Consider the following 56889-nt stretch of genomic DNA (forward strand, 5'->3'; position numbering starts at 1 on the left):
ACGGGGGTGGGGCACGCGGCGCCAGTACACCGGCCGGCGCACGGCAGCCGGGTGAACCGGGAGAGCGGCCGGGGGCGGGGCGCCGAACTGACCACCACCCCCTGTTCGTAATGGGATCCATTTTCATGTAGCTTCTCCTCGATCACCCATCGAGGAGGACTCCATGGCCGTTCCCAAACGGAAGATGTCCCGCAGCAACACCCGTCACCGCCGCGCCCAGTGGAAGGCGAGCACCTCGCAGCTCGTGCCGGTCCGGGTCGACGGCGCCATCCATCTCGTACCGCAGCGGCTCGTCAAGGCGTACGAGCGCGGCCTGCTCCACCCCACCGGCTGACCGGGAGCGAGATACCGTGCGCATCGCATTCGTCGGCAAGGGCGGCAGCGGCAAGACGACCCTGTCCGCGCTCTTCTCCCGTCATCTGGCGCGCTCCGGCGCACCCGTCCTCGCCATCGACGGTGACATCAACCAGCACCTCGCCCACGCCCTGGCGCCCGACGAGGACGTCAACCTCACCGTCCCGCCGCTCAGTTCGCACACCGCCGACATCAAGGACTTCCTGCGCGGCACGAACCCGCGGATCACCTCCCGGGACGCCATGGTCAAGACGACCCCGCCGGGCCGGGGTTCACGGCTGCTGCGGCTGCTCGGCGAGGACGAGATCCACACCCGGCACGTCCAACGGGTGGGCGGGGTACCGCTGATGGTGACCGGCGCGTTCGACGAGAGCGATCTCGGCGTGGCCTGCTACCACTCCAAGCTGGGCGCGGTCGAGCTCTACCTCAATCACCTCGTGGACGGCCCCGGCGAGTACGTCGTCGTCGACATGACGGCGGGAGCGGACGCGTTCGCCTCCGGTCTCTTCACCCGCTTCGACCTGACGTTCCTGGTGGTGGAACCGACCCGCAAGAGCGTCTCGGTCTACCGCCAGTACCGCGACCACGCCGCCGAGTTCGGCATCCCGATCGCCGTGGTCGGCAACAAGGTCACCGGCGAGGAGGACCTGCTCTTCCTCAAGGACCACGTGGGCGACCATCTGCTGGCCCACTGCGAGCAGTCCCCGTTCGTACGCGCCCAGGAACAGGGCCGCGCACCCGGTGAGCTGGAGCCGCACAACGCCCACACGCTGCGGCAACTGCGCACCGCCGTCGACGCCCGCGCCAAGGACTGGGACACCTTCCAGCGGCACGCCGTCGAGTTCCACCTCCGCAACGCCGCCGCCTGGGCCGACGCGGCCACGGGTGAGGACCTGGCCACCCAGGTCGACCCGGACTTCCGGCACGGCCCCGAGGCACTCGCCCCCGACGCCTGACGCCCTCCTCGCCCGCCCCTTCCACAGAAAGGACACCCGCATGTCGCTCGACGTCTCCCCGCACCTGCTGTCCGCAGCCGAGACCGGCGAGGTCCGGGAGGAGGACTTCGTGGCAACGGTCCGCGCCTCCCTGCCCTACGCCTACGATCTGGTCGCCACCCTGACCGCCGAACTACGCGCCGGTACCGCCGAGTTCGCCGACAACCAGACCCCGCCCCCGTCCGAGAGGGAACGCGGCCAGCTGCTGCGGGCGCTGTCCAGCGACGCGATCCGCGGCAGCCTGGAACGGCACTTCGATGTGGCCCTGGCGTTCCAGAACTGCCATCGGGTGGCCGTCTTCCGCCCGGAGTCCCGCGGCGGCGCGACCCACACCCGCTTCACCTCTCTGCGCTCGCAGATCCTCAACCAGTCGCCGGAGTTCCGGGACTGCTGACGGACCACCGCGCGGGGCTCAGCCGTAGTCGCGCCCCGTCAAGGAGGCCAACCCGTCCGTGAGACCGCGGCGGAACGCGGACCGTCGCTCCTGAGGCATGTCGAGCATCAGCCGGTCCTCGAGCCTCTGCACCTCCGGCGCGCACGCCGCCAGCAGTTCCTCCCCGTCCCGGGTCAGCCGCGCCTCCATGATCCGCCGGTTGCCCGGGGCGTGGGCGCGTTCGATCAGCCCGCGCTCCTCCAGCGAGCGCACGATCTCGTGCATCGTCTGCGGCCTGACGAAGGAGCGGCGGGCCAACTGGGCGGAGGAGAGCCCCCCTCGGCGCTGAAGCACGGTCAGGGCCGTGTACTGGAACGTCGTGAGCCCGTACGGCCGGAGCGCCTCGTCCATGAAGGAACGGATGGCCAGCTCGAGCTGCTTGACGAGATAGATCGTCAGCGGACCCTTGGGGTCCTCCGGACAAGGCCCGGCACCGGTGCCGGAATCCGGATCCGGGTCGACTGCCGCCGCCATCGTTCGCACCTCTTGGTCGCTAGTCGGGGAGGCCGGGCGAGGCCTTCGGGCAGGTCAACCGGCCGGTGACCTCACCCGGTAACCCACAGGTGGTAGTTCCAGGTCACGTCGGCGTGCCACGGTACCCCACACAGGCCATGGGGGATCCACAGAGTCATCCCGGTGGCCGGGGCACCGCCCCCGACGATGCCCCGGGGGTCCCGCCGTCGCCGAACGAGTCGCCCACCAGGTCCTGGCCGGCCCACGCCGCGCGTCGCATCGTCGGGGGCGGAACCCCCGGGGCATCGTCGGGGGCGGAACCCCCGGGGCATCGTCGGGGGCGGGACCCCCGGGGCATCGTCGGGGGCGGAACCCCCGGGGCATCGTCGGGGGCGGACCCCCGGGGCGACCTCCCTGCGGTCGGTCCCGGCCCGGCCCACAGCGACCTTCCGGCGGCCTTCCTCGCCCCGACCCCACAGCGACCATCCCAGGCGCGGGCCCACAGCGACCTCCCCGCGGCCATGCCCGGTCGGACCTCGGCCGCACCTCGGCCGCACCTCGGCCGCACCTCGGCCGCACCTCGGCCGCACCTCGGCCGCACCTCGGCCGCACCTCGGCCGCACCTCGGCCGACCTCGGCCCCCCGTGCGCCGCTCATCAGCCACCCTGGATCGAGCACCTGCCTGAGGCGACTCCAGACTTGGATCGATTCTTTTTCTTGAACCATTCGTGTTTATGAGGGTAGGTTGTGCGCCATGACCGCGCCCCAGCATCCGACCACCGCCGAGGAGCTACGCGGTGCCGGCCTGCGGGTGACGGCCGCCCGCGTCGCACTGCTCGAGACCGTCCGTAACGGCGACCACCTCGGAGTCGAGGCGATCGCCTCCGGAGTGCGCGACCGCGTGGGCCAAGTCTCCCTCCAAGCCGTGTACGAGGCCCTCAACGCGCTCAGCGCGGCGGGACTCGTCCGCCGCGTCGAACCGCCGGGCAGCCCGGCCCTGTTCGAGGGACGCGTCGGCGACAACCACCACCACCTCGTGTGCCGGTCGTGCGGTGTCGTCGCCGACGTCGACTGCGCGGTCGGCCACGCCCCCTGCCTGACCGCTTCAAACGGCCGCGGCTTCTCGATCGACGAGGCCGAGGTCATCTACTGGGGCCTGTGCCCCGAGTGTTCCACCGCCCGCAGTACAGCACCGTGATCCACCCCGTTCGGAAGGATTCCCATGTCGGAGAACCACGACGCAATCGTCACTGACCCGAAGCCGGAGGAGGCGGGTGGCTGCCCGGTCGCGCACGGTCGCGCCCTGCACCCGACCCAGGGCGGCGGAAACAGCCAGTGGTGGCCGGAGCGGCTCAACCTGAAGATCCTCGCCAAGAACCCCGCCGTGGCCAACCCCCTCGGCGAGGAGTTCGACTACGCCGAGGCGTTCAAGAGCCTCGACCTCCCGGCCGTGAAGCGGGACATCGCCGAGGTGCTGACGGACTCCAAGGACTGGTGGCCGGCCGACTTCGGTAACTACGGCCCGTTCATGATCCGTATGGCCTGGCACAGCGCGGGCACCTACCGCATCAGTGACGGCCGCGGCGGCGCCGGCGCCGGTCAGCAGCGCTTCGCCCCGCTCAACAGCTGGCCGGACAACGGCAACCTCGACAAGGCCCGCCGTCTGCTGTGGCCGGTCAAGAAGAAGTACGGCCAGAGCCTGTCGTGGGCCGACCTCATGATCCTCGCCGGCAACGTCGCCCTGGAGTCGATGGGCTTCAAGACCTTCGGTTTCGCCGGCGGCCGTGCGGACGTCTGGGAGTCGGAGGAGGACGTCTACTGGGGACCCGAGACCACCTGGCTCGACGACCAGCGCTACTCCGGCAACCGCGAGCTGGAGAACCCGCTCGGCGCCGTCCAGATGGGCCTCATCTACGTCAACCCGGAGGGCCCGAACGGCAACCCGGACCCGATCGCCGCGGCCCGCGACATCCGTGAGACGTTCCGCCGGATGGCGATGAACGACGAGGAGACCGTCGCCCTGATCGCGGGTGGTCACACCTTCGGCAAGACCCACGGCGCGGGCCCGGCGGACCACGTCGGCCCCGACCCCGAGGCCGCCCCGATCGAGGCGCAGGGCTTCGGCTGGGCGAGCACGTACGGCACCGGCAAGGGCGGCGACGCGATCACCAGTGGCCTGGAGGTCACCTGGACCGCCACGCCGACCCAGTGGAGCAACGGGTTCTTCAAGAACCTGTTCGAGTACGAGTACGAGCTGACGACGAGCCCGGCCGGCGCCCACCAGTGGGTGGCGAAGAACGCCGAGGCGATCATCCCCGACGCGCACGACCCGTCGAAGAAGAAGCTCCCGACGATGCTCACCACTGACCTGTCGCTGCGCTTCGACCCGGTCTACGAGCAGATCTCGCGTCGCTTCTACGAGAACCCCGAGGAGTTCGCGGACGCCTTCGCGCGCGCCTGGTACAAGCTGACCCACCGTGACATGGGCCCGAAGTCGCTGTACCTCGGCCCGGAGGTCCCGGAGGAGACCCTGCTGTGGCAGGACCCGCTGCCGGAGGCCGAGGGCGAGCCCATCGACGCCGCGGACATCGCGGCCCTCAAGGCCAAGCTCCTCGACTCGGGGCTGACCGTCTCTCAGCTGGTGTCCACCGCGTGGGCGTCGGCCTCGACCTTCCGCGCCAGCGACAAGCGCGGCGGTGCCAACGGTGCCCGCATCCGCCTCCAGCCGCAGGCCGGCTGGGAGGTCAACGAGCCCGACAAGCTGGCGCAGGTGCTGCGTGTCCTGGAGGGCATCCAGCAGGAGTTCAACTCCGGCGCCAAGAAGGTCTCCCTGGCCGACCTGATCGTCCTCGGTGGCGCCGCCGCCGTGGAGAAGGCCGCCAAGGACGCCGGTCACGACATCGAGGTGCCGTTCACGCCGGGCCGTGTGGACGCCACGGACGAGCACACCGACGCGGAGTCCTTCGCCGCGCTGGAGCCCACCTCCGACGGCTTCCGCAACTACCTGGGCAAGGGCAACCGCCTGCCGGCCGAGTACCTGCTGCTCGACAAGGCGAACCTCCTTTCCCTGAGCGCGCCCGAGCTGACCGTCCTGGTCGGTGGCCTGCGCGTCCTGGGCGCCAACTACCAGCAGACCCCGTACGGCGTCTTCACCGACACCCCGGGCAAGCTGACGAACGACTTCTTCGCCAACCTGCTCGACCTGGGCACGACGTGGAAGTCGATCTCGGAGGACCAGAACACCTTCGAGGGCCGCGACGACGCGACGGGCGAGGTCAAGTGGACCGGCACCCGTGCCGATCTGGTCTTCGGATCCAACTCCGAACTGCGCGCGCTCGCGGAGGTCTACGCGAGCGATGACGCGAAGGAGAAGTTCGTGACCGACTTCGTCGCGGCGTGGACGAAGGTCATGAACCTCGACCGGTTCGACCTCGTCTGATCCGTCGACGTCGTCAGGTCAGTTCGTTGAGAACACGTTCGGGCCGGCCCACACGGGCCGGCCCGAACGGCTTTCCCCTCCCGCCCACTTAGCGAGCCAAGGCGAGTGCTCCGGTCGCTCAGCTCGTCACACGGAAGGTGGCGTCGTTGCGCCCCGTCGCGGTGGTGATCGGGTCGAGCCGCAGTTGGAAGGCATAGTGCCGGATGTACCGGTCGGCGTGGTTGTACGACTGGAACGACGACCATGCCGAGTCGGCGAGCCCGGCGACGTGACGGAAGGTGGCGTCCTCCGCGAACTGGGTGGTGCCGTCGTCATGGGCCAGCTGGAAGTCGAATCCGGAATGGCGCAGGAAGTACCCGGGGAAGTTCACCGACTCGAACGAGACGGTGCCGGAACCCGTCAGGCCGGTCCGCGGCCGGAACTGGGCGTCCTGGGCAGGGCTGACGTTCGCGTCGATGCGCACGTCGAAGTTGGTGTGCCGTACGTACCGGTCCTGGAAGTTGAACGACTGGAGCCGGTTGATCGCGGTGTTGGGCCAGCGTGCCTGCACGCGGCTCTCCTCGGCCGCCGTCAGGTTCAGGATCGAGCCGTGACGCTTCTTGGTCCCGCCCATGTCGTAGCTTCCCGACGCCGGAAGCCGGTAACTGCCGGAGGTGGCCGGGCCGGTCGTCAGGACGGGCAGGTAACCGCGTCCGGAGGCGTACTGGTCGAGGTACAGGGCCCATTCGTCGCGGTCCCTGAACTTCATCCACATCGGTCCCTCGACCTGTGAGCCGGTGAGGCCGATGCCGGAGAGGTTGCCGAGGGCGGTCCACGTTCCGAGGATCGAGTTGCTGCCTTCGAGCGTGATCTGACCGTCGCCGGAGGCCCGCACGTAGCGGTAGGTGCCGACACCCGCCGGCACCTCGACGATCTGGGTGTCGATGATGCCCTGGGTGCCGGGGCGGTCGATGTAGAGCTGCGGTGTCGTGATGGTGCGGAAGTCCGTCGTACGGGCGTAGTAGATGCGGTGCTTCAGCACGCCGCCCACGGTCGCGTTCGTCGCCCAGTACAGGACGTAGTCGTTGGTCTGCGGGTTCCAGATGGCCTCCGGCGCCCACGCGTTGCGTCCGTCGGGGATGGCGCCGGCGACGTTGAGCAGCCGCGGCTGCGACCAGGTGACCAGGTCCGTCGACTCCCACACCACGAGATGGCGGCTGCCGTTGGACGTCGCGTCCCCCCATGACTGCCCGCAGCCGATGCACAGGTCGGTCGCGATGATCCAGTACCGGTCACCGCCCGGCGAGCGAACCAGAGCGGGGTCGCGCACACCACGCGTACCCACCGTGGAGCGCAGGGTCATCCCCCCGCCGTTGAGGTCGTTCCAGTGCAGACCGTCCGTGCTGTGCGAGAAGTAGATCTGCTGACCGGTCGCCCCCTCCCCGATGAAATGCGTCATCAGATAGCCCGGGTCGGCGGCGGAGGCCCGCTCGGGTGTGGTCACGGCTTGAGATGCGAAGAGCAGGCAGGCGGCGACCAGTATCGCCGCCAGCCGAGCGAGAACCGCGGGCATGTACGTCTCCTGTCAGGAACCGTTTGACAGCAATGTCCGAAACCTCGAACACCGTGCGGAACGTCGACCAGAAGATAGGTATCAGTCATGAACGCGTCAATAGACCGGCCGGTTCGGTTTCCGAACCATCCGGCCACCCAGGACAGTCAGGGATCACCGGCTCATTCCCGACCCTGACACCGAGCCGCGAGTTGCCTGACAGGAAAATACCCCCCGGGGTATTTGACGACCCACCCTCGGACACCGTACTCTCGTCGACAAGAAACCCCCGGGGGTATTTGAGGAGGTAATCAAGTGGCCCGTGAAGCAACGCAGGAGACGTTCGCCGCGGCCTGGGCCGACGGCGGACTCGTGGTCGACGTACGGGAGGCCGACGAGTACGCGGCCGGGCATGTGCCGGGCGCGCGACTGATGCCGCTGCGCACCGTGCCCGTCCGGTGCGACGAACTGCCCGCAGACCGGCGGGTGTACGTGATCTGCGCCGGCGGCAACCGCAGCAGGACCGCCGCGGAGTGGATGAATTCCCGCGGTATCGACGCCTACTCCGTGGCCGGCGGCACCGGCGCCTGGGCCCGCGCCGGGCACCCGATCACAGCCGGCCACCACGAGCACGCGGCCTGAGCGACTCCGCTCTCAGCCTTCGCCGCGGCCACCGACCACCAGCCACTGAGGACCACCAGCCCCAGCCGCTGAAGACCACCGACCACCAGCCCCAGCCACCAGCCCCAGAGGCTGTTCAAGCGGTACGGGCTGCCGCCGGTGTACTGGCACGGCATGCTCACCGGCCGTCTCTGACCGGTCGGGCCGGGACATCCCCGACTCGGGCCGGCCACCCCCGCCCCACGCTTCCAACCTCGAACCTCGAACCGAGGTGGACCAGACGCCCGTAAATACCCCCCGGGGTATTAGCCCCCAGGCCCCATTCTTCCGACACGGAGGTCACCCGAAGATGTTCTTCGCCCAGTACTACCTCGACTGTCTCTCCCAGGCGTCGTACATGATCGCCGACGAGACCACCGGCAGGGCCGTGGTCATCGACCCACGCCGTGATGTCTCCGAATACCTCACCGACGCGCAGACGCACGGTTTCACCATCGAGGCCGTCCTCAACACCCACTTCCACGCCGACTTCCTCGCCGGCCATCTGGAGCTGGCCGACCGCACCGGCGCCTGGATCGGCTACGGACAGCGCGCCGAGGCCGAGTACCCCATCCGCAAGCTGACCGACGGCGAACGGATCAGCCTCGGCGACGTCACTCTGCGGATCCTCGAAACTCCCGGCCACACACCGGAGTCGATCAGCATCCTGGTGTACGAGCACGCCGACGACACCGTCCCCTACGGCGTCCTCACCGGCGACGCCCTGTTCATCGGCGACGTCGGCCGCCCCGACCTGCTCGCCTCCATCGGCGTCACCGCCGACGAACTCGGCCGCATGCTCTACGACACCATTCAGCACAAGCTGATGGCGCTGCCGGACGCGGTGCGGGTCTTCCCCGCGCACGGCGCCGGATCCGCCTGCGGCAAGAACCTCTCCACCCAGCGGCAGTCCACCATCGGCGAGCAGCGCGCCACCAACTACGCCTGCCGGCCGATGAGCGAGGAGAAGTTCGTCGAGCTGGTGACGGCGGGGCAGCCGTCCGCGCCCGCCTACTTCGTCTACGACGCCATCCTCAACCGCAAGGAGCACGGCCTGTTCGACGCGGCCGCCGCGCCGCGACCGCTGTCCGCCGAGGAGTTCCTCCGGCGACGCGCGGCCGGTGCGGTCGTGGTCGACGCCCGCTCCCCGCAGGACTTCGCCGCCGGTCACCTGCGCGGCTCGGTCAATGTGCCCGCCGACGGGCGCTTCGCCGAGCAGGCCGGCATGGTCGTCACCCCCGAGCAGGACGTCGTCGTGGTCGCACCCCAGGACCGCGAGGAGGAGATGGTCACCCGGCTCGCCCGCATCGGCTTCGACAAGGTCGGCGGCTACCTGCGCGAGCCCGAAGGCGCCTTCCCCGCACTCGCCGACCGGATGCGGCAGGCCAGCCGGCTGACCGCCGACGAACTGCGCCGCCTGCTGGACGGCGAGGACGCGCCGCTCGTCCTGGACGTGCGCAACACCGCCGAACGCGAAGAGGGCTTCATCGAGGGCTCGCTGCACATCCCGCTCGCCGAACTCGCCCGCCGCGCCGACGAGATCCCTGCCGACCGGCCCCTCGTCGTCCACTGCGCGGGCGGCCACCGCTCATCCATCGCCGCCAGCCTGCTGCGCCACAAGGGCCGCACCGACGTCTCCGACCTGCTCGGCGGCTACGGCGCCTGGCTCGCCCAGCCGGCACCCGCCGGCGCCTGACCCACCCCACCCCCGGGCGGCAACCCCCGCGCCTGACCCACCCCACCCCCCGGGCGGCGGCCCCGGCGCATCGGACCGCCGCCCGCCCCGATCAAGACAACGCTTCAAGGCGACAAGGAACCCCGATGACCACCCACGCCGACAAACCACGACTCGACCCCGCCGCCCTCCGCGACCTGATCCGGGACGGGAAGGGCCCGCGCCTACTGGACGTACGCACGCCCGGCGAGTTCCGCACCGCCCACATCCCCGGCTCCTACAACGTGCCCCTGGACACCCTGCGCGAGCACCGCGCCGAACTGCTGCACCACCTCGACGAGGACGTCGTCCTCATCTGCCGCTCCGGCGCCCGCGCCGCCCAGGCCGAACAGGCCCTGGCTGAAGCGGGGCTGCCCAACCTGCGTGTCCTCGACGGCGGCGTAACGGCATGGGAGACCGGCGGAGGCTCGCTCACCCGCGGCCCGGAACGCTGGGACCTGGAGCGCCAGGTCCGCCTCGTCGCCGGAACCCTCGTCCTGGTGAGCGGCGTCGCGGGCCTGTTCCTGCCCGGGCTGCACCTGATCGGCACGGCGGTCGGGGCAGGGCTGGCCGTCGCCGCGCTCACCAACACCTGCGCCATGGGCATGCTGCTGGCGAAGCTTCCCTACAACCGTGGCCCCCGCGCGGACCGCGACACCGTCGTCGCCGCCCTGCGGGATTCCTCGTGATCGCCGTCGTCATCGCCGCGTCCCTGCTCATCGGGGTCAGCCTCGGCGTCCTGGGCGGCGGCGGGTCCATCGTGACCGTGCCCATCCTGGTCTACCTGGCCGGCATGGAGGCCAAGGAGGCCATCGCCACCTCGCTGTTCGTCGTCGGCGTCACCAGCGCCGCCGGCGTCGTCTCGCACGCCCGCGCAGGACGTGTCCGCTGGCGCACCGGGCTGCTGTTCGGCCTGGCCGGCATGACCGGCGCCTACGCGGGCGGCCGCCTGGCCGAGTACATCTCCGGCACCGTGCTGCTGATCGCCTTCGCCCTCATGATGATCGCCACCGCCGCCGCCATGATCCGGGGACGCAAGCAGCAGCCGAAGAAGGGCCGCCACGACCTCCCCGTGCTCCACGTCCTCGCGGACGGCATCGTGGTCGGCCTGGTCACCGGACTGGTCGGCGCCGGCGGAGGTTTCCTGGTCGTCCCCGCCCTCGCGCTGCTCGGCGGGCTCCCCATGAGTGTCGCCGTCGGCACCTCACTGCTGGTCATCTCCATGAAGTCCTTCGCGGGCCTGGCCGGTTACCTCGCGAGCGTGCACATCGACTGGGGGCTCGCGGCCCTCGTCACGGCGGCCGCCGTCGTCGGCGCACTGGCCGGCGGCCGTCTCGCCGGGCGTATCCCGCAGGACGCGCTGCGCAAGTCCTTCGGATGGTTCGTCGCCGTCATGGGCGTCTTCGTCCTCGGCCGGCAGATCCCCCCCGGACTGCGCCACACCCTGCTGACCAGCCCCTGGACCTGGTCCTCCGTGGCCGCGGCGGCGGGGATCGTGTTCGGCTGGTACATGGTGCGCGGCTCCGACGGACGCACGCCGCGGGGGGCAGGCGACGCCTCGGCACCGTCGGACGACGCGAGCGGGCGGACCGTCTCGCGCCTCATCCCTCCTGAGATCCGGTGGACGACACGGAAGCCGTGAACCTCGTGAACGTCGTGCCGTCGTGCCGTCGTGCCGTCGTGCCGTCGTGCCGTCGCGAGCACGGAAGCGGCTGCGACCCGGACGGCGGCACCAGTATGGGCGAGGATTCCACTCACGCGGAGGGATGAGGGGCACAGGATGGACGCAGCAAGCTGGGACGAGCGGTACCGGGGCAGCGAACTGGTGTGGAAGGCGGAACCCAACCGGTTCGTCGAGCAGGAGTTGGCCGGCCTGCAGCCGACCGGGCGGGCCGTCGACCTCGCGGCCGGGGAGGGGCGCAACGCGGTCTGGCTCGCGGAGCGCGGCTGGGAGGTGGACGCCGTGGACTTCTCCGCCGTCGCGCTGGAGAAGGCCGAGCGACAGGCCGCCGACCGTGGTGTGCGGCTGCGGACCGTCCACGCCGACCTCACGCTCTGGACGCCCCCGGAAGCGACGTACAACCTGGCATTGATCGCCTATCTGCACCCGCCCTGGCCGGACATGACCCAGGTGCTGACCCGGGCCGGCGCTGCCGTGCGCGAGGGCGGAACCCTGCTGCTCGTCGGCCATGACGCGGCCAATCCCGAGCGCGGCCACGGCGGCCCGCAGGACCCACGCGTGCTGTACACCGCCGAGCAGGTCGCCGACCTGTGGCGGCCGTACGCCGACATCCTGCGGGCCGAGACGGTCCCTCGGACAGTGACCGATGTTGACGGCGCCGGCCGTACGGCCCTCGACGCGCTCGTCCGTGCCGTGCGGCGATGACACCGTGCCGCGGGGTCATTCGCGGCTCACGACGCCGTCACGGTGGGAGGTGGACCGAAGCCGGGCAGCGTTCCGGCATCTCAGGTGTAGATGATCTGGCCGCCGGCGGCGTGCTCGTAGAAGCGGCAGGCCGACGGGGCCCGGGTAGTGGCCGGGCAGCGGCTCGGTTTCGTAGTTGAAGTCGATGAGCAGGGCCTTGTGGAAACCGGTCTCCACGAAGCAGTTGGCGTGCCCGTCGTAGGAGGCGTCCAGCGGCTGCCCGGCGACGAAGCGTCCGATGTTGTGCACGAGCGTCCCGGCCTCGAAGTGGGCCACCGACCCGGCCTTGGAGGCGGGCAGGCCCGCCGCGTCCCCGATGGCGAACACCTCGGGATGGCTGGGGAGTTGGAGGGTGCGCGGATCGACCGGCACGAAGTCCAGTTCGTCGCCCAGGCCATCGGATCGCCCGACGTACTCCGCGCCGCCGTGCAGCGGGACGACGACCGCCAGGTCGAACGGCACCTCCCGTTCGTCGTACGACACCAGCCGGCCGCCCGGGCCGTCGACCTCGCCCAATGTGAACTCGGTGACCAGCTCGATGCCCTTCTCCGCCAGCAACCCGCCCAGCGCCTTCGCCGCGACCGGCTTCGTGAAGGCGGCGTCCAGAGGGGTGGCATAGGTCAGCCGGACCTTGTCGCGGATGCCGCAGCGCTGGAAGTACCAGTCGGCGAGGAAGGCGAACTCCAGTGGCGCCACAGGGCACTTGACCGGCAGGTCCGCCACGTCGACCACCACGCGGCCACCGTCGAAACGCTCCAGAGCATGGTGCAGACCGACGGCTCCGGGCAGGTCGTAGAAGGTGAAGACGTTCTCGCCCCAGCCGGGACCGGTCAGTCCCTCGGTCTCCTCCGGCAGCAGCCGGGCGCCGGTGGCGACCACGAGGACGTCGTAGGACAGCCGGATGCCACCGTCGAGGGACACCGTCCGCTCGCTCAGGTCGACGCGCTCGATCCGCGCCCGCTTGTAGTCGATGGCTGTGTTCAGCTGCCGCCGTCGAGGGACACCGTCCGCTCGCTCAGGTCGACGCGCTCGATCCGCGCCCGCTTGTAGTCGATGGCTGTGTTCAGCTGCCGCCGGCGGGAACGGACAAGGTGATGCGGCTGGGCCGGCCCGAACGGCAGGAACAGCAGGCCGGGCTGGTAGACGTGGTCGTCGTCCTGATCGACGACCGTGATCCGGATGTCCCGCTCGTCGTACGCGCGGTGCAGGCGGTTGGCCGTCATGGTGCCTGCGGTTCCGCCTCCGAGAATCACCACATGCTTGCTCATGTCCTCACTGTCATGCGGCAGGTGAGGCCGGGACATGGGCCGCTGGTCCCCACCCCAGTACCCACTGGGGTATGGCTGGACCGGGACGACGACTCCACCGGGCCACCGGCCGACTTCGAGCCCATGCGCGGGTTCGTACTGCCGCCCGTCCGCCTGGAACAAACCCGAACCGACACCGGTTGGGTGACGGGAGCAGTCATGAGTTGACGTCATCATCAAGGGTCGACGCCATCCCGAACCCGGACGTACAGTACCCCTAGGGGTATGCGAGGAGTGAGCGTGGAACTGGAGCTCGAGGGTGCGGACCTGAAGGCCGTGCTGAACCGGCTGCGTCGCGCGCAGGGCCAGATCTCCGGTGTGATCCGGATGATCGAGGAGGGGCGCGACTGCGAGGACGTCGTCACCCAACTCGCCGCCGCCTCCCGCGCGCTCGACCGGGCCGGTTTCGCGATCATCGCGACCGGCTTGCAGCAGTGCATGGCGGACATCGAGTCCGGCCGCAAGAACGGCGAGGACGGCGAGGACGGCGTGCGGATGCGCGCCCGCCTGGAGAAGTTGTTCCTGTCCCTGGCGTAGCGCCCGCCCCGGGTCTGTGGGTTTCGGGGCGGAGGATCGCGGCCCCGACGGACGGCCCGATGACCGCCCGGTCCAAGGCATCGACCGTACCGGCACATACCGCCGGCGCAGCCTCGTCATGCCGTTGCGGCGGCCGGGCCGGGCGGCGGCGCGGGGGCCGGGCTCGGCGCAGCGGTGTTCCCTTCCAGTGAGCCCCGGGGTATTTTTCAGGGCCGAAAGCCGTGGGAAATACCTCGTGAGCACCTCGCACCCGGCCGGACTCCCGTCCCACGCCACGCGAGCCGACGAGAGCGTCATGACTGACGGGCTCTCTCCTTCTCCGGCCGGTACACCGGGCTGTCCGCGTTTCTGACCCCGTGGCCGTCATGTTGCCGCTCGGGCGGCAGGTCAGCAGCTTGAGGTGCTGCGGGATGCCCGGCGCAGCGTTCCCGCCACCGAGCCGACCCGGGCGCTATTCGTACGGGCCGACCCGGTGGGCCGGTGATAAGGCTGGACATCAGCAACGACTCGTCGCCGAGTTTCACCCCGTGCGCATCGGCGTCCGACCCCGGACGCCTGCCGGGCTGTGGCTCAGGCGTCGATGATGACGGGGATGATGAGGGGCTTGCGGCGGTGGGTGCGGAACGCCCAGTTCGCCACGGCGCGGGCGAGAAGCTGTTCGAGTTGGCGCGCGTCTCCGACGCCTTCCTCGGCCGCGGTGGCCAGGGACTTCTCGATGACCGGGATGACCGGATCGAAGGTGGCGTCGTCGTGGACGAAGCCACGGGCCAGGAAGTCGGGGGCCTCGGCGAGGGCGCCGGTGTCCGCGTCGACGATCGCCACCACCGTGATCACGCCTTCGGCGGCGAGGGTGAGGCGGTCCTTGAGGGACGCTTCGGTGGCGCCGCCGACTTCCATGCCGTCCACGTAGACGTTGCCGGCGGAGACCTTGCCCGTGATGGACGCGCGGCCGTCGACGAGGTCGACGACGACGCCGTCCTCGGCGATGACGACCCGGTCGGGGTCGACGCCGGTGCGGATGGCGAGGTCGGCGTTAGCCCGCAGGTGGCGCCATTCGCCGTGCACGGGCATGACGTTGCGGGGTTTGACGATGTTGTAGCAGTAGACGAGTTCGCCGGCGCTGGCGTGCCCGGAGACGTGCACCTTGGCGTTGCCCTTGTGGACGACGTGGGCGCCCCACCGGGTGAGTCCGTTGATCACCCGGTAGATGGCGTTCTCGTTGCCAGGGATGAGAGAGCTGGCGAGCAGGACGGTGTCGCCCTTGCCGATGCGGATCTGGTGGTCGCGCGTAGCCATCCGTGACAGCGCGGCCATGGGTTCGCCCTGGGAACCGGTGCACACCAGAGTGATCTTGTGGTCCGGGAGCTTCTCCAGCTCCTTGGTGCTCACGACCAGACCGGAGGGGACCTTCAGATAGCCCAGGTCACGGGCAATGCCCATGTTGCGGACCATCGACCGGCCGACGAAGGCGACCTTGCGGCCGTGCTGGTGGGCGGCGTCCAGGACCTGCTGAATGCGGTGCACGTGGCTGGCGAAGCTGGAGACGATGACCCGGCGTGGCGCGGTCCGCATCACCTGCTCGATCGCCGGGTTCAGCTCACGCTCGGAGGTGGTGAAGCCGGGCACTTCGGCGTTCGTGGAGTCGGTGAGGAACAGGTCCACGCCCTCCTCGCCGAGGCGGGCGAAGGCGCGCAGATCGGTGATGCGGTCGTCGAGAGGGAACTGGTCCATCTTGAAGTCGCCGGTGTGCAGCACCATCCCGGCGCCGGTGCGGATCGCCACCGCGAGGCTGTCGGGGATGGAGTGGTTGACCGCCACGAACTCGCAGTCGAAGGGCCCGAAGCCACGCCGGTCACCCTCCCGCACCCGCACCGTGCGCGGCCGGATCCCGTGTTCCTTGAGCTTGGCCTCCAAGAACGCCAGCGTCAGCTTGGAACCGACGACGGGAATGTCGGACCGCTCGCGCAGCAGGTACGGCACACCGCCGATGTGGTCCTCGTGGCCATGGGTGAGGACCACAGCCACGATGTCGTCCAGCCGGTCCCGGATCGAGGTGAAGTCCGGCAGGATCACGTCGACGCCGGGCTGGGTCTCCTCGGGGAACAGCACGCCGCAGTCGACGATGAGCAGCTTGCCGGCGTGCTCGAAGACGGTCATGTTGCGGCCGATCTCACCCAGGCCGCCCAGGGCGATGACCCGCAGCCCTCCTTCGGGAAGGGGCGGGGCGGCTTTCAGTTCAGGGTGCGGATGACTCATACCCTGACGGTACCCGCAGGACGGAACGAGATGATCCGTTGCCTGTGTGATCTCTCCGCACGACGGAGCGGGGCACCGGCAGCGCCTGTTGCGGGACGATCGGATGACGTCGGCGGCCGGACGGGGAGGGGCCGAGGTGGTAGCGCCTTCGGTGGGTAAGCCGTGAGCCCGGTGGTGCCGGCGAGGATTTCGTGCCTCTTGTCGTGGTGGCCGGCCTCCGCGGCTCCCGGCGCGCCTCGTCGATGGCCCACTCGGTGTACAGCAGCGCCCGAGTGCCGTCGGCGCTGTGCCCGAAGTGCGCCCGATCTTGCCCCGGGTGCCCGCCGGCCCTCGGCTGGGCGACGATCACGGCGTCCCCAGGCCGCGCTGCCACTCGGCTCCATGACGTCGAAGGCCGTGAGCAGGCAGCCGGGCGTGTGAGTCTCGTCGGCTACGGCGAGACCAAGGTACCGGCGGTATCGAGACGGCCGCTGAGGGCGGCTGTTTCAAGCCGCTGCCGCGCCCAAGGGCCGCAGCCGTGCCATTACACACCCGTCCTCTCGGCAAGCCCAACTGACCGTCGACTCCTACCACCCACCGGCCGAGTCATGCCCGGATTCGTTCGATCACAGGTCACTGCTCGAACGTCCCGAAGTTATTCGGATGCTTGTGTGTGCCGACTCGGCCGGGTCAGACACTCGTCCATGCTTCGATGACGGCGTTACGTCCGGCCGCAATCGGGCGACTTGTGGTCCGCGTGGAGGACGCGCCAGGCGGTGAGTTCCAGATCCTGGAGCTGTGAGGGCAGCCCCAATCTTTGTTCCATCCGATCTGCGAGGAGGGATGCGCGGGAGGGGAACTCGGGAAGCAGTGGCGGTCCTTGGGCGTAGTGGGCTGAGATGCACGCTCGGGAACCTTGGACTTCCCGTGGCCAGGCGGCTTACACGCCTTCCGCCAGCCCGGTTGGTGGCAAGACCGACCTCGATGGAGGCTGTCACGGGCAGGCTCTTAGCATGATCGGATGGTTGCCGATGATGCCCAGAAGAACGAGACAGGACGGGAAGTTGCGTCTGGGGACGACGTAGCCGGTCTCCGCGGCGGATCACATCATGGCAGTGCCGGGGATGAGTTTCACCCGGTTGGCGATCTGGCCGAGTGGGCGGCCGACCTGGTCGAGCCGCTCAAGCCGAAGCTGCGTGGCTGGCTCCATGCCGCGATGGTCCCTGCGTCGGTGAGCGCCGGCATCGTCCTCGTCTGCCTGGCCCGGACCCAGCAGGCGACCCTGGCCTGCACCGTGTACTCCGTCACCGCCTGGCTGCTGTTCGGGACGAGCGCCGTTTACCACCTGGGTACCTGGGGGCCGATGGGTGAGGCCGTCCTGCGTCGCCTCGACCACGCCAACATCTTTCTGATCATTGCCGGGACCTGCACCCCTCTGGCTGTGCTCCTCCTGCCTCCCGACCGGCGAAACCTGCTGCTGTGGATCGTATGGACGGGCGCGCTGACCGGTATCGCCTTCCGCGTGCTGTGGGTCAACGCTCCCCGCTGGCTGTACACCCCCTGCTACCTGGCCCTGGGGTGGGCACCGGTGCGTTACCTGCCCGACTTCTTGCACACCGGCGGTGCGGCCGTGGTCACCCTGACAGTGACCGGCGGTCTCCTCTACAGCGCGGGCGCGGTGGTCTACGCCGTCCAACGCCCCGACCCCTCGCCCCGCTGGTTCGGCTTCCATGAGGTGTTCCACGCCTTGACCGTGGCGGCCTTCACCGCGCACTACATCGCCATCTCCCTCGCCGTTTACTGACCAGACAGCAGGCGCATTCACTACTGCGGCGCGGTGCTGTCGCCGCACTCGCGGCCTGATCAACAACTGGGGCCTTGTGGGGGATGCCTGGAGGGACGCGGCGCCCGGGTAGGGAGCATGCCAGCCGCCTCACCCGTTGCGGCGGCGCCGCGACCGGGGCCGGAGGGGACTGAAATGCCGGTGGAGCCGTTCGGACACGAGCACCATCTCTGCGGGCCACAGCCCGGCCACGCGCGGGTGTGACAGCCCGCCGATACCGGGGCCCGCTCACCTCAGGCTGTCGCCGATGGACTGGACGATCCGCCGGTGCGGCGGTATTCGGCGTTGATGCGCTGGGCTTCTTCGAGTTGATCTTCGAGGATGACGATCCGGCATGCGGCCTCGATCGGGGTGCCCTGGTCGACGAGCTCACGCGCGCGGGCCGCGATGCGCAGTTGGTAGCGGGAGTAGCGGCGGTGACCGCCCTCGGAGCGCAGTGGTGTGATCAGCCGCGCTTCGCCGATGGCGCGGAGAAAGCCGGGAGTGGTACCGAGCAACTCGGCGGCCCGGCCCATCGTGTAGGCGGGGTAGTCGTCGTCGTCGAGACGGCTTAGCGACTCGTCTGCTGTCATCTCACCTCTCTGGGTAATGCGTCGAGGGGCCTTGGTGCCGTTGGCACCAAGGCCCCGAAGGAACTGCAACACCATCTGCCGGCCCTAAAGCTGCGCCGGCCTTCTGTTTCCGCCCCGCCGCCTGATAGTCCGACGGGAGTGCGGGGATCGCGGATGCGTGACCGGAGACCACCTACCTATCGATGTCCTGCGGTACCCGGGCTCGCGTCTTCCGCCCGGGCGATCCTGATGGTGCCTGACTCCTCCGTTCTTCCTGGAACCAACCACTTGCCAACAGGACTGCGTCCTGCTGGTACTGCAACCGCGTCAACTGCGGTCCTGCTCACGGCGGCCCCTCGTCACTTCGGGCCACCCGGTCCGGTCGTCAGTCCCGTCGCCGTCGTACAAAAACCTGGCTTCGAAAACTCCACCACCACACCGTCATACGTGGACCGCTGCCCGGCAGTTCGTGTCTGCCGAGCCCTGCTCGATCTCGACTACGAGAGAAACCATAATCATGAGGACACCGAATGTCTACTCCAGCGAGGATAGATTTGCTGCGGCTCGACGATGAAGTCTCCCGCTGCGCCGAACTGTGAATGCCGGGGGCCGTCCGCAGCGCAGGTCCGCGCACGGATGAGGCCCAGAGCCGCATGCGGAGCTTCCCGTGGCGCCGCCGACCGGCGCGGCGCGTCGACCGCGACTCAGCCCCTCCGGGGAGCACGGTGGCCCGGTGAGTTGGCGGGCGGGGCGCAGGGTCGGGTGGGCAAGGGCCGGGTATGCACGATCCTCAGACGAGGGTGCCCCCGATGTAGACGATGTCCGTCAACGCCACAGCACCCCGTTCCAAGCGGCCGTTGCCGACGCACGCGATACCGCACAAGCGTTCATCGAAGACCTGCGGCAGCCGAACGGCAGCAGACAAATGCCTCGAAGCACACCCCTGGCTCGCAGCCGCCGCACATACGCCCCCTCACCTGTAGTGCGGCACCAGGGGAGCCGTATGCGCCAGCCTCGCCCGGTTGCGCCACCGTCCAAGCCGCCTGCGCGGGCCGGTGTATAGGATCCGATCCCATGCCGAAGCCTGACGAGCTGCTCGTTGCGATAGCCGCCCTCGTGGAGTCCGGACAGAGCAATCAGATGTCCCTGACCGTGGTCACCAGTGGTGCCGTCATCACCGGTCGGCTGGCTCCAGGAGCCATGTGGAGGCAAAGGGTGTCTGACGTGCTGACGGACTCCGCCGACCTAGGCGAGTTCTCCGCCGTCTTCGACACCCCCGCCAAGAAGGACGGGCCGCCCACACATCTGCATTTCCACGTCGCCCGGATCCTGCAGGGCACGGTGGGGATTCCGGAGACAGGCGGGATGTACCGCGTCGCGATCGAGGACGTCAGTGCCTGGACCGTGGGCGACTTCAGCTACTCCGACCACTGACCCGCCGAGACACGGCACACAGTGAGGCCTCACCGGCACACGCCGGTCGGGCCTCACCGCCCGGTTCGGCTCACACCTGCCCGTACGTCAGGCGGACAGGAGGAGCGCCGAGCGGTGCGGACACCGACTCGTACGGGCCTGTCATGGGCGCGGATGCGGCGGTAGGGGCGGCACGTGAAGCCGAGTTGGGTCATGGCCCGGAGGACTTCGCCGGTGCTGAAATCACGCCGGTCTGACCGGTGAGACCTGGCCGACCTGCCAGGCGGGGTAGTGGCGTCGTCCGATGATGACGAACGCACCGGTGACCGACTCAGTTGTGACTTCCTTCATCGATTCCGCCACGCCGCTCGCGGTCGACTTCCAGCGGCATAGGTGCCGCCGGGTGAGCACTTGAAGTTTCGGGAACCGCAACCGCAACTGACATCGACAGTAGCCCGCCGCAGCGGCCTGTGTACGGTGAAGATTCCTCCTCCACCCAATGCGACAGAGGCTTCGGGGCGAGTCCGGTCTTGGCGACGAGGCCGCCAAAAAAGGTCGTGCGGACGGACCACCTCACCGCTCGCGCCGGCCAGAAGAATTCCCTGCCTTCGGCGCCGCCCCGTCCCGGACTTCCTTGTGCTGTGTGAGAGGTCATGGCCCCCTCCCCACCGTGAGACGAGCGGGTTGACCCGGGGGCGGGCGGGCCCTCCGATGCGTCGACGGGGTGCGCGCACCCGGCCCTTGATCCGCTTGCCCTGGCGGACTCTCCCAGCGTGTTCATCTCCTTGGGTCGCCCGATGCGTTCTCGACGAGCCCGGCCCGGCTCGCGATGAGCGCCGCCTCCACCCGCGTGCGGACGTCGAGCTTGGCCAGCAGTTTCTGCACGTGCGTTTTTACGGTGCTCTCCTCGACGCGCAGTCGGCGGGCGATCTGCGCGTTGCTCAGGGCGTGTCCGACCAGGACGAGCACTTCGCGTTCCCGCGGTGTCAGGCCGTCGGGCAGCGTGACGACCCCGATGCCGTGGCTGGACGCTCGGGCGATCAGTCTTCGGGTCGGGCCCGGTGAGACGAACCCGTCACCGCGGGCGACCGCCCGGATGCCGTCCAGCAACGTGGCCGCGGGGTCGTCCTTTAGCACGAACCCCGTGGCTCCGGCCTGCAACGTCCCGAACAGGTACTCGTCGAGGTCGAAGGTCGTGAGCGCGAGGATGGCGGGCGGACCTGCCTGGGCCGTGATCCGCCGAGTGGCCGCGACGCCGTCCAGCCGCGGCATACGCACGTCCATGACCACCACGTCGGGGCGTAGCCGGGCGGACAGCTCCACCGCGGCCACCCCGTCGGCGGCCTCTCCGACGACCACGAGATCGGCCTCGACATCGATCATCATGCGCATGCTGGTACGCACCAGATGCTGATCGTCGGCGAGCAGCACGGAGATGGTCACTGGTGCCATGCAGCCCCCGTCGGAAGGGGCAGCGTCGCATCGACCCGCCAGCCGCCGTCCGGCCGGGGGCCCGCGGTGGCCGAGCCTCCGCACAGCGCGGCGCGTTCCCGCATCCCGATGAGCCCATGACCGGCGGTCGGGCTGGTCCGCGGCCCGCCCTGGGGAGCTCCCTCGTCGTCGACGCGGATGCACAGCCGATCCCTGCCGTAGTCGAGACTGACCGTCGCGCGTGGTGGCCGGGCGTGCCGAGCCACGTTCATCAACGCCTCTTGGACGATGCGGTAGGCCGCGAGGTCGACCATATGGGACAGGGGGCTTGGCTCGCCGCGGGTCACGACGTCCACCGCGGCGCCGGCCCGGCGCACCTGGTCGGCCAGCGCCTCGACCTCCCGCAGCGAAGGCTGCGCCACGAGGTCGGCGGCGGCTTCGTCGTCCCGGAGCGAGTCCAGCGCGCCGCGCAGCTCGCCCAGCGCGGCGCCGACCTCCCGGCCGATCTCGGCGAGGGCCTCGCCCTCCGGGGTGTGCCGGTCCTGGTGGACATGGCCGACGGCCGTGACCCGCATCGCCACCGCACTGAGCCGGCCAGCCACCGCGTCGTGCAACTCACGGGCCAGGCGCAGCCGCTCGTCGCGAGCAGCCGCGCGGGCGTCCAGCTCCCGCAGCCGTTCGGCCTGCTCGGCCTGCGTGGCGGCCAACTGGACGCGGCTGCGCGCCGCATCGGCCATCGCCACCACCACGACGGGCATGAAGCCGAAGACCGCCGTGTCGTAGAGGAGCCCCACCAGCCCGAAGTCGTACGCCTCGGCGGTCCACAGGACGCGATAGGCGTCCGCGGCAACGATCGCGCCCAGCGCGGCGATGGCTGCCAGTCGTAATCGAGCCGTGCCCGCTGCGATCGCGCTGAACGCGGCGACCCACACGCCTGCCTGCGCCAGGGCCGGCGTCGGCGTGACCTGGTCACCCGGCCAGGCCGACGTGACCAGGTACCCCAGGCCGACCAAGGCCAGAGCTGTCATCGGACGGGCGCGGCGCCACAGGACGGCGAGCGCGAACACGGCCGCGGAAACGGCGAGGAGCACGGACCGGGCCGTCGTCCGCTCGAACCACAGCAGTTCCCCCAGGTCGATCGAGGCCGCGACCACCGCCAGCCCTGCCACGGCCACGACGCCGCTACGGGGCGCCGACGGAGGTCCTGTCGGCCGTCGCTTGCTTCTCGTCCTCATCGCGCTTTTCCTGTCGCCTGCGGTCGGCTCGTTGGAAGGGGACGTTGACCGCCCAGCGCCAGACGAGTTCGAACGGGCCTTGGCGGAAGTGCCGCAGCCACCACCAGGCGCCGAGCATCAGCAGGGCGCTGATCGCCGCCCAGGACAGCACCGTACCAAGGGGGCCGAACGGTCCCAGGTCAAGTCCCCACTGGGAGAAGGCCACTATGGCGACGACGTTCTGCAGCATGTAGCACGACAGCGCGGTGCGGCCGACATCTGCGAGGCGGCGGCTGAGGAACCCGGAGCCGCCACGGCGGCGCAGCAGGATGAGGATCAGCCCCAGATAGCCGAACGCCACGATCGGAGCGACGGTGTAGCGGGACAGTGCCCCGATGATGTCCTTCCCCGGCAGGGGCAGATATTCCCACGCCGTCAGCGTTCCGCCGATGGTCAGCCCGCCCACCGCGAACCGGCGGCTCATCGCGTGCGCCCGCGCGTCGCCCCTGAACAGTCCCGCCCGCCACAGCAACACCCCGCACAGGAAGAGGAACGCCGACAGGGGTGGGGCAATGATGAACGCCTCCTCGCGAAGGGCCCAGAAGTTCCCCATCCGATCGGCGACTTCGGCGAAGTAGGTCGTGGGCACTTCGCCATCCCAGGCGCCGCCGAACGCGCCCCCGCCGAACCCTTCCGCCCAGTCGTCGTCCCCGCCACGCCCACCGGCGGATCGGCCCGCCATCATGCGGTTGAACTCCAGCGCCAGGTGCAGTGCCCCGGCGAGCACGGTCGCCACCACCAGCCAGCGGGTACGCAGGAGCAGCAGCGGGGCGATCACCATGCCGACCAGCGCGTAGCCCATGAGGATGTCGAACTGCACGACGAGCGCGAAGTGGATAAAGCCGTCGGCCAGCAGCAGGAGCGAGCGCCACTCGTACCGCCACGGCCAGCGCAGCCCGTTCCGGACCGCCGACTCGAACTGGATCGCTATGCCCACGCCGAACAGAATCGACAGGAGCCCGAGAAACTTACCGTTCGAGATGGCGTTCGACAGTGGACTCAGGAACTCCTCGGACTTGCCGAGCAGGTAGACGGGATCGCCCCCGGAGCCGATGGCGAAGATCCATATGTTGGTCAGCAGCGTTCCGATGATGGCGACACCGCGCAGCACGTCCAGCGACTGTACGCGCCGACTCGCCTGTGCTTCTTTCGACTTGGTTTCCCTTGACACCAGGCGAAGCTATGGCGGCGGTGCCCGCGGACACGTCAGACCGACGTACAAGACCGCCTCATCACTTCGGCGGAGGGACGACCCTCAGAAGGGATGACGCCGGCTGACGCCGCTCCGCATCCGGGCAGCCCCGTGACGGACATGTCGCAGCTGTACACGCGACTCATGACGAATGTGGTCGACGGCCGACCTGACCGGACCGAGCGCGGTCGACACTGCTCTGACAGACCATTAGAGCGAGCATCATCCGAGCCTCAAGACAACCTGCCGCCGTGCTGGCCTGCACCGAACGAGGCGCAGCGGCCGTCCCCGTAGTGCTCGCAAAAACAACAGGTCAGTGACGCTCAGGCGCATCGGACGTGGTCCCGCGCCACCTGGGGCAGCACGGCGGTCCGCTCGGCGACGCGGGAGATCTCTTCTTCGGTGACCACGCCCATCAGCGTCTCGTCCTCCACCGCGAGATCCAGGCCATGCGGCCCGTACCCCGGGACGTCCAGGACTAGACCGTGGGACACGCCCGCCCTGGCACGGTCGAGGAGTAGTCGCTCCAGCGCGGCGACCGGGTCGCGGGAGTCGCGCATGTCGTCGAGGAGCGGCACGGCGCGCCAGTCCCGTGCCGGATCCCGCCGGAACTGCCACAGGGCGGCGGCCGTCCACAGGTCGCCCACCAGTTCATTCAGTGCGCGGTTCCACGGGGTGTCGTCGAGCGCCTGACGGCTGGCGATCGGATCGAACTGGGCGCTGATACAGAGGGACAGAGCGGTGTCCGCGACCGGAAGAACGGCGTAGATCCGCCCGGCGTCATCGGGTCCGAGAGGAAGAGCCACAGCGATTGCGGTGGTGGACCCCACCGCCTTGTGAGACCGGGTGATCCCGGAGGGGCTGGGAACGGTCGTACGGCAGATCAGCCACCGGGACCCGTCGGCGGCGCGCGCCTCGCCGGTCTCCACGTCGGCGCTCTGCCCGCCCACCACGGCCTCGAACGGCTCGCCGGTCTCACGGTCGAGCGCCAGCCGGTGCCGGACACGACCTTGTTCGTCCAGGTGCGTGACGCTGCCGACACTGCCCGAGCCCAAAGAACAGCCCCAACGCGCTGCTCAACGGGTTAAGCCCTACAAGTCGATTGACCCGCGCTACCTGATCCAGGACAACCACTTCACGCTCCGTCAGAAACGGCGTCAACCGAGCGTCAAGACATTTTCCGAACCCGTTTCTCTTACCGAGCTGAGACAGAGCGTTCTGGACCAACGCCCACGCCGCGAAACCGCAGGTGAGACACGTGGCGGGAACCTACAACATGCTCCACGCGGTGAACCTCGGGAAACAGGTCGAGCGCGCCCGGCCTCGCCTGAGAAACCTACAAAAAACCGCAGGTCAGAACCCCTTCACCGCAGGCTCCAAAATCGCCACGCACTCCACGTGCGAGGTCATCGGAAACAGATCGAAGGCGCGCAGCGTCCGCACCCGGTAGCCGCCCTCGCGGAAGTACGCGAGGTCCCGTGCCAGCGCTGCCGGGTCGCAGGCCACGTACGCGATCCTCCGCGCCCCCAGTGACGACAGGTGTTCGACCGTCTTCCGGCCGGCACCCGACCGTGGCGGGTCCAGGACGATCAGGTCGGCCTCCGTGATACCGGTGCGCGGCAGGACCGATTCGACCCTGCCCTGTTCGATGCGTACCCGGTCGAAGTCGGCGAGGTTGTGCCGGGCGTCCTCCACGGCGCGTTTGCCGGATTCGATGCCCAGAACCGCGCCCTTCTCCCCGACCCGGTCCGCGAGTGCGCCCGCGAAGAGGCCGACGCCGCAGTACAGGTCCAGCGCCGTGTCGCCCTTGCGGGGCAGCAGGCCCTGCATGACCGCAGCCACGAGCGTGTCCGCCGCCTTCGGATGGACCTGCCAGAAGCCGCCGCCCCCGACACGGTGGGTGCGGCCGTCGGCGCGTTCGCGCACGAAGGGACGGCCGTGGACGCGGTGCACCCCGCCGGAGTTCTCGTCCACCCTCATCACCGACACCGGCTTGTCCAGCTCGACCAGTGGCAGCCGTGCCCCCGGCCGCGGCGTCAGCACTACCTGGCGGTCCTGGGAACCCGTCGCCGCGATCGCCTCGACGGACTCCATGCCGGTCCAGTCACGCTTCTCGATGCCCAGTTCGGTCACTCCGGGGGCGGCGATCAGACAGTGTTCGACCGGCTCCACCTCGTGCGAACGGTGGCGGCGAAGGCCCGCGCGCCCGGAGGCGTCCACGGCGTACTGCACGCGTGTGCGCCACGCCGGGACCTCGCCCACGGGGAGCTTGTCGCCCTCGGCGGGCATCACCGTGCCGTCCCACCCCGCTTCCTCGGGCGTCAGGCCCGCGAGTCGCTTCAGCTGCTCGGCGATCACCTCGCCCTTGAGCCGTCGCTGCGCGCCCGGCTTGGCGTGCTGCCAGTCGCAGCCGCCGCAGCGTCCGGGACCGGCGTAAGGGCAGGGCGCTTCGACGCGGTCCTTGGACGGCGAGAGCACCGACACCGCGTCCGCGCGCAGGAAGCGGGCCCCTTCCTCGCCCTCGGTCACGCGTACGACCACCCGCTCACCGGGCAGCGCGTGCCGGACGAACAGCACCTGCCCGGAGTCGGTTCGGGCGATGCAGTGCCCGCCGTGGGCGACGGGGCCGATCTCGACCTCGTACTCCTGCCCCACCAGCGAGTTCTTCGGTTCTGCCTGCATGGTGGGGTGACTCCAGAGTGAGAACGAGGGAACGGCCGGACAACAGCCCACCAGTCTACGTGGGCGTCGTCCGGCCGTTGACCACGAGCCGTAGCTCTTGTTGGCTCTGACTACTTCTGTGAACTTTGACTATTCCTCTTCGCCGGAGCCGGACTTCGGCTTGCCGCCGGAGCCGGACCGCGAGGAGCCGGACTGCGAGGTCTTCGAAGACTTCGACGCCTTCGCGGTGGAGCCGGACTCCTTGCTCCGAGATTCCGCGGAATCCGAAGATCCGGACCCCGTCGGTCCCACCGGACCCGCCGGCCCCCGACGCACCGAGCCCGGCGCGTTCCACTCCTGCTGCCGGCGGGCCCGCCGCTTGGCCGCCTCGGACGACTCCAGCTGGTACGGCACCGAGGTCACCATCACCCCGGGCGTGAACAGCAGGCGCCCCTTCAGCCGCAGCGCGCTCTGGTTGTGCAGCAGGTGCTCGTACCAGTGACCGACCACGTACTCGGGGATGATCACGGATACGGCGTCGCGCGGCGAGTCGCGGCGCAGCCCCTTCACGTATTCGATGATGGGCCGGGTGATCTCCCGGTAAGGGGAGTCCAGCACCTTCAGCGGCACATCGATGCCCCGCCGGTCCCACTCCGCCTTCAGTGCCTTGGTCTCCGCCGGGTCGACGTTGACGCTGAGCGCCTCGAGGGTGTCGCTGCGCATCAGCTTGGCGTACGCGAGGGCACGCAGCGTCGGCCGGTGGATCTTGGAGATGAGGACCACGGAGTGGACGCGCGAGGGGCGGATGCTGTCGTCGCTCGGCCCCTCGGGAGCGGCGATCTCGTCGGCCACCCGGTCGTAGTGGCGGCGGATCGCGGTCATCGTGGCGTAGAAGATCACCATGCCGAGCAGTGCGACCCAGGCGCCGTGCGTGAACTTGGTGCTCAGGACGACCACCAGGACCAGACCCGTGAAGAAGGCGCCGAAGGTGTTGATGGCCCGCGAGCGGATCATGTGGCGGCGCTTGGCCGGGTCCTTCTCGGTCCGCAGATGGCGGTTCCAGTGCCGGACCATGCCGGTCTGGCTGAGCGTGAAGGAAACGAACACACCGACGATGTAGAGCTGGATCAGCCGGGTCGAGTCGGCCCCGTAGATGACGACCAGCAACATGGCGGCGCCCGCGAGGAGGACGATGCCGTTGGAGAAGGCGAGGCGGTCGCCGCGCGTGTGCAGCTGGCGCGGCAGATAGCGGTCCTGCGCGAGGATCGAGCCGAGGACCGGGAAGCCGTTGTACGCCGTGTTGGCCGCGAGGAAGAGGACGAGCGCGGTCGCGGCGGCGAGGAGGACGAAGAAGAAGCTCCCCTTGCCGAAGACCGCCTCGGCGACCTGCGTGATCACCGGGTTCTGAACGTAGTCCGAGCCGAGCGGTACGCCGCCCTGGAGCAGGTCGCTCGCCGGGTTCTCGGCCATCCGCACCTTGGTCACCAGGGCCAGCCCGATGATGCCGCAGAACATGGTGACGGCGAGCAGGCCCATCATCGCCAGCGTGGTCGCCGCGTTCCTGGACTTCGGCTTGCGGAAGGCCGGGACGCCGTTGGAGATCGCCTCGACACCGGTGAGCGCGGCACAGCCGGAGGAGAAGGCGCGCAGCAGCAGGAAGACCAGCGCGAAGCCGGCCAGCCCCTGGTGCTCGGCCTTGATCTCGTACGCGGATGTCGGCGCCCTCATGGTGTCGTCGAGGACGAGCCCGCGGTAGGCACCCCACGCGATCATGGCGAAGACGCCCCCGACGAACACATAGGTCGGGATCGCGAAGAGCTTGCCGGACTCCTTGACCCCACGCAGGTTCATCAGCGTCAGCAGCACGATCACGACGACCGCGGAGAGGACCTTGTGTTCGACCACGAACGGGACCGCCGAGCCGAGGTTCTCGATGCCGGAGGAGATGGAGACGGCGACCGTGAGGACGTAGTCGACGAGGAGGGCGCTGGCGACCGTGAGGCCCGCCTTGGGGCCGAGGTTGGTGTTGGCCACCTCGTAGTCGCCGCCGCCACTCGGGTACGCGTGCACGTTCTGCCGGTAGGAGGCGACCACCGTGAACATCAGGACCACGACCGCGGCGGCGATCCAGGGGCTGAAGTGGTACGCCGACACGCCCGCGATGGAGAGCACCAAGAGCACTTCTCCCGGGGCGTAGGCCACGGAGGAGAGTGGGTCGGAAGCGAAGACGGGGAGTGCGATGCGCTTGGGCAGGAGCGTCTCTCCCAGCCGGTCACTGCGCAGTGCGCGCCCGATCAGGATCCGTTTGGGCACGTCGGTCAGTTTGGACACCAGAGGATCGTAAGCGTTCGAATGCGGCGCCGCCCACCCTCCCCCCGTGCTCGGCCCGCCGTGAACCGGGCACCCGTGTCCGACGCCGTGAAGGGGCCGTTGCGGGCGGGCAGCGACCGGGCACATCCGGGTGAACTCCCGGCGACCCTCGCGGCGCCCTCCCTCATACGCGACGACAGGCATGTCTATATGACGAAACCGTCCCGTCACGACCCCTTCCCCCAAGCCTCCCCCACGACTCCCCCACATCCTTCCCTCTTCCTTCCTGGCCGCTCCCCTTCCTCTTCCTTCCTGGCCGCTCCCCTTCCTCTTCCTTCCTGGCCGCTCCCCTTCCTTCCTGGTCCATTTCTCGTCTCTCCCTCGTCCTCTCCCCGCTCCTTCACTCGCCACCTTGGAGGTCCCATGCTGGATGCGACCGCACAGCTCATCGGTGCTGCCGCCGGGTTGATCGGGCTCGGCGTGCTGACCCTGGTCAGCGTCCGCCGCATCGGCCGCCGCTGAACCCGCCGTCGAACCGGCCCAACCCCGACCGCGGAACGGGAAGAACCCGAGGTGCAGCCGCACAGGGGGTGCCGTCGAAGGACCGCTCGTGTGTAGCTTGGGCGTCGTCTGAGATCCTGTTATGCCTGAGTAACACCTATTGACACCGGAAGGACGGGCGTGCACATCGTCATCATGGGTTGCGGAAGAGTGGGCTCCGCTCTTGCCCAGACCCTGGAGCAACAGGGGCACACGGTCGCCGTGATCGATCAGGACCCCACCGCGTTCCGACGACTGGGCTCCGGGTTCGGCGGCCGTCGTGTCACCGGTGTCGGCTTCGACCAGGACACCCTGCGCGAGGCGGGCATCGAGGAGGCGGGCGCCTTCGCGGCCGTCTCCAGCGGTGACAACTCCAACATCATCGCCGCCCGCGTGGCCCGCGAGATGTTCGGGATCGAGAACGTCGCGGCCCGCATCTACGACCCGCGCCGCGCGGAGGTCTACCAGCGCCTCGGCATCCCGACCGTCGCCACCGTCCGCTGGACGGCCGACCAGATGCTGCGTCGGCTGCTGCCGTCCGGCTCCGAACCGCTGTGGCGCGACCCCACCGGGGGCGTCCAGCTGGCCGAGGTGCACGCCTCCTCGGCATGGGTGGGGCACAAGATCAGCAGGCTCCAGGAGGAGACCGGGGTCCGTGTCGCCTTCCTGACCCGGCTCGGCGAGGCGATCCTTCCCACCTCGCAGACGGTGCTGCAGGAGGGCGACCTGGTTCACGTGATGATGCGGACCGACGACGTCGAGAAGGTCGAAGCGGCGTTCACCGAGGGTCCCGAAGAGGAGGCCGGTCACTGATGAGGGTCGCCATTGCCGGTGCCGGTGCGGTGGGCCGCTCCATCGCGGGCGAGCTGCTGGAGAACGGGCACGAGGTCCTGCTGATCGACAAGGCGCCGACCGCGATCTCGGTCGAGCGCGTACCGCAGGCGGAGTGGCTGCTGGCCGACGCCTGTGAGATCACTTCCCTGGACGAGGCGGCGCTGCAGCGCTGCAACGTGGTCATCGCGGCGACGGGAGACGACAAGGTGAACCTCGTCGTCTCCCTCCTCGCCAAGACCGAGTACGGCGTCCCGCGCGTCGTCGCCCGCGTCAACAACCCCAAGAACGAGTGGCTGTTCAACGAGTCCTGGGGCGTGGACGTCGCGGTCTCCACCCCGCGACTGATGTCGGCCCTGGTCGAGGAGGCGGTGAGCGTCGGCGACCTGGTCCGGCTGCTGCGCTTCAGCCATGGCGACGCCAACCTGGTCGAGCTGACCCTGCCGCCGGAGTCGGCGCTGGCCGGCACGCAGGTTGGCGATGTGGAGTGGCCCGAGGACACGTCCCTGGTCACCATCATCCGTGGCACCCGCGTCCTCACCCCCTCCCAGGACGACTCCCTGGAAGCGGGCGACGAGCTGCTGTTCGTGGCGGCGCAGGCGCGTGAGGAGCAACTCGAGGACCTGCTTTCGGTACGCCGGGAGGACGCGAAGAGCTGATCCTCCGGGAGCGGTTCTGTGGAGGTATGGCAATGGGGGCGACCGTCGGACAACGGTCGCCCCCATCGCCATACCCGGGGACGGATGACCGCCGGGTGGTGCCGCGTGGTCGCCTGGTGCCCCGCCGGTGCCTCTGGGCAACCGAGTCTCCACGGGCGGCCGCAGACCGCCAGACCCTCTCTACGGGCTCTATGCACCACCAACCCGATTCGGCGCGCCCTGCGCTCTGCACGCCCCCGCGCGTCCGGCCCGGTTGGCCACATTGGGCACGACTGGGCCCCGCGGCGCCCAGCGGACTCGCTCCCGTCGCGCTCAGGTCCCCAGCCCCGCCCACCGGCCTCGGGCACCATCGCCGACGGGCCCGTCCAGCGTCCGGCAGATGGGCCGCTGCCGAAGCCTCGGGCCGACAGAGGCCCGGGCCCGGCGGGGACTGGTCCCCGGGCTCAGACCTCTCGGCGCTGCCCGGCCCAGACATCTCGCTGGTCCCCGGGCTCAGGCCTCCATGGAGTGCCCGGGCAACGGCCTCTCCGCGCGCCCCGGGCTCAAGACCTCCCGGCAGTCCCCGGGCAACGGCCTCCCGGCGCTCCCCGGGCTCAGCCCTCCCGGCGGTGGCGGCCGGCCGCGGGCTCACCGTGCTCCTGGGCAAGTGCGGCCTTCCGCTCCTCCTCTTCCTTCTCCGCCGCCTCCATCTCCGCGAAGACGTCGATCGGCGGCGGTGCCTTCGCCAGGAAGACCCAGGTGAGCCAGACGGCGAGCAGGAAGGGAGGAATCTTCAGAGCGACCAGGACCCAGCCGAGCTGGGTGGTGTCGGCCCACCAGTAGAGCGGGAAGAGGATCGCGCACTTGGCGAGCAGGATCAGGCCCCAGGCCCAGCTCGCCTTGGCGTACGCCTGCTTGCGGCCGGGGTTGCGGGTGCGCCAGGAGAGGTTCTCCTTGAACACCGGACCGAGGATCAGGCCGATCAGCGGGACGCCCGCGAGCGTGGTGATGATGTACGCGAGACCCAGGCCGAGGGTGTAGAGCATGCCGGGCAGGTAGAAGTCCTTGGCGTTGCCCGTCATCATCGCGAAGACCACACCGAAGGCGACGCCGAATACACCGCTGAAGGCGTGCTTGACGGTGTCCTTCATCGCCAGCCGGACGACCACCAGCAGCAATGACACCGCGAGCGCGGCGATGGCCGCCGAGTGCAGGTCCTTGTTGATGGTGTAGATGGTGACGAAGAGGAGGCCGGGCAGCACGGTCTCGACCATGCCCCGTACCCCGCCGAACGCATCGAAGAGCGCGGCCTCGGTCACCGCCCGGGAATCCTGCTGGGTGTCTTCGGTCGGCTTGTCGAGCGACGTCACCGGCTACTCCCGTCCGAGGGGTCTCAGTTCGTACTTCGGGTTGAACAGCACTCTGCGGCCCCGGCTCATCGAGATACGACCCGAAGCGATGAGCTTGCGCCCCGGCTCGATCCCGACGATCGACCGCCGGCCGAGCCACACCACGTCCAGCGCGGCCGAGCCGTCGAACAGCTCGGCCTCCAGGGCAGGAACCCCGGCCCTGGGCCGTAGCGTGACCGTGCGCAAGGTACCAGTAACCGTCACGATCTCACGGTCATGACAGTCACCTATGCGCGTACAGCCCGCGGTATCGGTGTCCTCCCGCAGTTCCTCGGACTCCAGATCCTCCTGCGACGAGGAAAGCCGGTCGAGCATGCGCCTGAACCGGCCCACCGGCTTCTCGGAACGAGGAACAGCACTCATACCGAAAGCGTACCGGGCACCACTGACACGGGATGAGCACATACCCCGCTGTGTTCTTTTCCGCACTGATTCCCGTACGAGCGCGCCTTGATGCCGACACGAGTAAGTTTTCGAACCAGCGTCCGAAATGCACATCCCTGGCCCAAACCCAGGTACGAAGCGGGGGTTGTGAACTGCTGGCGGTAGGTCGTGCGTCGCCCGCCGCCGCCTGCCCGGGGGCCGGGGCACATCATGCAACGCCGGAGTTCACCTGCCGCAGCGCGTGCGGCGCCATGTCCACCAGATCGATCCCTGTCCTGATGGCGGTGGGCGTCCAGGGGACGGCGCTGAACCCGGAGCACGGCCGAGCCCCAGCCGAGCCAGTCGAACCCATTCGGACCCGACCGAACCCAGTTGAACCCATTCGGACCCGGCCGAACAATGCCGTACAGGCCCAGGGGGAGCCCGCGGGGCGGGCGAGGCGTGTCAGCCCGGCTCGGAGATCTCCCCGTCACGCAGCTCCAGAACCCGGTCCGCGAGATCGAGCAGAGCCGCGTCATGCGTGGCCACCAGAGCGGTGACCCGCTCACTGCGAACAACCGCACGCAGCAGTTCCATCACCGCCACTCCGGTCTCCGCGTCGAGCTGCCCGGTGGGCTCGTCCGCGATGAGGAGGGCCGGTTCATTGGCCAGGGCCCGCGCGATGGCCACACGCTGCTGCTGGCCACCGGACAGTTCACCGGGCCGCTGTCCGGCGTGCTCGGCCAGACCGACCAGGGAGAGCAGCAGTTCGACGCGCTCCTCGCGCTCACGCACCGCGGCCCGCCGCAGCCGCAGCGGAACGCCGACGTTCTCGGCTGCCGTGAGGATGGGTATCAGCCCGAAGGACTGGAACACGAAGCCGATACGGTCGCGGCGCAGCTCCAGCAGACCGCTCTCACCGAGGCCGGACAGCTCCTGACCGTCGACGGTGATCCGCCCCTGGTCCGGCGCGTCGAGCCCGCCGACGAGATTGAGCAGGGTCGTCTTCCCGGAACCGGAGCGCCCCTTGAGGGCGACGAGTTCACCGCGCGGCACCTCGAAGGAGACTCCCCGCAGTGCGCGCACGGCGGCCGCACCGGTCCCGTATGAACGGTGCACGCCCTCGACGCACACCATGGCGCTCCCTGCCACGACCACTCCCCGTCAGTTCCGCATCCCCAACACCGAACCGCGCGCCAGTATGCTCACCGCGGTCCCGCCCGGGCAATGAGCGGTACCGCCCGGGCAATGACCGTACCGCCGAAGACGACTGCGTACATGACAGTGGGGCCGCGTCCTGACGGATGCGGCCCCGCATGCTCACGCCCAGCCCGAGGCGGCCGGGCTCAGCGCACCTCGGTGATCTCCGGCCCTCGCTGCAGCTGGCCCATGCCTCCGGAGAAGCGGGACCCGGCCTGTTCCTCGGACTGAATGCCCTCGGCGACCATCTGTGCGTCCTGCGGGAGCTTCAGGACGATCGGGTCGCGAGGCGCCATCGGCCCTTCGCCGCGCACCACGACCGTGTCCCTGAAGATCTGCTCCAGGAGCCCCGCGGCGCCCGGCTGTACGGCGCCCTGCCCGGAGATCACGCCGCGCAGGAACCACCGGGGCCCGTCCACACCGACGAACCGCACGACCTGGAAGCCACCCGTGCCGTCCGGCAGCTGCACTGGCACCTGGGCCCGCAGTTCCCAGCCGAGCGGCCCCTCGACCTCGTCGATGACACCACCCTGCTGGGTGATGCCGGCCGCGATCTCCTCGCGCACCTCGCCCCAGATGCCCTCACGCTTGGGCGCGGCGAACGCCTGCAACTGGATGGCGCTGTCACGCAGCACGACGGTCGCCGCGACGATGGCGTCACCGGCGACCTCCACCCGCAGCTCCATGCCGTCCACCCCGGGCACGAACAAGCCGCCCAGGTCGACCCGGCCCTCGGCGGGCTCGCGGACCTCGCTGCTGTCCCAGGGGCCGTCGGGACGCGGTTTCGGCTCCAGCCGTACGCGCTCCCGCTCCACCTCTTCGTCCGCCTGAGTGTCGACGCCGTCGACGACCTGCTCGGCCTCGCCCGCCGCGTCCCCGGCGGCACTGCCCTTCTTGCGACGTCCGAACACGTCACTGTCCTTCCCGGTCGGATACGACCGAAGCGTATCGATTCCCACCCGTTGTGCCGTCCATCGCGGCATGGCCGCCGGTGGATCCGAAGCCCCCCGCGGCACGTGCCGAATCGGGAAGCTCCGCCACCTCGTGGAAGCGGACCTTCTCGACCTGCTGAACGATCAGTTGGGCAATCCGGTCGAAGCGCTCGAACCGCACGGACTCGCGCGGGTCGAGATTCACCACGATCACCTTGATCTCCCCACGGTACCCGGCATCCACCGTCCCCGGGGCATTCACCAGAGCGACACCGCATCGGGCGGCGAGACCGGAGCGCGGGTGCACGAAGGCGGCGTACCCCTCCGGCAGGGCGATCGACACCCCGGTGGGCAGCGCGGCCCGTTCCCCGGGCCCCAGCTCGCACGCCTCGGTGGTGCGCAGATCGGCGCCGGCGTCACCGGGACGGGCATATTCCGGAAGCGGCACTTCCGGGTCGACACGCCGGATGAGAACGTCGACTTCGGGACGGGACGGGGTCCTCACGGGTTCACCTCGAAGGCTCGGGCACGCCGGACGCTGTCCGGGTCCTCCATCGCGGCCCGGATCTCCTCAGGACGCCCGTTGTCGATGAAGTGGTTCACCTCGACCTGGATGAAGAGGGCGTCGGCGCGGACCGCGACGGGACCGTCGGGGCCGCCGATCCGGCCGGTGGCGCTCGAGTAGATCTTCCGCCCGGCCACGGCGGTCACCCGGGCCTGGAGGTACAGCGTGGTGCCCACCGGGACGGGTCGTACGAAGTCGGTCTCCAGCCGTCCGGTCACGGCGATCGTGCGCAGCAGCCAGTTCAGCGAGCCGAGGGTCTCGTCGAGGGCGCTGGCGAGCACGCCGCCGTGGGCGAGGCCCGGGGCGCCCTGATGGGCCGGCTTGACGGTGAACTCGGCCGTGATGGAGACGTCGTCGCCGGCCCGGGCCGCCAGATGCAGACCGTGCGCCTGCTCGCCGCCGCAGCCGAAGCACTGGCCGTAGTGCGCGCCGAGCAGCTCGCCGGCGGCGGGAGCGTCCGGGTGCCGCACCGGCGCGGCGGCGTCGGCCGGGGGCGTCAGCGCTGCAGATGTACTCACAGGCGCAGACCTTACCTCCGCGTCAGCCAGGGGCGGACACCGTGTCAAGCTAGGCTCATGCAGCTCTCGGTGCCGCCCTACGAAGAACGTCTGACTGCCCCCCGTTCCTGGTGGCTCATCTCCGTCATGGTGGGGGTGGCCATGGGGCTGGTCCTGCTGCCGTTCGGCACGCTGCCCATGCTGGGCGGGCTGGTCGGCGGCACCGCCGTCGCGGCGGTGCTGGCCAGTTCGTACGGCTCGGTCCGTATCCGCGTGGTCGGCGGCGCGCTCATCGCGGGTGAGGCGAAGATCCCGGTGACGGCGTTGGGCGAGGCGCACGTCATGGACGCGGAGGAGGCGAGCGCCTGGCGGACGTACAAGGCCGATCCGCGCGCGTTCATGCTGCTGCGCAGCTACATCCCCACGGGTTTGCGGATCGAGGTCACGGATCCCGAGGACCCGACCCCGTACGTGTACCTTTCGACGCGGGACCCGGAGGCCCTGGTGGCCGCAATCAAGGCCGTACGGGCCGCGTGACGCGGCCCGTCCTCGCCGGGCTCAGTGCCCGGGCTCCTCGGGAGACCCTCTGAGGAGCCCTTTGGGTTCGATGGGATTCCCGGATTCCTCCAGCGGGAGGGGATCGGCCGGTTTCTCCAGCGGCGGCAGTTCCGGGAGGGCGTCCCAGGGGACCTGACGGGCCCGCAGGTCCTTGCGGATCCGGTCGGCGAGCCGTTTGGTGTCGCGCCGGTTCATGGCCGCCCCCACGGCGGCCCCCACCATGAACGGAATCAGGTTCGGCAGGTTCCGCACCATCCGCTTCATGATCTGCTGCCGCAGCTCGCGCTTCATCTGCCCACCGAGGGCGGCGTTGACGGTCGACGGCTTGGTCACGTCGATCCCGCGCTCCCCGGACCAGGAGTTCAGGTAGGCGGTGCTGCGCTGCATGAGGGTGCCGGGCGGTCTGAGGCCGTAGACCTCGTGCAGTTCGGCGATCATTTTGAGTTCGATGGCCGCGACGCCGGTGACCTCGGCCGCGAGCTCCGTGGGCATAGCCGGAGGCACCGGCAACATCGCGGCGGCGCCGATCCCGGCCCCCACCGCCGACGTGGCGTTGGCGGCGCCCGTGACGAGCTTGTCCGCCAGTTGTTCGGGGGTCAGCCCCGGGAACTGCCGGCGCAGCGTGGCGAGGTCCCGTACGGGGATCCGCGGGGCGCTGTCGATGATCCGGTCGGCCACGTACGCCAGGCCCGCCTTGGCCGCGCTGCGGCCCTTGGTCACGCCTCTGCGGACGGCCGCTGTGCGGGACGGACGAGTGGCCTCCTCCGGCACCGCGAGGGCGCCGGAGGAGGCGCCCGGCGTGTATTGGGTCGCTCCCTGAGCCTCGAGAGCTTCGAGCGAGGCCTTGCGGCCTCGCTCCGCGTCACGCGCGTGGTCCTCCCCCGCACCGCGGGGGCGGCGCTTCCAGGGCGGGGTCGAGCCTGTCACGGCCGACCCTGCCTCAGTCGCAGTCGCGGCAGATCGGCTGGCCGTTCTTCTCGCGGGCCAGCTGGCTGCGGTGGTGGACCAGGAAGCAGCTCATGCAGGTGAACTCGTCCTGCTGCTTCGGGAGGACCCGGACCGCCAGCTCCTCGTTGGAGAGGTCGGCCCCGGGCAGCTCCAGTCCCTCGGCGGCCTCGAACTCGTCGACGTCGACGGCCGAGGTCGACTTGTCGTTCCGGCGGGACTTCAGCTCTTCGATGCTGTCCTCGTTGAGGTCGTCATCGGTCTTGCGTGGAGTGTCGTAGTCCGTTGCCATGTCGCTCTCCCCCTCTGGGTGTCTGCGGTGTCTCCAGCGCACGTAACGCGTGAGAGGCCGGACTTGTGCCCGACCCGAGGCGGAGATTTTGCCTCACATCAAGGTCTGTTACTCAATCGACACCCAACCGGCCCCCGCTCGGGTGATCGGCTTGGATGGCGATCGGGACCGTACACGGTCCGAAGCGTGCACTTCAAAGGTGCCTCCCCGTGTACTTCCCGTGATCAAGACACTCGAAAACCCGGATTTTCCGGGCTTTCCCACAGCCTCCTTGATCACGCAGAGTAGATGGCTGGAAAATCGCCCGTGTGATCGATCCCACACGCCGGACTCGGAACAGTCGCCCAAAAATTCCGCGATAAGCGAACACCCCGGCGTGTCGGGGCATGATCTCAGATGGGCAGCGTGACGCGCATCACGAGTCCGCCTCCCTCGCGGGGTACGGCGTGGATATGGCCGCCGTGGGCGCGCGCCACCGAGCGTGCGATGGACAGCCCGAGACCGACCCCCTTGTCACTGCCTGTGCGCTCGGTCCTGAGGCGCCGGAATGGCTCGAATAGGTTGTCGATCTCGTAGGCGGGGACGATCGGACCCGTGTTGGAGACCACCAGGACCGCCTGACCGTGCTGGAGCTCCGTGGTGACCTCGACCCAGCCGTCCTCGGGCATGTTGTACCGGACGGCGTTCTGCACGAGGTTCAGCGCGATCCGTTCCAGCAGGACACCGTTGCCCTGCACGACTGCGGGAGCGCGCTCCCCGCGGATCGTCACGCCCTTGGCGTCCGCCTCGGCGAGCACCTGGTCGACGGCGCGCGAGGCGACCTCCGCGAGGTCCACCGCCTTGCGCTCGACGATCTGGTTGTCGCTGCGGGCGAGCAACAACAGACCCTCCACCAGTTGCTCGCTGCGCTCGTTGGTGGCCAGCAGCGTCTTGCCGAGCTGCTGCAGCTCCGCCGGGGCTCCCGGGTCGGACAGGGACACCTCGAGGAGCGTGCGGTTGATCGCGAGCGGGGTGCGCAGCTCGTGCGAGGCGTTCCCGACGAACCGCTGCTGGGCGGTGAAGGCCCGTTGGAGCCGCTCCAGCATGTCGTCGAAGGTGTCGGCCAGTTCCTTGAACTCGTCGTCCGGGCCGTCCAGTTCGATCCGCCGGGAGAGGTCGGAGCCGGCCACGGTCCGGGCGGTGCGGGTGATCCGGCCGAGGGGCGAGAGCACCCGGCCGGCCATCGCGTACCCGAAGGCGAAGGCGATCACGGCGAGGCCGAGCAGCGCGAGCAGCGAGCGGCTGAGCAGATTGTCCAGCGCGACCTGACGCTGGGAGTCGATGCAGGAGGCGACCGCCTGTTTGAACTGGTCGATGTCTCCGGTACCGATCTGGGGGCAGGAGGCGCTGGAGACGCGGATGTTGTCACCGCTGACGATCTCGTAGGGCGGCTCGTTGCCCGTGTTGATTGCCTGCGCCGCCAGCAGATAGATGATCGACAGCAGCAGGATGCCGGCGATCAGGAACATCCCGCCGTACAGCAGGGTGAGCCGTATGCGGATGGTGGGACGCAGCCAGGGGAAGGGGGGTTCCGGTCTTCTGGGGTCCCAGGTGGGCTTGGGGGGCGCCGTGGGCGGCGCGGGTGTGGCTGCCATCGGGCATCAGATCCGGTAGCCGGAGCCGGGGACGGTGACGATCACGGGGGGCTCGCCCAGTTTGCGGCGCAGTGTCATCACCGTCACCCGCACGACGTTGGTGAAGGGGTCGGTGTTCTCGTCCCAGGCCTTCTCGAGGAGTTGCTCGGCGGAGACCACGGCCCCCTCGCTGCGCAGCAGCACTTCCAGGACGGCGAACTCCTTGGGCGCGAGCTGGACCTCCTTGCCCTCGCGGAAGACCTCCCGGCGGTTGGGGTCGAGCTTGATTCCCGCGCGTTCCAGGACGGGAGGCAGGGGGACGCTCGTCCGGCGGCCGAGGGCGCGCACGCGTGCGGTGAGCTCGCTGAAGGCGAACGGCTTGGGCAGATAGTCGTCGGCGCCGATCTCCAGACCTTCGACCCGGTCGCTCACGTCTCCCGCCGCGGTCAGCATCAGCACGCGCGTGGGCATGCCGAGCTCGACGATCTTGCGGCAGACGTCGTCGCCGTGCACCAGCGGGAGGTCGCGGTCGAGGACGACCACGTCGTAGTCGTTGACGCCGATGCGCTCCAGGGCGGCCGCACCGTCGTACACGACGTCGACGGCCATGGCCTCCCGGCGCAGTCCGGTGGCCACCGCATCGGCGAGCAGCTGCTCGTCCTCGACGACGAGTACGCGCACGTCGCATGTCCTTCCTGTGTCCACTCGCGCAGCGCCGCTCGGGCGCACGCGGGCAGGGTGGTTGTGGGGTGTGGCCTCCATCCTGCCCTTTTCAGCCATAAACCGGCTGTAAGGCGGGAGCGGGGCCGGGTATGAGCAAATTTTCTCACCGACTCGAGGTTTCCCCGGAAGACAGCTGGGGGAGGACGGCTTTACACCCGCGATCACGCTTTGTATGTGGCACGCCACGAGCCGCTTTCCGCAGGGCGGCCTGTGGGTGTCCGGCACAGCGTCCGCCGATCCAGACCGGATGGCACCGGGCACACACGTGAAGCGTGATCAAACCCTTCCCGAAGGCACACCCCCGTGCCACCGACCCACGACCCTGGACGAGGGGGCGCAGCATGGACGCATTCACCGCAGGACTTCTGCAGCGCATAAGGGCGACCGAGTCCGACCTGACGCGGGCTCGCGAAACCGGCGACGACTTCCTCGCGGAGGTCGAGCAGGCCGAGCTCGACGACCTGCACCGCCTGGCCGCCGAGCACGGTGTGGAGGTCGGCGCGTCACGCGTCTGATTTTTGATTCGAACGTGAGGGGCCCCCGGCATCGATCCAGTGCCGGGGGCCCCTTTTTTCTGGGGCTCGGTTCGCCTCCGGGGCGCGCCTGACCACGGTGGGCCGCCATCAGCCGTGGACTGCGGCGGCGGAGCGGACCGGGCTGACCGGGCTGACCGGGCTGACCGGGCTCAGTCGTGCCAGGCGCCCAGTTCCTCCAGGCGGGCCTGGAGCGGCTCGAAGAGGCCGGGCGAGGCGACGACCGTGAGCTCGGGTGAGAGGTGCTCTCCGGGGCGGCCACCGCTCAGCGCGCCCGCCTCCCGGGCGATGAGGTCGCCCGCCGCGAAGTCCCAGGGGTTGAGCCCGCGCTCGAAGTGAGCGTCCAGTCGGCCCACCGCCACGTCGCACAGGTCGATCGCGGCCGAGCCGCCGCGGCGGATGTCGCGTACCTCGGGGAGCAGTCGCCGGAGCACCTCGGCTTGCCGGGCACGGCGCTCGGGGAGATAGCCGAAGCCGGTGCTGATGAGGGCGAGGGAGAGGTCGGGGGCGGGACGTACGCGCGCGGGGCGGTCGTTGACGAACGCGCCCTCCTCGAGGACCGCCCGGTACGTCTCACCGCGCAGCGGGGCGTGCACCACGCCGACCACCGTCTCGCCGTCCAGGCGCGCGGCGATGGACACCGCCCAACTGGGCAGGCCGTACAGGTAGTTCACCGTCCCGTCGAGCGGGTCGATCACCCATTCGACGCCGCTGTTGCCGCGGACGCTGGCGCCCTCTTCGCCGATCACGCCGTCGTCCGGCCTGAGGTCGGCGAGCAGGCCGGTGATGAGCTTCTCGGAGGCGATGTCCATCTCGGTGACGACGTCCACGGCGCTGGTCTTGGTGGCGGCCACGCCGAGGTCGTCGGGCCTGCCGTCGCGCAGGAAGGCGCCCGCGCGGACGGCCGCGTCGAGTGCGATCTGCAGGAGTTCGGCCTTCAGGGTCTGCGGGGTCACGGTGCTCCTCAGGCGTACGGGCTGTCGGCGCCCGCGGCTGCGGGCTTGGGGGCGCGGGCCGGGCAGCAGCCCACCGGGCACAGATCGTGGCTCGGGCCGAGCGCGCCGAGGGCGCAGGGGGTGGCCGGGCGCCCGCTCTCGGTGGCGGCGCGCTCCACGACGAGATCCCGGACCGCGGCGGCGAACCGCGGGTCGGAGCCGACGGTGGCCGAGCGGCGCACCGGCAGCCCCAGTTCCTCCGCCTTGGCCTTGGCCTCGGTGTCGAGGTCGTACAGCACCTCCATGTGGTCCGAGACGAACCCGATGGGTGCCATCACGACGGCCGGCACCCCGGCGCCGTGCAGTTCCTCGAGGTGGTCGCAGATGTCGGGCTCCAGCCACGGGATGTGCGGGGCTCCGGAGCGCGACTGGTAGACCAGCCGCCAGGGGTGGTCGATCCCGGTCCGCTCGCGTACGGCGTCGGCGATCAGCGTCGCCACGTCCAGGTGCTGGCGCAGATAGGCCCCGCCGTCGCCGTGGCCCTCGACGGGTCCGGAGGTGTCGGCCGCTGTGACCGGGACGGAGTGCGTCGTGAAGGCGATGTGCGCTCCCCTGCGGACGTCGTCGGGGAGGTCGGCGAGGGACTGCAGGAGGCCCTCGATCATGGGCTCCAGGAATCCGGGGTGGTTGAAGTAGTGCCGCAGCTTGTCGATCTTCGGCAGCTCCAGCCCCTCGGCCTCGAGCGTCGCCAGCGCCCCGGCGAGGTCCTCGCGGTACTGCCGGCAGCCCGAGTACGAGGCGTAGGCACTGGTGGCCAGGACCAGGATGCGACGGTGACCGTCGGCGACCATCTCACGCAGCGTGTCGGTCACATAGGGCGCCCAGTTGCGGTTGCCCCAGTACACGGGCAGGTCCAGGCCGTGCTCCGCGAAGTCCTTGCGGAGGGCGTGGAGCAGGGCGCGGTTCTGGTCGTTGATGGGGCTCACCCCACCGAACAGGAAGTAGTGCTGCCCCACCTCCTTCAGCCGCTCCTTGGGGATGCCGCGCCCCCGGGTGACGTTCTCCAGGAAGGGGACCACGTCGTCCGGGCCCTCCGGACCTCCGAACGAGAGCAGCAGCAAGGCGTCGTAGGGACTGGCATCGAGTGCTTGGGGCATGCCTACGATCCTGCCATCCACCCCTGACGGCCCGGAAACGCCCGCCGCTCGCCGTGGGCGCAGCGCGTAAACGCCAGCCGCTCGCCGTGGGCGCAGCGCGTGGGGAGGGCCTCCGAGCGGGCCCGGAGCTCCCCGTCAGGGCGGTCCGGATAAGCACGTGCGCCGAAGAGACCCGCTCCGTAAGCTGTCTCAGTCGGTACACGCCTTACCGCATTCCCAGATCACCCCGTCGGCGTACGAATCCGCTCGTCCCCGCCGGACCACCACCGGAGACCTCCGTGCCCAGCCCCTATCTCGCCCTGTTCGCCGCGCCCGGCTCCAGGGGTTTCGCCGCCGCGGGGTTCGTCGGCCGGATGCCGCTGTCGATGATGGGCATCGGCGTGGTGACGATGATCTCGCAGCTCACCGGGCGCTACGGGCTCGCGGGCGCGCTCTCGGCCACCATCGCCCTGTCCGCGGCCCTGCTCGGCCCGCAGGTCTCGCGCCTGGTGGACCGCTACGGCCAGCGCCGGGTGCTGCGCCCGGCGACGCTGCTCGCGCTGGCGGCGGCCGGCGTGCTGTTGTTCGCCGCGCACTACGAGTGGCCGGACTGGGTGCTGTTCCTGTGTGCCGCCGGAGTGGGGTTCGTGCCGAGTCTGGGGGCGATGGTCAGGGCGCGCTGGGCGGCCATCTACCAGGGCACCCCGCACTTGCACACCGCGTACTCGTTCGAGTCGGTGGTGGACGAGGTCTGCTTCATCATCGGGCCGATCATCTCCATCGGGCTGTCCACGACGTGGTTCCCCGAGGCCGGCCCCCTGCTCGCGGGCTGTTTCCTCGTCTTGGGCGTCTTCTGGCTGACGGCGCAGCGCGCCACCGAGCCCGTACCGCATCCGCGGGAGCAGCACACCGGGGGCTCGGCGCTGCGTTCCGCGGGACTGCAGGTACTGGTCGCCACGTTCGTCGCCACCGGGGCGATCTTCGGAGCGGTCGACGTGGTCACCGTGGCCTTCGCCGAGGAGCAGGGTCACAAGGCCGCCGCCAGCGTGGTGCTGGCCGTGTACGCCGCGGGCTCGTGCGTGGCGGGCCTCGTCTTCGGACTGCTGCGCTTCGCGGGGGCACCCGCTCGCCGGTGGCTGCTGGGCGTATGTGCGATGGCCGTGAGTATGATCCCCCTCCTACTGGTCGGAAACTTGGTGTTTCTGGCCGTGGCGCTGTTCGTTGCGGGCCTGTCCATTGCTCCCACGATGATCACGACGATGGCCCTCGTCGAACTGCACGTACCACGCGCGCACCTGACCGAGGGCATGACCTGGGTGAGCACCGGCCTCGCGGTCGGGGTAGCGCTCGGTTCCTCCGTGGCCGGCTGGGTGATCGACGCCGCCGGGGCGGACGCCGGGTACGGGGTTCCGGTGGTGTCCGGGGCCGTCGCGGTCGTCGTCGGTTTCCTGGGGTATCGCCGGCTCAGCAGGCCGGCTCCGCAGCGGGGAGGAACCCTTGAGCAGCACAGCGAGCGGGAAGAACGGCACGTGGCGTAACTGGGCGGGCAACGTCGTGTCCCGGCCGGTGCGGGAGGCCACCCCCGCCTCGGTCGATGAACTGTCGGCCGCCGTGCGCCGGGCGGCCGAGGACGGGCTGCGGGTGAAGGCGGTCGGCTCCGGGCACTCCTTCACGGCCACCGCCGCGACGGACGGCCTGCTGATCCGCCCTGAACTGCTGAGCGGGATACGCGGCATCGACCGCGAGGCGGGCACGGTCACCGTCGGGGCGGGCACCCAACTCAAGCGCCTCAACGCCGCTCTCGCGCGCGAGGGCCTGTCGCTGACCAACATGGGCGACATCATGGAGCAGACGGTTTCGGGCGCGACCAGCACCGGGACCCACGGCACCGGGCGGGAGTCCGCCTCGATCGCCGCGCAGATCAAGGGACTTGAGCTGGTCACGGCGGACGGCTCGGTCCTGAACTGCTCCGAGAAGGAGAACCCGGAGGTCTTCGCGGCGGCCCGGATCGGCATCGGCGCACTCGGGATCGTCACGGCGATCACGTTCGCCGTGGAGCCCCTCTTCCTGCTCGCGGCACGCGAGGAGCCGATGAGTTTCGACAAGGTCACCAGCACCTTCGACCAACTCTGGGCAGAGAACGAGCACTTCGAGTTCTACTGGTTCCCGCACACCGGCAGCTGCAACACCAAGCGCAACAACCGCAGCGCGGGTCCCGAGCAGCCGGTGAACGGGTTCAGCGGCTGGGTCGAGGACGAGTTCCTCTCCAACGGCGTGTTCCAGGTGGCCAACTGGGTCGGCCGCGCAGCGCCCGCCACGATCCCGGCGATCGCCCAGATATCCAGCCGGGCGCTGTCCGCGCGTACGTACACCGACATTCCCTACAAGGTCTTCACTTCCCCGCGCCGGGTGCGCTTCGTGGAGATGGAGTACGCGGTCCCGCGCGAGGCGCTGGTGGAGACGCTGCGCGAACTCAAGTCCATGGTCGACCGTTCGAACCTGCGGATCAGCTTCCCCGTCGAGGTGCGCACCGCGCCCGCGGACGACATCACGCTCTCCACGGCCTCCGAACGGGACAGCGGCTACATCGCCGTCCACATGTTCCGGGGCACCCCGTACCGGGAGTACTTCACCGCCGCGGAGCGGATCTTCATCGCGCACGAAGGGCGTCCCCACTGGGGGAAGATCCACACGCGCGACGCGGAGTACTTCTCCCAGGTGTATCCGCGCTTCGGCGAGTTCACGGCCCTGCGGGACCGGCTCGACCCCGAACGTCGTTTCGGGAACGACTACTTGAGGCGGGTCTTGGGGGCATAAGGCCGTCAACTGTGTCGCGGGGGCGCACGGTGGGCGCTCGGCGGGCGCGGTGCGGGGCGCACACAGGGCGCGCACTGATGCGCACCCAGGGTCGTGCAGGCGAAACGCTCGATTCCGGTTCTGCCGATTCCGTGAAGCCGGTTCCGCTCCATGGTCACGAACCCGTGCCGCGCCCGGGCAACTCCCGCCGCCTGCGCGAACTCGGACGGCGCGGCGATCCACTTCGGTGGCCCGAATGGAGTACTGTTGCGAGCCCTGGGTCCGGACACCCGCCAGGGCGTTTCGGGGCCTCCAAGACCGCCGGGAGGGGGATCGTTGCTCAGGGTGATGGAGTTCGTCACTTAGCGTTGCGAATTAGGTAACCGTGCCATAACGGCGCTCTCGGGCCCCCGCCCGACACGCCGGGCAACTCGGCAAGGTTGTGGCAGGCTGCACCCGGGCAGGCCACACTCGACTAGCGGAAGCAGCGACGCACGTGACGTCGGCAGGCACCACCCGGGAGGTCCCCATGCCCGAACTGCGTGTCGTGGCCGTCTCAAATGACGGCACACGGCTGGTGCTGAGGGCTGCGGACAGCACGGAGTACACGCTTCCGATTGACGAACGACTCCGCGCCGCCGTGCGCGGCGACCGTCCGCGCCTCGGCCAGATCGAGATCGAGGTGGAGAGCCATCTCCGCCCCCGCGACATCCAGGCGCGTATACGTGCCGGCGCCTCCGCCGAGGAGGTCGCCCAACTCGCAGGTATCCCCGTCGACCGCGTCCGCCGCTTCGAGGGACCCGTTCTCGCGGAGCGCGCCTTCATGGCCGAGCGGGCCCGCAAGACGCCCGTCCGCAGGCCCGGCGAGAACACCGGACCGCAGCTCGGCGAGGCCGTCCAGGAGCGACTGCTGATCCGCGGCGCGGAGAAGGACACCATCCAGTGGGACTCCTGGCGCCGCGACGACGGCACCTGGGAGGTACTGCTCGTCTACCGCGTCGCAGGTGAACCGCACTCCGCGAGCTGGACGTACGACCCGCCCCGGCGGCTCGTCCAGGCCGTCGACGACGAGGCGCGCTCGCTGATCGGCGAGTCCGACGACCTCGCCGCGGCGGAGCCGAGCTTCCCCTTCGTACCCCGGATCGCCCGGCTGCCCCGCGACCGCCCCCTGGACCGCGCGCCGGAACGTCCCGTCCTGCCCGGCCCGGCGCCCGAACCCGCCGAGGAGACCGCGGGCGAGCGCGACTCGCTCACCAGCCTGCTGGAAGCGGTGCCCAGCTTCCGCGGCGACATGGTGGTACCCGAGCGGCCCGCCGAGGCCCCGGAGGAGCCCGCACCGGAGCCCGAGGCGGAGGAACCGCCGGCGCCCGCGGCCTCGGCCGGATCCGCGTACGCCGACGTGCTGATGCCGCGCGCCGTGACCAGCCACCGCGATCGCCTGGTCGGCGCGACCGACCGCCAGGCCGAGGCGGACGGCGTCCGCCCGGGCCGTCGGGCGGCGGTCCCGAGCTGGGACGAGATCGTGTTCGGGACGAGACGGAAGAAGCAGGAGTAGTCGTCATCTTCGGGTGGGGCCCGCGCCGTTGGGTGCGGGCCTTATCCATGGTGCCGGGCGTACTCGTGGTGCCTCCCACCCATGGTGCCGGCCTCACCCGCGGTGCCGTCCCAACCGACGGTGCCGGCCCGACCCCGGCCTTCCTCAGGGTGCAGACCAGCCCGACGGTGCGGTCCCACCCCGATGCTGGATTTCCACCCGATGGTGCGGGCCCTGCCCAGGGGTCGAGCCCGCCCACGCTGCTTGCCCGAGCCGGGCCCGTCTCAGCCCGTCTCAACCCGTCTCAACCCGTCACCCTCCGGGCCTCACTGCGGCTCCGTCCCCACCGCCACCGGTCGGCCCTCCTCTTGTGTCCACTCCGACCACGACCCCACGTACAGCCCCGCCGGAATGCCCGCCACAGCCAGTGCGAGAACCTCGTGCGCCGCGGAGACGCCGGAGCCGCAGTAGACCCCGACTTCCGAAGCCCCGCCCGCGCCAAGGGACTTGAAGCGCTCCGCCAGTTCGGCGGCCGGGCGGAAGTGGCCGGTTTCCGTCACGTTGTCGGTCGTCGGCGCCGACACCGCGCCGGGAATGTGCCCAGCCACCCGGTCGATGGGCTCGACCTCGCCCCGGTACCGCTCACCGGCCCGCGCGTCCAGCAGCAGCCCCGTACGGGCCACCGCGGCGGCACCGTCGGCGTCCAGGAGCGTACGGGCCCCGGGAGCGGGCACGAAGGTCCCCGGAACGGGTGAGGGGATCTCCGCGGTCAGCGGGCCGTCCCAGGCCGCGAGCCCGCCGTCCAGCACCCGCACCGAGGGGTGCCCGGTCCAGCCCAGCAGCCACCACGCCCGGGCCGCGCCCCAGCCGTGTCCCTGGTCGTACGCGACGACGTCCCGGTCCGCGGAGACCCCGGCCGCCCGCATGGCCGCCCCGAAGACCTCCATGTCCGGCAGCGGGTGCCGCCCCTTCACCCCCGGAGGACCGGCCAGCTCGGTGTCGAGGTCCACGTACACGGCCCCGGGAAGGTGCGCCTCGGCGTACGCCGCCCGGCCGTCGAAGGGCGCGCCCGCCGTGCTGAGCTGCCAGCGGACGTCCAGCAGGACCGGCGGGTTGGGGCCGGCCAGGGCACTCGCGAGCTCCGATGCGGAGATGATGGCGTTCATGGCCCCCATCCTCGCGCACGGGGTGGCCGCATCGTCCAGCTCCGGCTACTCTGCTCGGCCGGACAGGGATGACCACACGGCGTACAGATCCGGCCACGCGCTGTACAGCGGAACGACATCTGTCGGCAAGGTCACCGAAACGGGTGGAAACAGCACACCGGGCATCCTCCGCCGTGGGAGACGCGGCCGGGCGCGCGGCACGACCAGTGGCGCGGGCATCAACGGAGGCGCTCCCGTGCGGCGGCGGTACGCACGTGCGGATGCGTGAAGCGAACAGGCCACTTCTAGGACAGGCCGCTTCTGGGGGCCTGGGAGAGAGTGACGATGACCGAGGCACCGGCGACGGCCGGTCGGAACGGCAGCGCGTACGCGCCCGGCACACCCTGCTGGGTGAGTCTGATGGTGCACGGCCTGGCTGCCACCCAGGAGTTCTACGGGGAGCTGTTCGGCTGGGAGTTCCAGCCGGGTCCGCAGCAACTGGGGCCGTACGTACGGGCCTTACTTCACGGTGACGAGGTGGCCGGGATCGGCCAGTTGCCGCCCGACCGCCATCTGCCGGTCGCCTGGACCCCGTATCTCGCGTCCAGCCACGTGGATCTGACAGCAGAGACGGTTCGGCACTGCGGCGGTACCGTCGGCGTGGGTCCGCTGGACGCCGAGCACGCGGGCCGTATGGCGATCGCCGCGGATCCCTCGGGAGCGGTCTTCGGCATCTGGCAGGCGGCCGCCCATCACGGCATCGGGGTCTACGGAGTTCCCGGCACCCCGGCCTGGAACGAGCTGCTCACCAGGGACACCGCGAGCGTCACGAAGTTCTACCGGACGGTCTTCGGCTACGAGGAGGAGCCGGTCGTGTCCGCCGACTTCGACTATGTGACGCTGGCCCTGAAGGGCCGCCCGGTGGCCGCCGTGCACGGGGTCGGACGCGGCCTGCCCCGCGACCGCGGCCCGCACTGGATGACGCACTTCGAGGTGGCGGACCCGGACGAGGCCGCGAACCGCGTCATCGAACTGGGCGGTCATGTCGTCAAGCCCCCGAGGGACACCGCCCACGGCCGCACGGCGACGGTGGCCGATCCCGAGGGAGCTGTCTTCTCGGTGGTGCACACGGGGAGTTGAGGGCACATCAGGTATGGCTCTGGGCACTCCGGTCCGATCGCCGGTCCGGGGGCCCGGGTCACGCGCCGGCCGGAGCGTCCAGCGCGAGCACGTCCGGTGACAGGGCACCCGCCCGGGCCGTCGCGCCGTCATCCGCCGGCGGTGGTGACGGCGGCACAGGACCTCGTGACGTGCATCCGTCCGCTCACCGGGAGCCGACACGCCTCTGTCGTGGGGCCACGTACTGCCCGTCGTGCTGCGACGGGCAGTACGTGCGTGCGTGACCGCGATGACGATGGTCAGGCCGACGACCGGAGCGGGAGCGACGGCGGCCACGAGCCAGTCCGCGCCGTCTTCGGGTCCCGCGACCACCGAGAGTGCCGTCGCGGCCACGGCGGCGGCCAGTCCGGAGACCAGAACGGCGGCGAAGGTGTGCCGGGAGCGGCCGTGTTCGGGCGGGCCGGGGGCCAGCGCCGCCCAGTGACGGGCGATCTCCCGCACCTCCTGGCGGCGCTGCGCGGCGGCACGGATCCGCAGCACGGCCGCAACGGTCAGCCCCGCCACCGACATGGCGCAGGCCGCCTGCCACATCACCCGGCGAAGAGCACTACGGCGGTGACCTCCTGCCTGCGGCACACCCGCATCGCCCCCTTGTCCCCGGCGGTCGTCAACGGGAGACGATCGCCACCGACGAGAACCTGCACATGGTCTTCTACCGCAACCTGCTCAAGGCCGCCCTGGAGATCGCCCCCGACCAGGCGTTGCGCGCCGTCGCCGACGTGGTGAGCGGCTTCAGGATGCCCGGCCACGGCCTGCCGGGCTTCGAGGGCGCCGCCGTCGAGATCGCCCTGGGCGGTGTCTACAACCTGCGCGTCCACACGACGACGTCCTCCAGCCGGTGCTGCGCCACCTCAAGATCCTGCACATCTGCGACCTCGGGCCCGAGGGGCTCAAGGCCCAGCAGGAGCTGGGCGAGTTCCTCGGTTCACTGGACGCCCAGGCGACCCGGTTCGACGAGCGCCGGGCCGCCATCCTGGCGCGGCGCGCGGCCGCGAAGGGCTGAGCTCGTCGCTTCCGTCATCGGCGAGGCGGCGCGGCGGTACAGGCCCGGAAGTCGGCAGGGCCGGGCCGCAGGCTCGGAGCAGCGTCTGCCAGTAGTCCCAGAAGCAAGAGGGACTGGGCTTCCGCCCCTTTCAGGAGACGGCGCTGCCGCTCTCCGAGGTGCGGCGGAACCCCTCGAACTCGTCTCGCGCCCCACCCCGGCCCGTTGCCCGCCGGCCCGCTCATGAGAACAGGTCGGCCCGGCACCCGCCCGCCACCTGAGGAACCATAAGGTCCTGCCGGTCAGGACGGAGGCTCAGGAAGGCATGACGGGCAGGACATCCGGCGAGAGCGCGCCGGCACGGACAGAAGCGCTCGTCATGCGGCGTCGGTGGTGACGGCGGCACAGGACCTCGTAACCCACCTCGTCGGTGGCCTGGTTGACGTCACCGACGACCACCTGGGCGCCCTCGACGACCATCCGCCCGCCGACCGTACGGGCGTTGTGGGTGGCGCGGGCGCCGCACCAGCAGAGGGCCTCGACCTGGAGCACCTCGACCCGGTCGGCGAGCTCCACGAGCCGCTGGGAGCCAGGGAACAGTTTGGAGCGGAAGTCGGTGGTGATGCCGAAGGCGTACACGTCGATGCTCAGGTCGTCGACCACACGCGCGAACTGGTCTATCTGCTCCGGGGAGAGGAACTGTGCCTCGTCCGCGATGACGTAGTCCGCCCGGCCGCCGCGCGAGAGGTGGTCGACGAGGTACGCGTACACGTCGAAGTCGTCCTCGACCTCCACCGCGTCGGTGACCAGACCGAGGCGCGAGGAGAGCTTGCCCTCGCCCGCCCGGTCGTCCCGGGTGAAGATCATGCCCTGCAGGCCACGCGCCGAACGGTTGTGCTCGATCTGGAGGGCCAGCGTCGACTTCCCACAGTCCATCGTTCCGGAGAAGAACACCAGCTCGGGCATGACGGGTCGAGCACCTTTCGGCAGAGAGACGTTCGATGCGAACGACGAAACGAACAGAGGATCAGGAGCGTACTTCGAGCAGGGGTACGAACTGTTCGACGGGGGTCAGCGAGCCGTGGTTGCCCACCATCGCCGACTCCTTCGGCTCCCGCTCCGAGGCGATGATCAGCACGTCGTCGCGGGCGGCGGCGACCACGTCACCGATGCGTGCGCGGACGCGCTCGTCGATGTGGGGACCGAACCAGCCCGCCGCGATCGCCTCGTCGCGTGAGGCCACCCAGAACTGCTCGCCCAGCACCTCGCGCCAGACCGCCAGCACGTCCGCGGCGGCTCCCGGAACCGCGTACACATGGCGCGCCCGGCCCTCACCGCCCAGGAGGGCGACACCGGCGCGCAGTTCCCAGTCCTCGTCGAAGTCGATGCGGTGCTGCTCGTCGAACGGGATGTCGATCATGCCGTGGTCGGCGGTGATGTACAGCGCGGAGCGCGGGGGCAGCTGCTCCGCGAGCCGCTGGACCAGCCGGTCGACGTACATGAGCTGGCCGCGCCAGGGGTCGGAGTCGACGCCGAAGCGGTGGCCCTTGCCATCCACCTCGGCGTAGTACGTGTAGACCAGCGAGCGGTCCCCGGCGGCCAGCTGTTCGGCCGCGAAGTCCATGCGTTCCTCGCCGGACAGCCGGCCGTGGAAGCTGCCGCCGCTCAGCGCGACCTTGGTGAGCGGGGTGTTCTCGAACGTCGGCGAGGAGACCTGCGCGGTGTGCACGCCCGCCTTGTGGGCCAGCTGGAAGATCGTGGGGTAGGGCTGCCAGACCCGCGGCGAGGTCCACGGCTGCCAGCGGAGCTGGTTCATCAGCTCGTCGGTGTCCGGGTTGCGCACGGTGTAGCCCGGCAGTCCGTGCGCACCGGGCGGCAGGCCCGTGCCGACGGAGGCGAGCGAGGTGGCGGTGGTCGCCGGGTAGCCCGCGGTGATCGGGCGGCCGGTGCCGCCGCGGGAGCTCGCGATCAGGGTGGTCATGAACGGAGCCTCGTCCGGGTGCGCCCTGAGCTGCTCCCAGCCGAGCCCGTCGATCAGGAAGACGCACGCGCGGTCGGCGGGCGCCAGCTCGGCTATGACCGGGCTCATCCCCGGGACTGCCATGCCCGCGGCGAGGGTGGGCAGGACGTCGGCCAGGGAACCGGTGCCGTAGGCGGGGACGGGGGCGGAGTCGACGGCGAGCGGCTCCGGTGCGTCGTAGGCAGGCTGCGCCATCAGCGTGTCGTGTCCACGGTCGCCTCGGAGAGTGCCTGGGCGAAGGCGAGGGTCTGGCGGACCGTGTCCGGACCGTCGCCGGCCTCGCTGACCCGGAGGCTGAGGTCGTCGGCCGTCGAGTTGCCCGTGTAGCCGTGGTCCGCCTCGCAGTTGGGGTCGCCGCAGGCGGCGGGTTCCAGGTCGATGCGGGAGACGGCGCCCCAGCCGATGGTCAGGACGACCTCGCGGGGCAGGGTGCCGGGCACGTACTTCTCCGGGTTGGCGACCACCCTGCTGACCACGACCGAGGAGATCCGGCCGATCTTGACCGACTCCGTGGAGGTCGTGGCATAAGGGGTGGGAGAGGTGCTGTCAGCAGCCTGTTCATCCGTGTGGCTGACGATGAAGCGGGTGCCGGTGAGCACGAGCACCGTCACATGCCGACGCACCTCGTTCGCGTCGAACGTCGTCTCCTGGTGGACCAGGTACGACTTGATGGGCTCGCCGCCGACCGCGGCCTCCACCGCCTCCGCTACGAGTGCGGGGTAGTAGCCGCTGCGCTCGATCGCCGTGCGCAGGCCCTGGGTCGTCGTACTGGTCTTGGCCATGCCGCCCATCCTACGGGGATGCACTGGCTGCGAGGCACCGCTCGAGGCGTCTCAGTAGACGGGCAGTGTGCGCGGGCCGAGGTCGTCGCGGACGGGCGGCGGCGCGAGTCGCACGGAGGCGCCGAGCACGGTCAGACCGCGCGGGGCGACGACGACCGGCTCGAGATCGACGGAGACGACCTCCGGGTGGTCGTCGACGAGCCGGGAGACGCGCAGCAGCAGTTCCTCCAGCGCGGCCGTGTCGGCCGGTGCGGAGCCGCGCCAGCCGAAGAGCAGCGGTGCGGTCCGGATCGACCGGACGAGCGAGGCCGCGTCCCGGTCGGTGACCGGGATCAGTCGGTGCGCGGTGTCGCCCAGCAGCTCCGACGGGGGTCCCGCGAGCCCGAAGGAGAGCACGGCTCCGGCCGCCTGGTCGATGACGGCCCGGACGACGGTGTCGACGCCGCGCGGCGCCATCGCCTGCACCACCGGGCGCAGTTCCTCGGGCCCTCCGAACAGCTGGGTCAACTCGGCGTAGGTCCGCCGCAGTTGCTCCTCGTCGGCGAGATCGAGCCGTACGCCGCCCAGGTCGGCGCGGTGTCTGAGGTGCGGGGCGGTGGTCTTGAGCGCGACCGGGTAGCCGAGGGCGCGGGCCGCCTCGGCGGCGGCGTCGGGGGTGGGCGCGTGCAGTGCCCGCCGTACGGAGATGCCGTACTTGCCGAGCAGAGCGCAGGCCTCGGCGTCCCCGAGCTCCAGTTCGCCCTCGTCGCCGAGGAGTTCGTCGATCAGCGCGGCGGCCCCGGTCTCGTCGATGTCGTCGTACGCGGGCACCTTGCCCGGCTCGGCTGCGTCGCGCCGCCACTGGGCGTACTTCACCACTTCGGCCAGGGCCCGGACGGCGCGTTCGGCGGCGGGGTAGGCGGGGATGAACCGAGGTTCGTGGGAGAGGGACTCGCCGGGAATCGGCCCGTCCGCGGGCGCGGTGGGCGGGCGCTGCGCGGGGGCGCTCGCAAGGCCGGCGGCCTCGGCTTCGGCATCGGCCACGGAAGGGGGCATCTCGTAGCCCGCTTGGGGTGCGGTGCTCGCGGCGGCGGACAGCGCGTCGGCGAGCCCGCCGAGTTCGACGTGGACGACGAGCACCGGCTTCGACGGAGCCCTGGCCGCCGCCGAGCGGAGGGCCTCGGCGAGGGCTGCGTCCGCGGCGGAGGTCTCGCTCACGGCCGGGATCGCGGTGACCACCACCGCGTCGCACAGGTCGTCCGCGAGCATCTGGGAGAGGGCCCGGTGGAAGTCCTCCGCCGAGGCGGCGGTCGTCAGGTCGCGTGGGGGCAGCGGATGCAGCCCCTCGGCGAGGCACGCGTCGTAGGTGAGCAGCCCCAGCGACTCGGAGTTGCCGAGGATCGCCACCCGGTCGCCGGCGGGCAGGGGCTGCCGTGCGAGCAGCAGCCCCGCGTCGACCAGTTCGGTGATCGTGTCGACTCGGATCACCCCGGCCTGCCGCAGCAGCGCGGACACGGCCGCGTACGGCAGCCTCGTACCCCGTACGGCGTGGCCCGGGGGTGCCGCCCCGCCGTGCCGGGCCCCCTGCACCACGACGAGCGGTTTGGCGGCGGCCGTACGCCGGGCGAGCCGGGTGAACTTGCGCGGATTGCCGATGGATTCGAGGTACATCAGGACGACGTCGGTGTCGGGGTCCTCGAACCAGTACTGGAGCACGTCGTTGCCCGACACGTCCGCGCGGTTGCCGGAGGAGACGAACGTCGAGACGCCCGTGACCCCGGTGACGCCGCCGCCCCGCCGGTGCAGCCGGGACAGCAGCGCGATGCCGATCGCGCCGGACTGCGCGAACAGCCCGGTGCGCCCGGGCCGGGGCATCTCGTTGGCGAGCGAGGCGTTGAGCCGCACTCCCGGGGAGGTGTTGATGACGCCGAAGGCGTTGGGGCCGATGATGCGCATCCCGTATGTCCGCGCCTGGCGCACCAGTTCGCGCTGGCGCTCCCGGCCTTCGGGTCCGCTCTCGGCGTAGCCCGCGGAGATCACGACGAGCCCCTGCACTCCGTGTTCGCCGCATTCGGTGACCACTTCGGGTACCTGCTCTGCGGGTACGGCGACGACCGCGAGGTCGACAGGTTCGGCGATCTCGCGCACGGAGCGGTGCGCGGGCACTCCGTCGAGTTCCTTCCAGTCGGCCGGAAACGCCCGGTTCACGGCGTACACCCGGCCGGTGAAGCCGGCCTCCAGGAGGTTGTCCAGCAGGCTGCGGCCCACTCCGCCAGGGGTGCGGCCCGCTCCGACGACGGCGACCGAGCCCGGAGCCAGCAGCCGCTGCACGGAGCGCGCCTCCGCCCGCTGCTCCCGCGCACGCTGAACGGCGAGCGAGCGGTCGGTGGGCTCCAGGTCGAACTCCAGGCGGACCACGCCGTCTTCGAAGCTGCGCTTCTGGGTGTAACCGGCGTCCGTGAACACCTTGATCATCTTGGTGTTGGCGGGCAGCACCTCCGCGGCGAACCGGCGGATGTCGCGCTCCCGGGCGACGGCCGCGATGTGTTCGAGGAGTGCGGAGGCGACGCCGCGGCCCTGGTGTGGGTCCTGCACCAGGAAGGCGACCTCGGCCTCGTCCGCGGGGGCGGAGGCGGCCATGCCGTCGGCGTTGATGCGGTCGTAGCGTACGGTGGCGATGAACTCGCCGCCCACCGTGGCCGCGAGGCCGACCCGGTCCACGAAGTCGTGGTGGGTGAAGCGGTGGACGTCTTTCGCGGACAGGCGGGGGTAGGGAGCGAAGAAGCGGTAGTACTTCGACTCGTCCGAGACCTGTTCGTAGAAGCTGACCAGACGGTCGGCGTCCTCGGCGGTGATGGGTCTGATGCGTGCCGTACCGCCGTCGCGCAGCACCACGTCGGCCTCCCAGTGGTCGGGATACGCGTGGCGGTCCGGCGGAGTCTGCATGGGGCCCAGCGTACGGCTCGGGTCCGACAATGGTGCGGCAGCCTCAGGCTCGGAAGGCGTGGCCGTCCCGGCGCCGGGCGGCCGCCGCTCCGGGTGAGGTGCGCAGCCGTTCCGGGCGACGGGGCGCCGCTGTCCCGGGTGACTGGGCGCCGCCCGTCCGGGGTGACGGTCGTCGTCGTCCCGGGTTCCGGGCCGCCCTCGTCTCGGGTTCCGGAGCGTGGGTGTCCCACCCACCGGAGCGCAGCCGTCTCAGGTGGCGAACCCGTGTCCCGCACCTGCCGCAGGGTGTGGAACAATGGTCTAGACAACTTCGAGATACTGAAGGGCAGCATCACATGGCCGAGCGTCGCGTCAACGTCGGGTGGGCCGAGGGCCTGCACGCCCGCCCCGCCTCCATCTTCGTCCGCGCGGCCACGGCGGCCGGCGTCCCCGTGACGATCGCCAAGGCCGACGGCAACCCCGTCAACGCCGCTTCGATGCTCGCGGTCCTCGGCCTGGGGGCTCAGGGCGGCGAAGAGATCGTCCTGGCCTCGGACGCGGAGGGCGCGGACGCCGCCCTCGACCGTCTGGCTAAGCTCGTCTCGGAGGGGCTCGAGGAGCTTCCCGAGACGGTCTGAGTGACGAGGCACCCTGCGGCGGAGCCGCGTCGGCCGGATGACGGCGACGCGGCTCCGCCGCTTTTACGGGTTTTCCCACCGGCTTCGGATCCGCACACCGAGCAGTGTGGAAATTGCAGAGCGGCTGCACACCAATAGCGCGTGCACCGCAAAGAGAACGCCGAACGGAACACAAGAAATTCGGGCAGCAGAAAAAGGCCCCACCGAATATCTCTCTTTGTATACGGCGCTTCTGTTAATGCCGGAGGCCCACCGTGTTTACGGAATGTTGCGAAGTTCTCACACGGTCCGTCCGCTCCCCCCGGCCGGCGAAGCGCAGCCGGTGCGCGGCCGTGGCCCGCTCGGTGTGCAGGGCGGTGATCGACCGGGCCCGTTCACTGTCCCCGCGCGCCACCGCGTCCACGATCGCCCCGTGCTCCGCCCAGGACTCGGCGGGCTGAG

At 70.2% G+C, this 56889-nt stretch carries 53 protein-coding genes and 2 pseudogenes (2 of these 55 cut by a window edge); 24 read left to right on the forward strand and 31 right to left on the reverse strand.

The features are described from left to right. From EF387_RS02800 to EF387_RS02815, 4 genes are all read left to right on the forward strand, one after another. On the forward strand, nt 1–55 hold the final stretch of the coding sequence (locus EF387_RS02800) for a BlaI/MecI/CopY family transcriptional regulator (RefSeq protein WP_128374850.1). 461 nt of this gene lie to the left of the window's left edge; the window shows 55 of its 516 coding nt (coding positions 462–516); the start codon falls outside the window, past its left edge; the stop codon is at nt 53–55. Nucleotides 56–163: 108 nt separating this feature from the next. After that, nucleotides 164–334, forward strand: a complete 171-nt coding sequence (gene rpmF, locus EF387_RS02805) for a 50S ribosomal protein L32 (RefSeq protein WP_128374851.1) — start codon at nt 164–166, stop codon at nt 332–334. A 16-nt stretch (nt 335–350) separates the two neighbouring features. After that, complete coding sequence (locus EF387_RS02810; protein ID WP_128374852.1) at nt 351–1310, forward strand: ATP-binding protein; 960 nt, start codon at nt 351–353, stop codon at nt 1308–1310. Between the two features lie 40 nt (nt 1311–1350). After that, the gene (locus EF387_RS02815; RefSeq protein ID WP_128374853.1) at nt 1351–1743 is read left to right on the forward strand and encodes an SCO5389 family protein; all 393 of its coding nucleotides are present in this window, start codon (nt 1351–1353) and stop codon (nt 1741–1743) included. Nucleotides 1744–1761: 18 nt separating this feature from the next. On the opposite strand, the gene EF387_RS02820 is transcribed toward EF387_RS02815, so the two are convergent. Continuing rightward, nucleotides 1762–2256, reverse strand: a complete 495-nt coding sequence (locus EF387_RS02820) for a MarR family winged helix-turn-helix transcriptional regulator (RefSeq protein WP_128374854.1) — start codon at nt 2254–2256, stop codon at nt 1762–1764. Between the two features lie 733 nt (nt 2257–2989). On the opposite strand from EF387_RS02820, the gene EF387_RS02825 reads away from it, so the two are divergent. Together EF387_RS02825 and katG are read left to right on the forward strand one after the other, a co-directional pair. Continuing rightward, nucleotides 2990–3433 carry a Fur family transcriptional regulator gene (locus EF387_RS02825; protein ID WP_128374855.1) on the forward strand — a complete coding sequence of 148 codons (444 nt, stop codon included), beginning with the start codon at nt 2990–2992 and terminating at the stop codon, nt 3431–3433. Between the two features lie 24 nt (nt 3434–3457). Then, entirely contained in the window at nt 3458–5674 is a 2217-nt protein-coding gene (gene katG / locus EF387_RS02830; protein ID WP_128374856.1) for a catalase/peroxidase HPI, read from the forward strand. A 118-nt stretch (nt 5675–5792) separates the two neighbouring features. Here katG and EF387_RS02835 read toward each other — a convergent pair whose 3' ends face one another. Beyond that, on the reverse strand, nt 5793–7226 hold the full coding sequence (locus EF387_RS02835; protein ID WP_128374857.1) for a glycoside hydrolase family 43 protein: 1434 nt from the start codon (nt 7224–7226) through the stop codon (nt 5793–5795). A 294-nt stretch (nt 7227–7520) separates the two neighbouring features. Between EF387_RS02835 and EF387_RS02840 the strand changes: the two genes are divergently transcribed. The 5 genes from EF387_RS02840 (at nt 7521) to EF387_RS02860 (ending at nt 11965) form a co-directional block, all read left to right on the forward strand. Next, nucleotides 7521–7847 (forward strand): rhodanese-like domain-containing protein, encoded by a 327-nt coding sequence (locus tag EF387_RS02840; RefSeq protein ID WP_128374858.1) that lies wholly within the window; start codon nt 7521–7523, stop codon nt 7845–7847. Between the two features lie 328 nt (nt 7848–8175). After that, nucleotides 8176–9561, forward strand: coding sequence for an MBL fold metallo-hydrolase (locus tag EF387_RS02845; RefSeq protein WP_128374859.1), 1386 nt, complete (start codon nt 8176–8178; stop codon nt 9559–9561). A gap of 125 nt (nt 9562–9686) precedes the next feature. After that, nucleotides 9687–10268: a rhodanese-like domain-containing protein gene (locus tag EF387_RS02850; RefSeq protein WP_128374860.1), complete on the forward strand. Its 582-nt coding sequence runs from the start codon at nt 9687–9689 to the stop codon at nt 10266–10268. After that, the gene (locus EF387_RS02855) at nt 10265–11221 is read left to right on the forward strand and encodes a sulfite exporter TauE/SafE family protein (RefSeq protein WP_128374861.1); all 957 of its coding nucleotides are present in this window, start codon (nt 10265–10267) and stop codon (nt 11219–11221) included. The genes EF387_RS02850 and EF387_RS02855 overlap by 4 nt, the downstream gene beginning before the upstream one ends. Nucleotides 11222–11359: 138 nt before the next feature. Next, nucleotides 11360–11965, forward strand: a complete 606-nt coding sequence (locus EF387_RS02860) for a class I SAM-dependent methyltransferase (RefSeq protein WP_128374862.1) — start codon at nt 11360–11362, stop codon at nt 11963–11965. A gap of 15 nt (nt 11966–11980) precedes the next feature. Here the strand turns inward: EF387_RS02860 and EF387_RS02865 are convergent, their stop codons facing one another. Both EF387_RS02865 and EF387_RS47980 read right to left on the reverse strand, forming a co-directional pair. Beyond that, complete coding sequence (locus tag EF387_RS02865) at nt 11981–12988, reverse strand: NAD(P)/FAD-dependent oxidoreductase (protein ID WP_338058079.1); 1008 nt, start codon at nt 12986–12988, stop codon at nt 11981–11983. Further along, nucleotides 12985–13272 (reverse strand): tryptophan 7-halogenase, encoded by a 288-nt coding sequence (locus tag EF387_RS47980; protein WP_238431309.1) that lies wholly within the window; start codon nt 13270–13272, stop codon nt 12985–12987. Before EF387_RS47980 ends, EF387_RS02865 begins: the two co-directional genes overlap by 4 nt. Before the next feature lie 279 nt (nt 13273–13551). Here EF387_RS47980 and EF387_RS02875 point away from each other — a divergent pair, with 279 nt between their 5' ends. After that, on the forward strand, nt 13552–13848 hold the full coding sequence (locus EF387_RS02875; RefSeq protein ID WP_128374864.1) for a metal-sensitive transcriptional regulator: 297 nt from the start codon (nt 13552–13554) through the stop codon (nt 13846–13848). Nucleotides 13849–14418: 570 nt separating this feature from the next. On the opposite strand, the gene EF387_RS02880 is transcribed toward EF387_RS02875, so the two are convergent. Further along, nucleotides 14419–16104 carry a ribonuclease J gene (locus tag EF387_RS02880; RefSeq protein ID WP_128374865.1) on the reverse strand — a complete coding sequence of 562 codons (1686 nt, stop codon included), beginning with the start codon at nt 16102–16104 and terminating at the stop codon, nt 14419–14421. 1171 nt (nt 16105–17275) lie between these two features. On the opposite strand from EF387_RS02880, the gene trhA reads away from it, so the two are divergent. Further along, nucleotides 17276–17887, forward strand: coding sequence for a PAQR family membrane homeostasis protein TrhA (trhA, locus tag EF387_RS02890; RefSeq protein WP_238431318.1), 612 nt, complete (start codon nt 17276–17278; stop codon nt 17885–17887). Between the two features lie 272 nt (nt 17888–18159). Here the strand turns inward: trhA and EF387_RS02895 are convergent, their stop codons facing one another. Next, the gene (locus EF387_RS02895; RefSeq protein WP_128374867.1) at nt 18160–18498 is read right to left on the reverse strand and encodes a MerR family transcriptional regulator; all 339 of its coding nucleotides are present in this window, start codon (nt 18496–18498) and stop codon (nt 18160–18162) included. 1053 nt (nt 18499–19551) lie between these two features. On the opposite strand from EF387_RS02895, the gene EF387_RS02900 reads away from it, so the two are divergent. Next, nucleotides 19552–19911 carry a hypothetical protein gene (locus tag EF387_RS02900; RefSeq protein WP_128374868.1) on the forward strand — a complete coding sequence of 120 codons (360 nt, stop codon included), beginning with the start codon at nt 19552–19554 and terminating at the stop codon, nt 19909–19911. Between the two features lie 70 nt (nt 19912–19981). On the opposite strand, the pseudogene EF387_RS47985 reads toward EF387_RS02900, so the two are convergent. From EF387_RS47985 to EF387_RS02935, 7 genes and pseudogenes are all read right to left on the reverse strand, one after another. Beyond that, nucleotides 19982–20241 (reverse strand): annotated as a pseudogene (locus EF387_RS47985) (SCO5918 family protein). A gap of 426 nt (nt 20242–20667) precedes the next feature. Beyond that, nucleotides 20668–21342 carry a response regulator gene (locus tag EF387_RS02910; protein ID WP_128374869.1) on the reverse strand — a complete coding sequence of 225 codons (675 nt, stop codon included), beginning with the start codon at nt 21340–21342 and terminating at the stop codon, nt 20668–20670. Further along, entirely contained in the window at nt 21330–22490 is a 1161-nt protein-coding gene (locus EF387_RS02915; RefSeq protein WP_128374870.1) for a sensor histidine kinase, read from the reverse strand. The genes EF387_RS02910 and EF387_RS02915 overlap by 13 nt, the downstream gene beginning before the upstream one ends. A 13-nt stretch (nt 22491–22503) precedes the next feature. Then, on the reverse strand, nt 22504–23766 hold the full coding sequence (locus EF387_RS02920) for a DUF418 domain-containing protein (RefSeq protein ID WP_128374871.1): 1263 nt from the start codon (nt 23764–23766) through the stop codon (nt 22504–22506). Nucleotides 23767–24110: 344 nt separating this feature from the next. Continuing rightward, a complete protein-coding gene (locus EF387_RS02925; RefSeq protein WP_202918128.1) occupies nt 24111–24842 on the reverse strand; it encodes a hypothetical protein in 732 nt (243 codons plus the stop codon). 298 nt (nt 24843–25140) lie between these two features. Further along, nucleotides 25141–26469, reverse strand: coding sequence for a class I SAM-dependent RNA methyltransferase (locus EF387_RS02930; protein WP_128374872.1), 1329 nt, complete (start codon nt 26467–26469; stop codon nt 25141–25143). A gap of 129 nt (nt 26470–26598) precedes the next feature. After that, a complete protein-coding gene (locus EF387_RS02935; protein ID WP_238431310.1) occupies nt 26599–28779 on the reverse strand; it encodes an APC family permease in 2181 nt (726 codons plus the stop codon). Between the two features lie 660 nt (nt 28780–29439). Between EF387_RS02935 and EF387_RS02940 the strand changes: the two genes are divergently transcribed. Together EF387_RS02940 and EF387_RS02945 are read left to right on the forward strand one after the other, a co-directional pair. Beyond that, nucleotides 29440–30111 (forward strand): potassium channel family protein, encoded by a 672-nt coding sequence (locus tag EF387_RS02940; RefSeq protein ID WP_128374873.1) that lies wholly within the window; start codon nt 29440–29442, stop codon nt 30109–30111. Continuing rightward, nucleotides 30111–30788 (forward strand): potassium channel family protein, encoded by a 678-nt coding sequence (locus tag EF387_RS02945; protein ID WP_128374874.1) that lies wholly within the window; start codon nt 30111–30113, stop codon nt 30786–30788. Before EF387_RS02940 ends, EF387_RS02945 begins: the two co-directional genes overlap by 1 nt. Before the next feature lie 593 nt (nt 30789–31381). On the opposite strand, the gene EF387_RS02950 is transcribed toward EF387_RS02945, so the two are convergent. The 6 genes from EF387_RS02950 to EF387_RS02975 form a co-directional block, all read right to left on the reverse strand. Beyond that, nucleotides 31382–32137, reverse strand: a complete 756-nt coding sequence (locus EF387_RS02950) for a DUF3159 domain-containing protein (RefSeq protein WP_128374875.1) — start codon at nt 32135–32137, stop codon at nt 31382–31384. 3 nt (nt 32138–32140) lie between these two features. Beyond that, entirely contained in the window at nt 32141–32539 is a 399-nt protein-coding gene (locus EF387_RS02955) for an OB-fold nucleic acid binding domain-containing protein (protein ID WP_128374876.1), read from the reverse strand. A 465-nt stretch (nt 32540–33004) separates the two neighbouring features. Beyond that, nucleotides 33005–33676, reverse strand: coding sequence for an ABC transporter ATP-binding protein (locus EF387_RS02960; RefSeq protein ID WP_128374988.1), 672 nt, complete (start codon nt 33674–33676; stop codon nt 33005–33007). Between the two features lie 209 nt (nt 33677–33885). Next, nucleotides 33886–34650, reverse strand: a complete 765-nt coding sequence (locus EF387_RS02965; RefSeq protein ID WP_128374877.1) for a DUF3710 domain-containing protein — start codon at nt 34648–34650, stop codon at nt 33886–33888. Nucleotide 34651: 1 nt separating this feature from the next. Beyond that, nucleotides 34652–35176, reverse strand: a complete 525-nt coding sequence (gene dut / locus EF387_RS02970) for a dUTP diphosphatase (protein WP_128374878.1) — start codon at nt 35174–35176, stop codon at nt 34652–34654. Beyond that, the gene (locus EF387_RS02975) at nt 35173–35706 is read right to left on the reverse strand and encodes a PaaI family thioesterase (RefSeq protein ID WP_128374989.1); all 534 of its coding nucleotides are present in this window, start codon (nt 35704–35706) and stop codon (nt 35173–35175) included. Before EF387_RS02975 ends, dut begins: the two co-directional genes overlap by 4 nt. Nucleotides 35707–35811: 105 nt before the next feature. On the opposite strand from EF387_RS02975, the gene EF387_RS02980 reads away from it, so the two are divergent. Then, nucleotides 35812–36270: a DUF3093 domain-containing protein gene (locus tag EF387_RS02980; protein ID WP_128374879.1), complete on the forward strand. Its 459-nt coding sequence runs from the start codon at nt 35812–35814 to the stop codon at nt 36268–36270. 21 nt (nt 36271–36291) lie between these two features. Here the strand turns inward: EF387_RS02980 and EF387_RS02985 are convergent, their stop codons facing one another. The 4 genes from EF387_RS02985 to EF387_RS03000 all read right to left on the reverse strand — a co-directional run bounded on the left by EF387_RS02985 (nt 36292) and on the right by EF387_RS03000 (nt 39822). Continuing rightward, nucleotides 36292–37218 carry a hypothetical protein gene (locus EF387_RS02985; protein WP_128374880.1) on the reverse strand — a complete coding sequence of 309 codons (927 nt, stop codon included), beginning with the start codon at nt 37216–37218 and terminating at the stop codon, nt 36292–36294. Nucleotides 37219–37231: 13 nt separating this feature from the next. Next, complete coding sequence (locus EF387_RS02990; protein WP_128374881.1) at nt 37232–37528, reverse strand: DUF4193 domain-containing protein; 297 nt, start codon at nt 37526–37528, stop codon at nt 37232–37234. Between the two features lie 392 nt (nt 37529–37920). Next, on the reverse strand, nt 37921–39162 hold the full coding sequence (locus EF387_RS02995) for a sensor histidine kinase (protein ID WP_128374882.1): 1242 nt from the start codon (nt 39160–39162) through the stop codon (nt 37921–37923). A gap of 6 nt (nt 39163–39168) precedes the next feature. After that, a complete protein-coding gene (locus EF387_RS03000; RefSeq protein WP_128374883.1) occupies nt 39169–39822 on the reverse strand; it encodes a response regulator transcription factor in 654 nt (217 codons plus the stop codon). A 383-nt stretch (nt 39823–40205) separates the two neighbouring features. Between EF387_RS03000 and EF387_RS47360 the strand changes: the two genes are divergently transcribed. Further along, nucleotides 40206–40379 carry a hypothetical protein gene (locus EF387_RS47360; RefSeq protein ID WP_202918129.1) on the forward strand — a complete coding sequence of 58 codons (174 nt, stop codon included), beginning with the start codon at nt 40206–40208 and terminating at the stop codon, nt 40377–40379. Nucleotides 40380–40549: 170 nt separating this feature from the next. Here the strand turns inward: EF387_RS47360 and EF387_RS03005 are convergent, their stop codons facing one another. Next, complete coding sequence (locus tag EF387_RS03005) at nt 40550–41353, reverse strand: inositol monophosphatase family protein (RefSeq protein ID WP_238431311.1); 804 nt, start codon at nt 41351–41353, stop codon at nt 40550–40552. 8 nt (nt 41354–41361) lie between these two features. Then, on the reverse strand, nt 41362–42489 hold the full coding sequence (locus EF387_RS03010) for a ferrochelatase (protein WP_128374884.1): 1128 nt from the start codon (nt 42487–42489) through the stop codon (nt 41362–41364). Nucleotides 42490–42767: 278 nt separating this feature from the next. Between EF387_RS03010 and EF387_RS03015 the strand changes: the two genes are divergently transcribed. The 3 genes from EF387_RS03015 to sepH all read left to right on the forward strand — a co-directional run bounded on the left by EF387_RS03015 (nt 42768) and on the right by sepH (nt 46819). After that, nucleotides 42768–44006, forward strand: a complete 1239-nt coding sequence (locus EF387_RS03015; RefSeq protein WP_128374885.1) for an MFS transporter — start codon at nt 42768–42770, stop codon at nt 44004–44006. Then, nucleotides 43966–45285 carry a D-arabinono-1,4-lactone oxidase gene (locus tag EF387_RS03020; protein ID WP_128374886.1) on the forward strand — a complete coding sequence of 440 codons (1320 nt, stop codon included), beginning with the start codon at nt 43966–43968 and terminating at the stop codon, nt 45283–45285. The genes EF387_RS03015 and EF387_RS03020 overlap by 41 nt, the downstream gene beginning before the upstream one ends. A gap of 508 nt (nt 45286–45793) precedes the next feature. Next, entirely contained in the window at nt 45794–46819 is a 1026-nt protein-coding gene (gene sepH, locus EF387_RS03025; protein WP_128374887.1) for a septation protein SepH, read from the forward strand. Nucleotides 46820–47124: 305 nt separating this feature from the next. On the opposite strand, the gene EF387_RS03030 is transcribed toward sepH, so the two are convergent. Beyond that, nucleotides 47125–47964, reverse strand: a complete 840-nt coding sequence (locus EF387_RS03030) for a sulfurtransferase (protein ID WP_128374888.1) — start codon at nt 47962–47964, stop codon at nt 47125–47127. Between the two features lie 324 nt (nt 47965–48288). Here EF387_RS03030 and EF387_RS03035 point away from each other — a divergent pair, with 324 nt between their 5' ends. Both EF387_RS03035 and EF387_RS03045 read left to right on the forward strand, forming a co-directional pair. Then, entirely contained in the window at nt 48289–49083 is a 795-nt protein-coding gene (locus EF387_RS03035; RefSeq protein WP_128374889.1) for a VOC family protein, read from the forward strand. A 644-nt stretch (nt 49084–49727) separates the two neighbouring features. Beyond that, nucleotides 49728–50125: pseudogene (locus EF387_RS03045) on the forward strand (acyl-ACP desaturase); the annotation flags it as partial. 294 nt (nt 50126–50419) lie between these two features. On the opposite strand, the gene EF387_RS03050 reads toward EF387_RS03045, so the two are convergent. From EF387_RS03050 to EF387_RS03065, 4 genes are all read right to left on the reverse strand, one after another. Then, nucleotides 50420–51070 carry a thymidine kinase gene (locus EF387_RS03050; RefSeq protein WP_128374891.1) on the reverse strand — a complete coding sequence of 217 codons (651 nt, stop codon included), beginning with the start codon at nt 51068–51070 and terminating at the stop codon, nt 50420–50422. A gap of 61 nt (nt 51071–51131) precedes the next feature. Then, nucleotides 51132–52319, reverse strand: a complete 1188-nt coding sequence (locus EF387_RS03055) for an alkaline phosphatase family protein (protein WP_128374892.1) — start codon at nt 52317–52319, stop codon at nt 51132–51134. Beyond that, nucleotides 52319–52915 carry a DUF5998 family protein gene (locus EF387_RS03060; protein ID WP_128374893.1) on the reverse strand — a complete coding sequence of 199 codons (597 nt, stop codon included), beginning with the start codon at nt 52913–52915 and terminating at the stop codon, nt 52319–52321. The genes EF387_RS03055 and EF387_RS03060 overlap by 1 nt, the downstream gene beginning before the upstream one ends. 42 nt (nt 52916–52957) lie before the next feature. Then, nucleotides 52958–55831, reverse strand: a complete 2874-nt coding sequence (locus EF387_RS03065; RefSeq protein WP_128374894.1) for a bifunctional acetate--CoA ligase family protein/GNAT family N-acetyltransferase — start codon at nt 55829–55831, stop codon at nt 52958–52960. A gap of 335 nt (nt 55832–56166) precedes the next feature. Here EF387_RS03065 and EF387_RS03070 point away from each other — a divergent pair, with 335 nt between their 5' ends. Then, entirely contained in the window at nt 56167–56448 is a 282-nt protein-coding gene (locus tag EF387_RS03070; RefSeq protein WP_003993478.1) for an HPr family phosphocarrier protein, read from the forward strand. A 235-nt stretch (nt 56449–56683) separates the two neighbouring features. Here EF387_RS03070 and EF387_RS03075 read toward each other — a convergent pair whose 3' ends face one another. After that, nucleotides 56684–56889 carry the final stretch of a GntR family transcriptional regulator gene (locus tag EF387_RS03075; RefSeq protein WP_128374895.1) on the reverse strand. 490 nt of this gene lie beyond the right edge of the window, so the window shows 206 of its 696 coding nt (coding positions 491–696); its start codon lies off the right edge, out of view; it ends in the stop codon at nt 56684–56686.

The sequence above is a fragment of the Streptomyces cavernae genome (genome assembly GCF_004023625.1).
Classification (GTDB): domain Bacteria; phylum Actinomycetota; class Actinomycetes; order Streptomycetales; family Streptomycetaceae; genus Streptomyces; species Streptomyces cavernae.

Bases quoted from the DNA above. Each gene is read 5' to 3' on its own strand.
- rpmF (WP_128374851.1), top strand. From the start codon at position 164: ATGGCCGTTCCCAAACGGAAGATGTCCCGCAGCAACACCCGTCACCGC.
- EF387_RS02815 (WP_128374853.1), top strand. From the start codon at position 1,351: ATGTCGCTCGACGTCTCCCCGCACCTGCTGTCCGCAGCCGAGACCGGC.
- EF387_RS02820 (WP_128374854.1), bottom strand. From the start codon at position 2,256: ATGGCGGCGGCAGTCGACCCGGATCCGGATTCCGGCACCGGTGCCGGG.
- EF387_RS02825 (WP_128374855.1), top strand. From the start codon at position 2,990: ATGACCGCGCCCCAGCATCCGACCACCGCCGAGGAGCTACGCGGTGCC.
- katG (WP_128374856.1), top strand. From the start codon at position 3,458: ATGTCGGAGAACCACGACGCAATCGTCACTGACCCGAAGCCGGAGGAG.
- EF387_RS02835 (WP_128374857.1), bottom strand. From the start codon at position 7,226: ATGCCCGCGGTTCTCGCTCGGCTGGCGGCGATACTGGTCGCCGCCTGC.
- EF387_RS02845 (WP_128374859.1), top strand. From the start codon at position 8,176: ATGTTCTTCGCCCAGTACTACCTCGACTGTCTCTCCCAGGCGTCGTAC.
- EF387_RS02850 (WP_128374860.1), top strand. From the start codon at position 9,687: ATGACCACCCACGCCGACAAACCACGACTCGACCCCGCCGCCCTCCGC.
- EF387_RS02860 (WP_128374862.1), top strand. From the start codon at position 11,360: ATGGACGCAGCAAGCTGGGACGAGCGGTACCGGGGCAGCGAACTGGTG.
- EF387_RS47980 (WP_238431309.1), bottom strand. From the start codon at position 13,272: ATGAGCAAGCATGTGGTGATTCTCGGAGGCGGAACCGCAGGCACCATG.
- EF387_RS02880 (WP_128374865.1), bottom strand. From the start codon at position 16,104: ATGAGTCATCCGCACCCTGAACTGAAAGCCGCCCCGCCCCTTCCCGAA.
- EF387_RS02895 (WP_128374867.1), bottom strand. From the start codon at position 18,498: ATGACAGCAGACGAGTCGCTAAGCCGTCTCGACGACGACGACTACCCC.
- EF387_RS02900 (WP_128374868.1), top strand. From the start codon at position 19,552: ATGCCGAAGCCTGACGAGCTGCTCGTTGCGATAGCCGCCCTCGTGGAG.
- EF387_RS02910 (WP_128374869.1), bottom strand. From the start codon at position 21,342: ATGGCACCAGTGACCATCTCCGTGCTGCTCGCCGACGATCAGCATCTG.
- EF387_RS02930 (WP_128374872.1), bottom strand. From the start codon at position 26,469: ATGCAGGCAGAACCGAAGAACTCGCTGGTGGGGCAGGAGTACGAGGTC.
- EF387_RS02945 (WP_128374874.1), top strand. From the start codon at position 30,111: ATGAGGGTCGCCATTGCCGGTGCCGGTGCGGTGGGCCGCTCCATCGCG.
- EF387_RS02955 (WP_128374876.1), bottom strand. From the start codon at position 32,539: ATGAGTGCTGTTCCTCGTTCCGAGAAGCCGGTGGGCCGGTTCAGGCGC.
- EF387_RS02960 (WP_128374988.1), bottom strand. From the start codon at position 33,676: ATGGTGTGCGTCGAGGGCGTGCACCGTTCATACGGGACCGGTGCGGCC.
- EF387_RS02980 (WP_128374879.1), top strand. From the start codon at position 35,812: ATGCAGCTCTCGGTGCCGCCCTACGAAGAACGTCTGACTGCCCCCCGT.
- EF387_RS02990 (WP_128374881.1), bottom strand. From the start codon at position 37,528: ATGGCAACGGACTACGACACTCCACGCAAGACCGATGACGACCTCAAC.
- EF387_RS02995 (WP_128374882.1), bottom strand. From the start codon at position 39,162: ATGGCAGCCACACCCGCGCCGCCCACGGCGCCCCCCAAGCCCACCTGG.
- EF387_RS47360 (WP_202918129.1), top strand. From the start codon at position 40,206: ATGGACGCATTCACCGCAGGACTTCTGCAGCGCATAAGGGCGACCGAG.
- EF387_RS03010 (WP_128374884.1), bottom strand. From the start codon at position 42,489: ATGCCCCAAGCACTCGATGCCAGTCCCTACGACGCCTTGCTGCTGCTC.
- sepH (WP_128374887.1), top strand. From the start codon at position 45,794: ATGCCCGAACTGCGTGTCGTGGCCGTCTCAAATGACGGCACACGGCTG.
- EF387_RS03030 (WP_128374888.1), bottom strand. From the start codon at position 47,964: ATGAACGCCATCATCTCCGCATCGGAGCTCGCGAGTGCCCTGGCCGGC.
- EF387_RS03035 (WP_128374889.1), top strand. From the start codon at position 48,289: ATGACCGAGGCACCGGCGACGGCCGGTCGGAACGGCAGCGCGTACGCG.
- EF387_RS03050 (WP_128374891.1), bottom strand. From the start codon at position 51,070: ATGCCCGAGCTGGTGTTCTTCTCCGGAACGATGGACTGTGGGAAGTCG.
- EF387_RS03055 (WP_128374892.1), bottom strand. From the start codon at position 52,319: ATGGCGCAGCCTGCCTACGACGCACCGGAGCCGCTCGCCGTCGACTCC.
- EF387_RS03060 (WP_128374893.1), bottom strand. From the start codon at position 52,915: ATGGGCGGCATGGCCAAGACCAGTACGACGACCCAGGGCCTGCGCACG.
- EF387_RS03065 (WP_128374894.1), bottom strand. From the start codon at position 55,831: ATGCAGACTCCGCCGGACCGCCACGCGTATCCCGACCACTGGGAGGCC.
- EF387_RS03070 (WP_003993478.1), top strand. From the start codon at position 56,167: ATGGCCGAGCGTCGCGTCAACGTCGGGTGGGCCGAGGGCCTGCACGCC.